At 49.3% G+C, this 56,762-nt stretch carries 63 protein-coding genes (2 of these 63 cut by a window edge); 21 read left to right on the top strand and 42 right to left on the bottom strand.

What is annotated here, in order from left to right; genetic code table 11:
- The 5 genes from VV869_RS16690 to VV869_RS16710 form a co-directional block, all read right to left on the bottom strand.
- Window positions 1-227 carry the 5' portion of a DUF3955 domain-containing protein gene (locus VV869_RS16690; RefSeq protein WP_337736054.1) on the bottom strand. 1 nt of this gene lie to the left of the window's left edge, so only the first 227 of its 228 coding nucleotides appear in the window; it begins with the start codon at window positions 225-227; its stop codon straddles the left edge of the window (only 2 of its three bases are visible, at window positions 1-2).
- A gap of 243 nt (window positions 228-470) precedes the next feature.
- The gene (locus VV869_RS16695) at window positions 471-2,246 is read right to left on the bottom strand and encodes a choice-of-anchor I family protein (RefSeq protein WP_337736055.1); all 1,776 of its coding nucleotides are present in this window, start codon (window positions 2,244-2,246) and stop codon (window positions 471-473) included.
- A gap of 195 nt (window positions 2,247-2,441) precedes the next feature.
- Window positions 2,442-2,873 (bottom strand): hypothetical protein, encoded by a 432-nt coding sequence (locus VV869_RS16700; protein ID WP_337736056.1) that lies wholly within the window; start codon window positions 2,871-2,873, stop codon window positions 2,442-2,444.
- A 29-nt stretch (window positions 2,874-2,902) separates the two neighbouring features.
- The gene (locus VV869_RS16705; RefSeq protein ID WP_337736057.1) at window positions 2,903-3,208 is read right to left on the bottom strand and encodes an NIPSNAP family protein; all 306 of its coding nucleotides are present in this window, start codon (window positions 3,206-3,208) and stop codon (window positions 2,903-2,905) included.
- A gap of 277 nt (window positions 3,209-3,485) precedes the next feature.
- Window positions 3,486-3,959, bottom strand: coding sequence for a hypothetical protein (locus tag VV869_RS16710; RefSeq protein ID WP_337736058.1), 474 nt, complete (start codon window positions 3,957-3,959; stop codon window positions 3,486-3,488).
- A 166-nt stretch (window positions 3,960-4,125) separates the two neighbouring features.
- Between VV869_RS16710 and VV869_RS16715 the strand changes: the two genes are divergently transcribed.
- Both VV869_RS16715 and VV869_RS16720 read left to right on the top strand, forming a co-directional pair.
- Complete coding sequence (locus VV869_RS16715; protein WP_337736059.1) at window positions 4,126-5,079, top strand: slipin family protein; 954 nt, start codon at window positions 4,126-4,128, stop codon at window positions 5,077-5,079.
- Between the two features lie 13 nt (window positions 5,080-5,092).
- Window positions 5,093-5,554, top strand: a complete 462-nt coding sequence (locus tag VV869_RS16720; protein ID WP_337736060.1) for an NfeD family protein — start codon at window positions 5,093-5,095, stop codon at window positions 5,552-5,554.
- Window positions 5,555-5,622: 68 nt separating this feature from the next.
- Here VV869_RS16720 and VV869_RS16725 read toward each other — a convergent pair whose 3' ends face one another.
- Genes VV869_RS16725 through VV869_RS16735 form a run of 3 tightly spaced genes read right to left on the bottom strand, consistent with a single transcriptional unit; the run spans window position 5,623 to window position 8,568 of the window.
- On the bottom strand, window positions 5,623-5,919 hold the full coding sequence (locus VV869_RS16725; protein ID WP_337736061.1) for a LysR substrate-binding domain-containing protein: 297 nt from the start codon (window positions 5,917-5,919) through the stop codon (window positions 5,623-5,625).
- Between the two features lie 57 nt (window positions 5,920-5,976).
- Window positions 5,977-7,410 (bottom strand): Na+/H+ antiporter NhaC family protein, encoded by a 1,434-nt coding sequence (locus VV869_RS16730; protein ID WP_337736062.1) that lies wholly within the window; start codon window positions 7,408-7,410, stop codon window positions 5,977-5,979.
- Between the two features lie 9 nt (window positions 7,411-7,419).
- A complete protein-coding gene (locus VV869_RS16735; protein ID WP_337736063.1) occupies window positions 7,420-8,568 on the bottom strand; it encodes a trans-sulfuration enzyme family protein in 1,149 nt (382 codons plus the stop codon).
- A gap of 487 nt (window positions 8,569-9,055) precedes the next feature.
- Between VV869_RS16735 and VV869_RS16740 the strand changes: the two genes are divergently transcribed.
- Window positions 9,056-10,966 carry a bifunctional metallophosphatase/5'-nucleotidase gene (locus tag VV869_RS16740; RefSeq protein ID WP_337736160.1) on the top strand — a complete coding sequence of 637 codons (1,911 nt, stop codon included), beginning with the start codon at window positions 9,056-9,058 and terminating at the stop codon, window positions 10,964-10,966.
- A 99-nt stretch (window positions 10,967-11,065) separates the two neighbouring features.
- Here the strand turns inward: VV869_RS16740 and VV869_RS16745 are convergent, their stop codons facing one another.
- Together VV869_RS16745 and VV869_RS16750 are read right to left on the bottom strand one after the other, a co-directional pair.
- Window positions 11,066-11,455, bottom strand: coding sequence for a hypothetical protein (locus VV869_RS16745; protein ID WP_337736064.1), 390 nt, complete (start codon window positions 11,453-11,455; stop codon window positions 11,066-11,068).
- Between the two features lie 146 nt (window positions 11,456-11,601).
- Window positions 11,602-11,889 (bottom strand): hypothetical protein, encoded by a 288-nt coding sequence (locus VV869_RS16750; RefSeq protein ID WP_337736065.1) that lies wholly within the window; start codon window positions 11,887-11,889, stop codon window positions 11,602-11,604.
- A gap of 536 nt (window positions 11,890-12,425) precedes the next feature.
- Between VV869_RS16750 and VV869_RS16755 the strand changes: the two genes are divergently transcribed.
- From VV869_RS16755 to VV869_RS16770, 4 genes are all read left to right on the top strand, one after another.
- Window positions 12,426-12,968, top strand: a complete 543-nt coding sequence (locus tag VV869_RS16755) for a carboxymuconolactone decarboxylase family protein (RefSeq protein WP_337736066.1) — start codon at window positions 12,426-12,428, stop codon at window positions 12,966-12,968.
- Between the two features lie 21 nt (window positions 12,969-12,989).
- Window positions 12,990-13,565 carry a TetR/AcrR family transcriptional regulator gene (locus VV869_RS16760; protein WP_337736067.1) on the top strand — a complete coding sequence of 192 codons (576 nt, stop codon included), beginning with the start codon at window positions 12,990-12,992 and terminating at the stop codon, window positions 13,563-13,565.
- A gap of 532 nt (window positions 13,566-14,097) precedes the next feature.
- Window positions 14,098-15,504, top strand: a complete 1,407-nt coding sequence (locus VV869_RS16765; protein WP_337736068.1) for an amidohydrolase — start codon at window positions 14,098-14,100, stop codon at window positions 15,502-15,504.
- A 408-nt stretch (window positions 15,505-15,912) separates the two neighbouring features.
- Window positions 15,913-17,448: a YfcC family protein gene (locus VV869_RS16770; protein WP_337736069.1), complete on the top strand. Its 1,536-nt coding sequence runs from the start codon at window positions 15,913-15,915 to the stop codon at window positions 17,446-17,448.
- A 74-nt stretch (window positions 17,449-17,522) separates the two neighbouring features.
- Here VV869_RS16770 and VV869_RS16775 read toward each other — a convergent pair whose 3' ends face one another.
- Entirely contained in the window at window positions 17,523-17,924 is a 402-nt protein-coding gene (locus VV869_RS16775) for an aegerolysin family protein (RefSeq protein ID WP_337736070.1), read from the bottom strand.
- Between the two features lie 585 nt (window positions 17,925-18,509).
- On the opposite strand from VV869_RS16775, the gene VV869_RS16780 reads away from it, so the two are divergent.
- Window positions 18,510-21,332, top strand: a complete 2,823-nt coding sequence (locus VV869_RS16780) for a thrombospondin type 3 repeat-containing protein (protein ID WP_337736071.1) — start codon at window positions 18,510-18,512, stop codon at window positions 21,330-21,332.
- Between the two features lie 258 nt (window positions 21,333-21,590).
- Here the strand turns inward: VV869_RS16780 and VV869_RS16785 are convergent, their stop codons facing one another.
- On the bottom strand, window positions 21,591-22,196 hold the full coding sequence (locus VV869_RS16785; protein ID WP_337736072.1) for a class I SAM-dependent methyltransferase: 606 nt from the start codon (window positions 22,194-22,196) through the stop codon (window positions 21,591-21,593).
- A 648-nt stretch (window positions 22,197-22,844) separates the two neighbouring features.
- Between VV869_RS16785 and VV869_RS16790 the strand changes: the two genes are divergently transcribed.
- Complete coding sequence (locus VV869_RS16790) at window positions 22,845-23,315, top strand: aminoacyl-tRNA deacylase (protein ID WP_337736073.1); 471 nt, start codon at window positions 22,845-22,847, stop codon at window positions 23,313-23,315.
- A gap of 248 nt (window positions 23,316-23,563) precedes the next feature.
- Here the strand turns inward: VV869_RS16790 and VV869_RS16795 are convergent, their stop codons facing one another.
- The gene (locus VV869_RS16795; RefSeq protein ID WP_337736074.1) at window positions 23,564-24,376 is read right to left on the bottom strand and encodes a tetratricopeptide repeat protein; all 813 of its coding nucleotides are present in this window, start codon (window positions 24,374-24,376) and stop codon (window positions 23,564-23,566) included.
- A gap of 229 nt (window positions 24,377-24,605) precedes the next feature.
- Here VV869_RS16795 and VV869_RS16800 point away from each other — a divergent pair, with 229 nt between their 5' ends.
- Complete coding sequence (locus VV869_RS16800; protein ID WP_337736075.1) at window positions 24,606-24,941, top strand: helix-turn-helix transcriptional regulator; 336 nt, start codon at window positions 24,606-24,608, stop codon at window positions 24,939-24,941.
- 332 nt (window positions 24,942-25,273) lie between these two features.
- Here VV869_RS16800 and VV869_RS16805 read toward each other — a convergent pair whose 3' ends face one another.
- From VV869_RS16805 to VV869_RS16830, 6 genes are all read right to left on the bottom strand, one after another.
- Window positions 25,274-26,959: a hypothetical protein gene (locus VV869_RS16805; RefSeq protein WP_337736076.1), complete on the bottom strand. Its 1,686-nt coding sequence runs from the start codon at window positions 26,957-26,959 to the stop codon at window positions 25,274-25,276.
- The gene (locus VV869_RS16810) at window positions 26,949-27,173 is read right to left on the bottom strand and encodes an ABC-three component system middle component 6 (RefSeq protein WP_337736077.1); all 225 of its coding nucleotides are present in this window, start codon (window positions 27,171-27,173) and stop codon (window positions 26,949-26,951) included. Before VV869_RS16810 ends, VV869_RS16805 begins: the two co-directional genes overlap by 11 nt.
- Window positions 27,170-27,715 carry a hypothetical protein gene (locus VV869_RS16815; protein ID WP_337736078.1) on the bottom strand — a complete coding sequence of 182 codons (546 nt, stop codon included), beginning with the start codon at window positions 27,713-27,715 and terminating at the stop codon, window positions 27,170-27,172. Before VV869_RS16815 ends, VV869_RS16810 begins: the two co-directional genes overlap by 4 nt.
- Window positions 27,716-27,721: 6 nt before the next feature.
- Window positions 27,722-28,030 carry a hypothetical protein gene (locus tag VV869_RS16820; RefSeq protein WP_337736079.1) on the bottom strand — a complete coding sequence of 103 codons (309 nt, stop codon included), beginning with the start codon at window positions 28,028-28,030 and terminating at the stop codon, window positions 27,722-27,724.
- A gap of 75 nt (window positions 28,031-28,105) precedes the next feature.
- The gene (locus tag VV869_RS16825; protein WP_337736080.1) at window positions 28,106-28,846 is read right to left on the bottom strand and encodes a tyrosine-type recombinase/integrase; all 741 of its coding nucleotides are present in this window, start codon (window positions 28,844-28,846) and stop codon (window positions 28,106-28,108) included.
- A 131-nt stretch (window positions 28,847-28,977) separates the two neighbouring features.
- Entirely contained in the window at window positions 28,978-29,280 is a 303-nt protein-coding gene (locus VV869_RS16830) for an Arm DNA-binding domain-containing protein (RefSeq protein WP_337736081.1), read from the bottom strand.
- Between the two features lie 211 nt (window positions 29,281-29,491).
- Here VV869_RS16830 and sbcB point away from each other — a divergent pair, with 211 nt between their 5' ends.
- From sbcB to VV869_RS16865, 7 genes are all read left to right on the top strand, one after another.
- Window positions 29,492-30,913, top strand: coding sequence for an exodeoxyribonuclease I (gene sbcB, locus VV869_RS16835; protein WP_337736082.1), 1,422 nt, complete (start codon window positions 29,492-29,494; stop codon window positions 30,911-30,913).
- A gap of 320 nt (window positions 30,914-31,233) precedes the next feature.
- On the top strand, window positions 31,234-31,755 hold the full coding sequence (locus tag VV869_RS16840; protein ID WP_337736083.1) for a winged helix-turn-helix domain-containing protein: 522 nt from the start codon (window positions 31,234-31,236) through the stop codon (window positions 31,753-31,755).
- Window positions 31,756-31,839: 84 nt separating this feature from the next.
- Window positions 31,840-32,181 (top strand): CidA/LrgA family protein, encoded by a 342-nt coding sequence (locus VV869_RS16845; RefSeq protein WP_337736084.1) that lies wholly within the window; start codon window positions 31,840-31,842, stop codon window positions 32,179-32,181.
- Window positions 32,178-32,858 carry a CidB/LrgB family autolysis modulator gene (locus tag VV869_RS16850; protein ID WP_337736085.1) on the top strand — a complete coding sequence of 227 codons (681 nt, stop codon included), beginning with the start codon at window positions 32,178-32,180 and terminating at the stop codon, window positions 32,856-32,858. The genes VV869_RS16845 and VV869_RS16850 overlap by 4 nt, the downstream gene beginning before the upstream one ends.
- A gap of 218 nt (window positions 32,859-33,076) precedes the next feature.
- Window positions 33,077-33,964, top strand: coding sequence for a cytidine deaminase (gene cdd, locus VV869_RS16855; protein ID WP_337736086.1), 888 nt, complete (start codon window positions 33,077-33,079; stop codon window positions 33,962-33,964).
- Window positions 33,965-34,096: 132 nt separating this feature from the next.
- On the top strand, window positions 34,097-34,996 hold the full coding sequence (locus VV869_RS16860; RefSeq protein ID WP_337736087.1) for a DMT family transporter: 900 nt from the start codon (window positions 34,097-34,099) through the stop codon (window positions 34,994-34,996).
- 183 nt (window positions 34,997-35,179) lie between these two features.
- Window positions 35,180-36,148 carry a TAXI family TRAP transporter solute-binding subunit gene (locus VV869_RS16865; RefSeq protein WP_337736088.1) on the top strand — a complete coding sequence of 323 codons (969 nt, stop codon included), beginning with the start codon at window positions 35,180-35,182 and terminating at the stop codon, window positions 36,146-36,148.
- A gap of 141 nt (window positions 36,149-36,289) precedes the next feature.
- On the opposite strand, the gene VV869_RS16870 is transcribed toward VV869_RS16865, so the two are convergent.
- Window positions 36,290-36,718 (bottom strand): hypothetical protein, encoded by a 429-nt coding sequence (locus VV869_RS16870; protein WP_261600011.1) that lies wholly within the window; start codon window positions 36,716-36,718, stop codon window positions 36,290-36,292.
- A gap of 383 nt (window positions 36,719-37,101) precedes the next feature.
- Between VV869_RS16870 and purT the strand changes: the two genes are divergently transcribed.
- Window positions 37,102-38,280: a formate-dependent phosphoribosylglycinamide formyltransferase gene (gene purT, locus VV869_RS16875; RefSeq protein ID WP_337736089.1), complete on the top strand. Its 1,179-nt coding sequence runs from the start codon at window positions 37,102-37,104 to the stop codon at window positions 38,278-38,280.
- A 118-nt stretch (window positions 38,281-38,398) separates the two neighbouring features.
- Here purT and VV869_RS16880 read toward each other — a convergent pair whose 3' ends face one another.
- Complete coding sequence (locus VV869_RS16880) at window positions 38,399-39,043, bottom strand: thiopurine S-methyltransferase (RefSeq protein WP_337736090.1); 645 nt, start codon at window positions 39,041-39,043, stop codon at window positions 38,399-38,401.
- Between the two features lie 215 nt (window positions 39,044-39,258).
- Entirely contained in the window at window positions 39,259-39,552 is a 294-nt protein-coding gene (locus VV869_RS16885) for a hypothetical protein (protein WP_007461536.1), read from the bottom strand.
- 230 nt (window positions 39,553-39,782) lie between these two features.
- Between VV869_RS16885 and VV869_RS16890 the strand changes: the two genes are divergently transcribed.
- The gene (locus VV869_RS16890; RefSeq protein WP_337736091.1) at window positions 39,783-40,181 is read left to right on the top strand and encodes a nitrous oxide-stimulated promoter family protein; all 399 of its coding nucleotides are present in this window, start codon (window positions 39,783-39,785) and stop codon (window positions 40,179-40,181) included.
- Between the two features lie 34 nt (window positions 40,182-40,215).
- On the opposite strand, the gene VV869_RS16895 is transcribed toward VV869_RS16890, so the two are convergent.
- Entirely contained in the window at window positions 40,216-40,599 is a 384-nt protein-coding gene (locus VV869_RS16895) for a spore gernimation protein (protein ID WP_337736092.1), read from the bottom strand.
- 171 nt (window positions 40,600-40,770) lie between these two features.
- Between VV869_RS16895 and VV869_RS16900 the strand changes: the two genes are divergently transcribed.
- Complete coding sequence (locus VV869_RS16900) at window positions 40,771-42,294, top strand: multiheme c-type cytochrome (protein ID WP_337736093.1); 1,524 nt, start codon at window positions 40,771-40,773, stop codon at window positions 42,292-42,294.
- A 90-nt stretch (window positions 42,295-42,384) separates the two neighbouring features.
- Here the strand turns inward: VV869_RS16900 and VV869_RS16905 are convergent, their stop codons facing one another.
- The 13 genes from VV869_RS16905 to VV869_RS16965 all read right to left on the bottom strand — a co-directional run bounded on the left by VV869_RS16905 (window position 42,385) and on the right by VV869_RS16965 (window position 52,070).
- Window positions 42,385-43,137: an MBL fold metallo-hydrolase gene (locus VV869_RS16905; RefSeq protein WP_337736094.1), complete on the bottom strand. Its 753-nt coding sequence runs from the start codon at window positions 43,135-43,137 to the stop codon at window positions 42,385-42,387.
- 142 nt (window positions 43,138-43,279) lie between these two features.
- Window positions 43,280-44,200 carry a zinc dependent phospholipase C family protein gene (locus VV869_RS16910; RefSeq protein WP_337736095.1) on the bottom strand — a complete coding sequence of 307 codons (921 nt, stop codon included), beginning with the start codon at window positions 44,198-44,200 and terminating at the stop codon, window positions 43,280-43,282.
- 153 nt (window positions 44,201-44,353) lie between these two features.
- Complete coding sequence (locus VV869_RS16915) at window positions 44,354-45,001, bottom strand: glutathione S-transferase family protein (protein ID WP_337736096.1); 648 nt, start codon at window positions 44,999-45,001, stop codon at window positions 44,354-44,356.
- Window positions 45,002-45,032: 31 nt separating this feature from the next.
- Window positions 45,033-45,506 (bottom strand): NUDIX hydrolase, encoded by a 474-nt coding sequence (locus tag VV869_RS16920; protein ID WP_337736097.1) that lies wholly within the window; start codon window positions 45,504-45,506, stop codon window positions 45,033-45,035.
- Between the two features lie 61 nt (window positions 45,507-45,567).
- A complete protein-coding gene (locus VV869_RS16925; RefSeq protein WP_337736098.1) occupies window positions 45,568-46,086 on the bottom strand; it encodes a GNAT family N-acetyltransferase in 519 nt (172 codons plus the stop codon).
- Between the two features lie 32 nt (window positions 46,087-46,118).
- Window positions 46,119-47,051, bottom strand: a complete 933-nt coding sequence (locus VV869_RS16930; RefSeq protein WP_337736099.1) for an EamA family transporter — start codon at window positions 47,049-47,051, stop codon at window positions 46,119-46,121.
- 80 nt (window positions 47,052-47,131) lie between these two features.
- Window positions 47,132-47,905, bottom strand: a complete 774-nt coding sequence (locus VV869_RS16935; protein ID WP_337736100.1) for a class I SAM-dependent methyltransferase — start codon at window positions 47,903-47,905, stop codon at window positions 47,132-47,134.
- An 87-nt stretch (window positions 47,906-47,992) separates the two neighbouring features.
- Window positions 47,993-48,418 (bottom strand): hypothetical protein, encoded by a 426-nt coding sequence (locus tag VV869_RS16940; RefSeq protein WP_337736101.1) that lies wholly within the window; start codon window positions 48,416-48,418, stop codon window positions 47,993-47,995.
- A gap of 135 nt (window positions 48,419-48,553) precedes the next feature.
- On the bottom strand, window positions 48,554-49,108 hold the full coding sequence (locus VV869_RS16945) for a GNAT family N-acetyltransferase (RefSeq protein ID WP_337736102.1): 555 nt from the start codon (window positions 49,106-49,108) through the stop codon (window positions 48,554-48,556).
- A 48-nt stretch (window positions 49,109-49,156) separates the two neighbouring features.
- The gene (locus VV869_RS16950) at window positions 49,157-49,765 is read right to left on the bottom strand and encodes a pyridoxamine 5'-phosphate oxidase family protein (protein ID WP_337736103.1); all 609 of its coding nucleotides are present in this window, start codon (window positions 49,763-49,765) and stop codon (window positions 49,157-49,159) included.
- A 233-nt stretch (window positions 49,766-49,998) separates the two neighbouring features.
- Window positions 49,999-50,943 carry an alpha/beta hydrolase family protein gene (locus VV869_RS16955; RefSeq protein WP_337736104.1) on the bottom strand — a complete coding sequence of 315 codons (945 nt, stop codon included), beginning with the start codon at window positions 50,941-50,943 and terminating at the stop codon, window positions 49,999-50,001.
- 59 nt (window positions 50,944-51,002) lie between these two features.
- The gene (locus VV869_RS16960) at window positions 51,003-51,620 is read right to left on the bottom strand and encodes an SGNH/GDSL hydrolase family protein (protein WP_337736105.1); all 618 of its coding nucleotides are present in this window, start codon (window positions 51,618-51,620) and stop codon (window positions 51,003-51,005) included.
- A 42-nt stretch (window positions 51,621-51,662) separates the two neighbouring features.
- Window positions 51,663-52,070 carry a GFA family protein gene (locus tag VV869_RS16965; protein WP_337736106.1) on the bottom strand — a complete coding sequence of 136 codons (408 nt, stop codon included), beginning with the start codon at window positions 52,068-52,070 and terminating at the stop codon, window positions 51,663-51,665.
- A gap of 114 nt (window positions 52,071-52,184) precedes the next feature.
- On the opposite strand from VV869_RS16965, the gene VV869_RS16970 reads away from it, so the two are divergent.
- On the top strand, window positions 52,185-52,658 hold the full coding sequence (locus VV869_RS16970) for a peroxiredoxin (protein WP_337736107.1): 474 nt from the start codon (window positions 52,185-52,187) through the stop codon (window positions 52,656-52,658).
- 65 nt (window positions 52,659-52,723) lie between these two features.
- Here VV869_RS16970 and VV869_RS16975 read toward each other — a convergent pair whose 3' ends face one another.
- The 6 genes from VV869_RS16975 to VV869_RS17000 all read right to left on the bottom strand — a co-directional run.
- On the bottom strand, window positions 52,724-53,566 hold the full coding sequence (locus tag VV869_RS16975; protein WP_337736108.1) for an NAD-dependent epimerase/dehydratase family protein: 843 nt from the start codon (window positions 53,564-53,566) through the stop codon (window positions 52,724-52,726).
- On the bottom strand, window positions 53,563-54,108 hold the full coding sequence (locus tag VV869_RS16980; protein ID WP_337736109.1) for a GNAT family N-acetyltransferase: 546 nt from the start codon (window positions 54,106-54,108) through the stop codon (window positions 53,563-53,565). Before VV869_RS16980 ends, VV869_RS16975 begins: the two co-directional genes overlap by 4 nt.
- 46 nt (window positions 54,109-54,154) lie before the next feature.
- Entirely contained in the window at window positions 54,155-55,108 is a 954-nt protein-coding gene (locus tag VV869_RS16985) for a D-2-hydroxyacid dehydrogenase family protein (protein WP_337736110.1), read from the bottom strand.
- 54 nt (window positions 55,109-55,162) lie between these two features.
- Window positions 55,163-55,441: a hypothetical protein gene (locus tag VV869_RS16990; RefSeq protein WP_337736111.1), complete on the bottom strand. Its 279-nt coding sequence runs from the start codon at window positions 55,439-55,441 to the stop codon at window positions 55,163-55,165.
- A gap of 39 nt (window positions 55,442-55,480) precedes the next feature.
- Window positions 55,481-55,885, bottom strand: coding sequence for an MAPEG family protein (locus tag VV869_RS16995; protein WP_337736112.1), 405 nt, complete (start codon window positions 55,883-55,885; stop codon window positions 55,481-55,483).
- Window positions 55,886-55,987: 102 nt separating this feature from the next.
- On the bottom strand, window positions 55,988-56,762 hold the 3' portion of the coding sequence (locus VV869_RS17000; protein ID WP_337736161.1) for a phytanoyl-CoA dioxygenase family protein. It continues 245 nt past the right edge of the window; 775 of the gene's 1,020 nt are visible here — the last part of the coding sequence; its start codon lies beyond the right edge, outside the window; its stop codon occupies window positions 55,988-55,990.

The raw sequence follows: 56,762 nt of genomic DNA on the forward strand, positions 1-56,762 counted from the left end.
TACGCAGAGATATCATGATTTCGACGAGACCTGACGCGGATCCACGTCACGATCAACGACACCACCGCCCCCAACAAAAACAACCAAAACAACGGGATCAATCCAAACGGTTCCATCAGCACCCCGTTGTCGTCAATGGGTGAGCCTATCAGAAAATAACTCACCCCACAGATCAGGCTGATCCCCAGTAACACCACCGACAGCCAAAACGTTTTCAGAACTTTCATCAATTTTGTCTCGCTTGAGTTCAATACCTATACCTCTGACACAGTTCATGCAGGCGAGTTCACCATGAAACTCAGGAGGTCATTGATTTGGCGATTCACTGACATATTTCATGATTTACTGTCATAGCGCCGCACTGCGACTCAACGAGCCCGCACTCATCCATCGCCAACTCAGGATGCAGGCGCTTAAATAAAACAGGGTGGCCGAAGCCACCCTGAAATCCGAAATCACCCTTTCGTGGTTTATTGCTGCTCAAATTGCCACAACGCCACTGAGCCACTAATCTCATTGCCGACAATAAGGAACGGTCGCCCCGTGGCCGAATGTTCAGCGGAGACAAACTTCATTCCTTCCGGGGCCAGGTCGCCGGAGATCTCAGCGCCTTCAACTAAGCCACGGTTAAAGAAATATTCGACAAAGCTGACGTCATGCGGATTGGTAATGTCGTAGACCAACACGCCGCCCATCCGCTCCAGTCCCAGGAAAGCATAAGTACGATCCCCGATTTTACCTATTGTCAGGGCTTCCGGCTCAGCGCCTTTGGCATCCGAACGGGTATCGCCTTTATTCTCATCTTCATCATTGTTAAACGCATCCCCGTGGATCCGGGCCGTAATTCGATCCACCTGATCGGCTGAGTCAAACACCGGCTTACCCTGGCGATCCCAAATCGTGAACGACCGCGCACCGTAAGTGTACAACGACTCATAGACACCATCGCGATCGGCATCCCCCATCCCGGTATGCACTTTTAAGCGCCCGATACCGGTGTCATCATTCGCCACACGGGCAAAAGCCGGTCCCAGGTTCAGATCTTCCACCCGCGCCTCATCAATGAAGGCCAGGCATCCGTCATCTTTATCGTAATCGAGACCGCCTTTGGCAAGACAATCTGCTGCATTCTCCGCGTCGAAGAAATACTCACGGCCATCACCTTCATTGGCGCTAACGACAAAATCCTGGCCTTGCCATTGATATGCTGCGATGGTGTCCGGCTGATAAATGCCGTACAGGTTCGGATACTGCTGAAAATGAATCCCGCCATCTTTATCGGACGCGTCAAACTGCAAGTCTTTCCAGTTTTTGAAACCCAGGCCAACGATGTCCAGCGTGTTCTGTTTCAGGTCGACAATGGCCAGCCCGTTGTTTTCCTGAAGCGTAACAAATGCAGTTCGGCTGTCTTCTGAAATCGCGACATACTCAGGTTCCAGATCCATCGACACCGTGGTGTGAACCGTGTTGCCATGAATGGTGCGGCCAGTCGGGTTGGAAAATATAACTCCCTTCGCTTCCAGCGCTGCCTGTTGCGAATCAAACGCACTGAAGTCCAGCATAACCGCAGTCTCTGCCGGCAGACCATCGGCGATCCGAATCACCGAAATGGATCCTTCCGGATCCACCCGATAATCGCCTGACGGCTCTCCTTCATTGGCAACCACAACCACGCTGCCATCCGGCGAGAATGTCAGGGCATCCGGTAAATCGCCGACTTCCACATTTTTAATAAAAGTTGGTGTTTGACCGGAAATATCATAGAAGGCCACTTGGCCGTTCACACCCGGCGTTCCGGAGGCAATGGCCACAGCCAAAAGCGCATTGCGATCATCCACGGCAATACTGTTCGCATCACCTTGGGTATGTCGTGACAGATCGATTGTGATAATCGAATCAAGGTTGGTTGAGGTGATCACGCCTTCGGCATTGGCAACCAGCGCCGCGGGATCAAGATGATTGGCATCAATAATTTCAACCGTGGCCGGCTTGCGGGAACTGTTCACCGCATAAATCCACTTTTTCGATGCCTGATACGCCACAATTTCCGCAGCGCCCTCCGGCTTCTCAGCATTCAATGTTGCCCGCCCGATTAATGTCGCCTTAAGCGCGCCAGACGCAGCTAAACTTGAATCCGCTTTATTATTCCCTTGTGTACCTTGCGCGATGTCTTCTCCATGCTGAGCACACCCCGAGAGCGCTGCTGCAAGAGACATAGCCAGAAAACCAACGCGAAATTTCTTCATGATAAACATCGTTCATCCTTCATTATTAAAATATGAATTCATGTAAAAGCGGATGCCCATTATAGAGAGTGTCGTTGATAAACTGATTGCAACCAACTGAAAATATTAGAAATTATTGTTTTATTGCGGTCGACCACATAAAAAAGGGCGCTTCAGTGCGCCCCATTACAAATGATTGTTTGATATCCGCCAGAATCAAGCCACAGAAGCTTCAGTACACGGCATATCCCGGAAATGCACGCTCAGGCGCCAGTAAAACACGATTTCAAACACGCCGAAAAACACGACATCCCATATACTGGTTTCTTCCGGTGAAACCGCGGCAAAGATGAAAATCAGCGGGAGAGCAGCCACCGTAAAACGGATGCCGAATACCCATGCGATTGGAAAATATTGGAATAAGAACTGACCAGCCGAACTTTGCTTGTACACATAAACTAACCCCAACACCGAGATCGGCACACTCAATGCCGCTGACGCGATGTCAAAAACGTTATGGCTCGCATAGGGGATGAACATAAGGCCGATGGCCACCATATGTGCCAGAAAATACTGAAACAATTCCTTTTCACCCACCTGCCCCGCGGCAAGTTCTTTTTTCAGTGATTGAATATCCCAAAAATACATTCCTAAATCCTTATGTAAGACGGTATCTGTTATTCCAGCACTGGCCGGAAAAAGCTTCGCTCATAACTGAGAATACACTGGGTGTCTTCAGCAAATTGAAACGCGTTGATGCAGTCCGGATCATCAAAAGACTTGGTGCGATATTCCTCATAAGCAGCCAAGCTTGGAAAGGTAAATAATGCCAGCGCAATATTATTCGCCCCTTCCGAAGGCATGAAATAGCCATGATGCTGGCCGCCAAATTTATTCACCAGTGGGATCCACATTTTTGCATATTCCTCAAACGCATTCACCTTCGAAGGATCAATTACATATCTTAAATAACACGTCACCATTACCGCTATTTCCCTATGCTGTTCATATCAATGTGTCGATGTTTTTGGGTACAACTATCGCTGCTTCATCAATGCAACGGCTAACCCGGATGTCACAAAAACTTCAAAAGGAAACATGCAATCTCCCTGTTGCATTTCTGGGGTGTTTAGAATGACACCGGATGACTTCGGCTTGCCTTATCCTTGCCATGCCATGTCTTGTCTTGTCTTGTCTTGTCTTGCCCGCAATACCCACAGAAATCTAAACACTGAATATTTGAATACGATTCAAATCAAGTTACAGCCGTTTCTGTTTCATTTCAACTTCACGAATTACCGAGCTCAACGTATAAGAGTCGTCATTCGGCATCTCAGCACAATAATAACTCAGGCTTTTGAACACGCGTCGCCCGAAAAAATCGGTATAGCTCAGATCAATATCAAGTTGAGTGGTGCTACAGCGCCCCTTCGTTGTTGATAAATGGTCGAACATTTTATTGAGATCGGCGATCTTCTTCTCATCCAGGGTCACCTGTCCGAGGTACGTCGTCGGAGCAGGACCATTTCGCGGAGCAAACATGCTAACATCTGCCACATGTAATACATTATCCTGAATGGTTATCTCATACTGCTGATGATGAAAACACCCCACAGACGAATAACTGATTCTGGCATCGGATAGCTGACTGATTTCTTCCACGGTTACCGCCCCTTGTGCAGCACACCCGAACAGCTGTGACAGCATAAGCCCCATGAATCCTATTTTTTTCACTGAACGACCACTCATTTACTGTATATATCAAACTTATATTTTACTGATTAATAACGATTTTTCTAGCCTGCATATAGGTGTGGTGGTATTGTGAGCTGTACGCGCTGTTATGAAACAATTATTCGTCCGCGCGGTAAAACGATGAGTCGTACCAAAGGAGATCAACATGGATCCAGTGTTTCAAATTCTCGACGTTGTTTTGAACGTTGAAGTCTTTCTGCTTATTTTTGTTCTAGTCCTGCTCAAAAGCAGCGTGAAATTCGTGCCGCAAAACCGCGCCTGGTTGATCGAGCGTTTTGGTAAATATCAATCGACCAAAGAGGCCGGACTGAACTTTATTGTGCCATTCATCGACCGTATTGCTGCCGATCGCAGCCTGAAAGAGCAAGCGCAAGATGTCCCTTCACAATCAGCCATTACCAAAGATAATATTTCCCTGATCGTTGATGGCGTGCTTTATTTCCGGGTTCTGGACCCTTATAAAGCCACCTATGGCGTCGATGATTATGTATTTGCCGTCACGCAATTGGCGCAAACTACCATGCGTTCTGAATTGGGTAAAATGGAGCTGGATAAAACCTTCGAAGAACGCGACATGCTCAATACGAATATTGTGACTGCGATTAACCAGGCTGCGGAGCCATGGGGTATTCAGGTATTACGTTACGAAATCAAAGATATTGTGCCGCCAAACTCTGTCATGGAAGCCATGGAAGCACAGATGAAAGCTGAGCGGGTTAAACGTGCGCAGATCCTTGAATCTGAAGGTGACCGACAAGCCGCCATTAACGTTGCTGAAGGTAAAAAACAGTCGCAGGTTCTGGCCGCCGAAGCTGATAAAGCTGAGCAGATCCTCCGCGCTGAAGGTGAAGCGAAAGCAATTATTGCCGTTGCCGAAGCTCAAGCTGAAGCTCTGCGTAAAGTCGGTGAAGCCGCAAATACCGAACAAGGGCAAAAAGCGATTCAGCTGGATTTGGCAACCAAAGCGATTTCAGCAAAAGAAGCGATTGCCAAAGAATCTTCCGTGGTCCTGTTGCCAGATGGCAGCACCGATGCCAGCTCGCTGGTTGCGCAAGGCATGTCCATTATCAATGCCATTAACCAAAAGCGAAGCAGTTGATTTCAGAGAGTAAATGATGGAATTCATAACCGAACATTTACCCCAAGCCCTCATGATCCTCGGCGTTCTCGCGTTGATCACTGAAGTCGCCGTGCTGGGAATGTCGACTTTCATCTTACTGTTCCTGGGACTGTCGTTACTGATCACCGGGATCTTGATGAATGTTGCTATCCTCGACAGCACGCTGACCACGGCACTCTGGAGCAATACCCTGCTCACCGCCGCTCTGGCGATTATCTTGTGGAAGCCGCTCAAGCAGATGCAGGAAAGCAAAGGGACAAAAGAGATTCAGTCTGACTTTGCGGAGTTAACCTTCACCCTTGAAAGTGATGTGGATGATCGCGGACTGACTCAGTACGCTTACTCCGGCATCAGCTGGAAACTCAAGAGCCGACATCCGCTTGCGGCCGGCACCCAGGTCAAAGTCGTCAAAAAAGAAGTCGGCGTGATGTGGGTTGAGGCGTTGGGGTCTTAACGTTAAAGCGCCAACAATTTCCGACCAGGCCACACCTCAAGGTGTGGCTTTTTTTCTCAAACTGCAGCTTATTTAGCGGCAACACAAACAAACGCTCTCTGAAAGAGCGTTTCTGACTGAAGCTCTTGTGGCATTTTAGGAAAGACACCGAAAGCAAGATCCGCTTCACCATCAATCACCTGAGTAATCATTGTATCCCGGCTCCGCTGCGTGACAACCAGCTGAATATGCGGCGCAACCGCGCGAATTTCCCTTAAAAACCGAGGCAAGATCACTTGGGCGCCATAATCAGACATCGCGATGCGAAAGGGCCGATCGGCCAACTCGGGGGCAAATACCGGGGACTCAAATAGCGTCCCGAGCAAAAAATAGCCGCCCTTTTGCGGGCGGCTATTTTTACGCTAGAAAAGTCAGAGTCGTGATTACATCATGGGCAGCCAGCCCAGCAAGGCGAAGCTGATCGCAGCCGCTGCGCCGGTCAGCAGCACATAAGGGAACTGGGTCCGGATATGATCGATGTGATCATTACCGGTTGCCATTGATGAGACGATCCCGGTGTCACTGATGGGCGACGTCATATCTCCGAAAATAGCACCGGAAATCGCCGCACCGATCATCAGATGAGGATCGATCCCGGTTGCCACGCCGATTTGTACCCCAATCGGGATCATAATGGCGAAAGTGCCCCAGGAAGTGCCGGTGGCCAGCGACATCAGGGCTGCAATCAGAAAGACGAAGCTTGCCGAGAACCCGGCCGGGATCACGCCTTCAATGCTCTGGGTGATGTACTGCCCGGTATGCATTTCTGCCGACAGGTTCCCCATCAGGAAAGCCAAAGTCATGATGGCACCCAGCGGCATCATCGATGAATAGCCAGCCAAGAGATGGGTGAAGAACTGATCGACCGTCAGCGCCCCGCGCGCAATGAAATAGACGAAAGAAACCGCCGTTCCCGCCATCACCGCCCAGAAGACCGCGGTTGAGCCCGAGCCGTGGGCAATATCGCCGTCACCGGTAATATATAGTCCCACCGGTACCATCACAACCGTTGTCAGCAGCGGGATGATAAAGTGCAGCGGATGACCGTGTTGCTCCGTTTGCAGCGTCTGGACTTCATCATCGCCTGTAATCGGAAATGCACCGTCTCTCAGCGCTTTGCCACCAGCAGCCCGTTGATCGGCCACTTTCATCGGGCCCCAGGATTTTTGGCTGAAGATGTAAAACAGCACGCTGGCAATGGAAAACCAGGCCATCAGGTTATACGGCATCGCGTGGAGCAGGATATTGAACGGCTCCCCTTCCAAGTAGCCCTGGCTGATCTGCACCCCGATGATCGCCATCATCGCCGCGCCCCAGCCATTCATGATGATGCAGGAGCAGCTCGCCACGCAGGAAGACTGAATGATGTAGGCCATCTTCTCCCGCGAAATATTGTACCGGCCGGCAAGATCCCGGGTGACCGTCCCGGCGGACATCAGCGAAATCGAACTTTCGATAAAGATCAGCATAGTGGTTAACATTGCCAGCAGCTGGACGGCGTAGCGGTTGTTAATCACATGCGCTTTTTCGGTCAGCCAGTGCACCATCCCCCGAGTGCCGCCAGTCACCTGCACCAGGCGAATAATACCCCCCACCATAAAGCAGAACAGAATGGTGCGGGTATTACCGGCTGAGGCAAAGACCTCAATCACTTTATCCAGGGTGTGCTGCACCCCAGTCACTGGATCAAAGCCAGCCATCACGGTATAACCCACCACAGCGCCGGCCAACAGCGACAGAATGACCTGGCGAGTGAGCACCGCCAGGGTAATGGTGACCAGTGGAGTGATCACGGTCCAGATTCCGTAGTCTTGCATTAACATCCCTTAGCGTAGTGCGGCTTCAAGATCGGCAAGCAGATCCTGAATATCTTCAATCCCGACCGACAGACGCAGTGTGGTGTCATACACACCAATTGCGGCACGCTCTTCCGGCGTCATCGAGCCATGGGACATGGACGCAGAGTGGTTCAGCATACTCTCGACCCCGCCCAGGGACTCGGCCAGGACGAAATACTGCAGCCTGCCGATAAACTGCTTGGCCGTTTCCAGATCGCCTTTCAGACGCACGGTCACGACAGCGCCGCCACTACGCATCTGTTTTTGGCACAGTGCATACTGTGGATGGCTTTCCAGCCCCGGATAATGCACATCGGCCACGCTCGGGTGAGATTCCAGAAAACGAGCAACTTCCAGCGCGTTACTGCACTGACGCTCCATCCGCAGGGCCAGCGTTTTCATCCCGCGCAAGGCCAGATAGGCATCGAACGGCGAAGCAATCGCGCCCACTGTGGTTTTTATGAAATCCAGCTCTTTCGCCAGATCATCCCGGTTGGTGATCAGCGCCCCGCCAATCAGATCCGAGTGGCCGCCGATATATTTGCTGGTCGATAGCATCACGATATCCGCCCCCAACGTCAGTGGTGTCTGGTTCCAGGCGCTGGCGAAAGTATTATCAACGCAGGTCAGTAGATTGTGCTCTTTCGCCAATTGACAGACAGACGCAATATCAACCAGCTCCAGCAGCGGGTTGGTCGGAGTTTCAATCCAGATCATTTTGGTTTCCGGGCGGATATGCTGCGCAACCAAATCCAGATCATTGAGGTCGATATAATCAACACTCAGCTGGTTATTTTGTTTCCGCAGGCGCTCAAACAGCCGGTAAGTACCGCCATAAACCCCTTTCATCGCAATGATATGCGAGCCGTGTGGCAGCAGCTCAACAGCCAATGCCGTGGCAGCCATCCCGGAGGCCGTTGCGGTGGCGTAACAGCCTTGCTCCAGTGCTGCCAGGGCCGTTTCGTATGCGTGGCGGGTTGGATTGCTGACGCGGGAGTAAGCAAAGTCTCCCCCTTCGTCGAGGTTCGGCTGAATAAAGCTGCTGGCCGTATAAATCGGTGGAAACAATGCGTTATGGCCAGCATCTTGTTGCTGGCCGCCATGGACGGCTAACGTCGAGATTTTTTTACTTTTCATGGGTAATGAACCTGTTCATGGGTGAAGAAACGGTGCCTGTATTCGTGGTCATAGTGCGGAATACGGAAAGATCTCAATGGATGGTTTAATGATGAGTGCACCATCATAATGTTCTTCCTATTCAGCATCTTAATAGCGTTTTGTTCTAATATAGAAACTGACCAGAATACGATGAATTATCATACAAAATTTGGATTATCTGAGCGCGGTGCCAGAACTCAAATATCAAAACAGTCTGATTAATCATCAGTTTCAGAGAACAGAGGACCTTTTAAGAAGGTTGAAATAATGGAAGCTGTATTGCCCTGACCCACGTTTTAGTGAATGCTCAACCTGTCACTAATCAACCTCGCGATGTGCGATAACAGTCACAGTAACGCAAACTTATTCCATTCATTGCACTTCATTAGTGACATCGATCACCAAAACAACTCAGGGTAAAATTTAGAATCGTCACTCTAATTTTCAATGACAACATTAGTGAATGATGAAAAGACAATTCTTAGCCTCTGCCATCTGCCTCTCTCTTGCCGGACATGCCTTCGCCGCAGACGGTGACATCGTTGATGTCACGATTCTGGGGACTTCAGATATTCACGGCCATTTCATGCCGTGGGATTACGCCAGTGACAAACTCAATCTGCGTGGAAGCCTGAGCCAGATTGCCACCAAGGTGAAATCGATTCGTGAAGATCGGGACAATGTGATCCTGGTTGATGCCGGTGACACCATTCAGGGCAACTTTGTCGAAACGTTCAAAGATGAGCCGGTTGACCCGATGATGCTGGGCTTCAATGAAATGGACTACGATATTTGGGTGCTGGGCAACCATGAGTTTGACTTCGGCCTCAACGTCCTGAATCGTTCGCTCACCCAGTTCAAAGGCACGTCTCTGGCTGGCAACATTAAGCGTCCCGACGGCAATCCTTTCCTGCCGGCTTACAAGATCATTGAAAAACAAGGGGTCAAAATCGGTGTCATTGGCATGGATACACCGATGACCCAAGTTTTCGCTGAAGGTACGAATCGCCTCGAAGGCATGACCTTTACCAACCCTTCACTTGAAGTGAAAAAGGTCATCCAGCAGATTGACGATCAGGTTGATGCCATTGTGCTGGTCGCACATATGGGGATCGACAACGAAAACAACATCGAAGCCACCGGGGTCCGTGACATTGCCAATGCCAATCCGGAACTGGATGCGATTGTCGCCGGCCATATGCACACCCTCATCGACAAAGCGACCATCAACGGCGTAATTATCACCGAGCCGGACAAATACGGCCGTGCCCTTTCCCGTATCGATTTGCAGTTTGAAGAAAGAAACGGCCAGTTTACGTTGGTCAACAAAGATAGCTACACCTACAAAATCAAAGGCACGGCTTCCGACGCGAAAATGGAAGAGCTCTATGCGCCCTACCATCAACGCCTGCGTGAGAATGCCAACCGTATCGTGGCTGAACTTTCCGGTGTTGATTTAGTGCCCGAAAATGAAATGAAGGGGATCCCTCAGGTTCATATTCAGGACACTGGTATTAGCGCACTGTTCCAGGAAACCAGTATGCACTATGCACCTAAGGCCAACGTGATTGCCCTGCAGATTGATAACGACCAGGCTGAACTGGATGTCGGTCAGATCAAAGCCAAAGATATCGCCTACAACTACCAGTATGCCGGCGGCGAAATCACGGTTTACGAAATGACAGGCAAAGCGCTGAAAACCTACATGGAATGGTCTGCCGGTTATTTTAACCGTGTGAAGGAAGGCGATGTGACGTACAGCTTTAACCCTGAGCGCCGCGCATCCAAGTATTCAACCAATGACTTTTTCGCCGGGGTGACCTACACCATTGACCTGACCGAACCTGCGGGCCAACGCATCAAGTCATTGCAATTTGCTGATGGCAAGCGCATCACGGACACCACTCCAATCCGCATCGGGATGAACAGCTACCGGATGGGGCATCTGACCAAAGCAGGCGGCGTACTTGAAGGACGTGATTTCCCGGTGCTGTTCGATACCGAAGCTGAATACGGCGAAGAGGCCGGCACGATTCGTAATCTGACGATCCGTTACCTGACTGAAGTGAAACACGGCAAGTACGAAGGTAAACCGATGCACCGTTGGGCACTGAGCGGACTGGCCGGTTTCGAGCAGGAGCGCAACATCGTGAAAACGCTGATCAACGAAGGGAAGATTTCAGTCCCAAGCAGCCAAGACGGTCGCTATACCAACATTGCATCGATTAACGTCAAAGATAAGATCTTTGCCACCCACGATGCGTTCAAACGCTATCTTGACGCTATGGAGCAAAAGCTAAGCCAAACGTCTGATGATGCCGAGAAACAGCACATTGAGCGTGAGATCATCATTGCGAAAGCACTGAACCAAGCTTAAGCAAAACCCAAAACCAAAAGCCTCCGTGAATGCGGAGGCTTTTTTGTGTTGACGACAGATATCCAGACTTGCTGAAGTGAACTGATGAAATCCGCTGTTTCACTCTTCAGATTTCAGCGATTGTAAGATGCCTTTTTCTATCGCGGCCCGGCCTTCGATACTTTGCAACGGCGTCACCTGCCATGAAAAGACGCCCCATGCTGGAATATCCCGCAGCATCTGGTCGACTTCATCATGACTGTCAGCTTCGACAATCAGATAGAACGTCCGTGAACCAAGCGGCAGACCGCCAGCGACGATTTTCTTCTTTTTCTTCAGTTCGATGAGGTAATCAAACGTCGGCATAATCCCGTTTTCAAGCACCTTGATCACTTCTTTGGGCTCGGCAAAGCCCGGTCCTTCCGTCGTCGATACCAAGAACAGCTCTGCTGATGCTGGCACTGAAAAACAGATACTTAACAACAAACCACCTAATCTCTTCACATTCATGATGGACTCCTGATGTTCGTTTGCTGTCTAAGCATAGATGACCGGTGCCAGTGTGAGGAAAAGCACGACAAAACTGTACGCAAAAAAAAAAGAGCCAACATCGTTGGCTCTTTCTGTATCAGAGGGTTTGACCCGGGTAATGATGGTTATTTTCCACCATCCATGATGTAATTCACCGCTTTCGCACCGGCTGCTGCCATCTGGGTCATGGCGTTCGAAGTGGCCTGCATTTGCGTCGCGCCGGTATGCGTAAACTCACGCACCTGCAGCTTGGACAGCGTCGACAGATCGCGCAGACCGTCCAGGTTCAGGCTTTGTGCCGAGGAGCTGGTTGTCTGATCCGCAACTTTCGGGTCAACACGATCACGGTACGGAGATGGCAAAATACCGTCAGCCGAAGCAGCCTGAGTTTTATTGTTTTCTTCTGACATCATCGATTCCCTTTTATTCAGTTGTGCGTGAATTCAACAAGTGATGAAACGACAGATAACATCCATCCCCATCACTCTTACCTCTTACCTCTTACCTCTTACCTCTTACCTCTTACCTCTTAAAGAGGATGATACTGTTCTCAGTAATATTGATCGATTACACATCATTACACGCCCTGGGTCAGAGCCCCAAAATGCACAGCTAACAACGGCAAATCACCAAACGGCAGATCCGACCTTCATTCAACACACTCAACATACCCCCCCTCTTTAAAGTTAAATTTATCAACGAACAAGTGTTGCTAATGGACTTGCTCAACTAAGTTACCATCGGTATAGTTATCAAAAATTACCAATGGTAACTTGGCCAAATAATACAGATCTTTTACCGATGTAAGGGCGTGTACCGTTGGATTGTGATGGGTCGTGACAAGATCAATGCTTTCCGGTGCATGCACTGCACCCCTGATATTTCAAATCTAAATATTCGATCTCAGTTTCGGATGACCGGTGTCAGCACAGTAAGAAAAAAGGAATGAATGATGGAAAAGTTTAACCTGAGAACAACCCAAACCGCAGACAAGCTAGCTGCCCCTATCCTGACGGAATTTAAGGAAAAATACGGTATCATCCCGAACTTTTTTGCTGCCCTGGGTATCGACGGCGCGAGCCTGAGTGGTTACCTGGATTTTGAGAAAACGATTGAAGACTTCGGGAGCCTAACCGAGCGCCAGCGCGAGCTGATCTCACTCAGTGTGGCAAACTATAACCAATGTCATTACTGCGTTTGTGGCCATACTTTTTCCGCCAAGAAAATTGGGCTATCATCGGAAGAATGTGCTGATGCCCAGCAGGCAATTGCTGATCATCCACTGGAGCAGGCCATATTATCACTGTCTCGCGCGATTCTTGAGAAGAAAGGCAATCTGAGCCAGGTCGATATTGAGACCGCTATGTTTCATGGGTTGACGGAAAGTCAGATCCTCCAGGTTTGCTCCTGGACAGCATTAAATACATTTAGCAATTGGGTCAATAATATCACCCAACCGAAGATCGACTTCCCGAAAGTTGATTTCGCATAACCGAAGAAAGGAAAAGCCAAATTGAAGTCTCGTTTTAAAAAGGAAGAACGTTATAACCAGCTTCTGGATTTGGCTATTGAAATTGTGAGAGATCAGGGCACGGACGCCCTGACTCTAATCAGCCTCGCAAAGAAAGCGGGGGTGACGAAACCCATCACCTACAACCATTTTTCAAACCGCCAGCTATTGCTGTTTTCCCTTTATCGTCGGTGTGATGAAGCGCTGTCATCGCAAATGGATCACTTGATCACGAACCAGTCGAACAACTTAAAAGATGCCGTGACCGTGTACGTCTCTTCATATATCAACTGCATCGAAACAAACGGGAAACTCTATGACGACATCGTTTCGGCGTTAAAAGCCTACCCTGAGTACGCAAGCGTCGAAAACGATATCCGGGACTACTACTGCCATGTGATAGAGAAAACCTTTTCCCCCTTTGTTGTACCCGATGGCTACAAACTGACCAAGCTGAAGCTGATTTCTATTTTCAGCATTACCGAATCGTTAGGGAGTTATTTGAAAGAAAACCCGCAAAACAAAGATGAGCTCATCGATGAAGCCGTCAAGATCATCTTAAGCATCTGCAACCGCTAAGGCGATTCCTGATTCACTCCCCTTTCCTCAAAAGAGCCGACTTGTGCAGAGCCCCCAACGTCAACTTCTCATTGAAGCCGACCGCGTAGAGATGCCTAGTTCAAGTTGAGGAGGAGAACGACGATGTTTAAGGGCGCCTGTTCCCCCACTGCCGAAGTCTCGTATAAAGTAAACACATCCAAATCAGTGACGCCGTCACAGTTTAAATCTGATAAATAAAGACCATAGTCCCCGGCTGCGGCTGAGCAATCAACGCCTTTACTGATCAGCCACAAGGCGGTGTTGGAGATGTTCCGGAATGGTGCCTGTCCATTTAATAAAGGACATCAGCAATCCAGCAAAATGAGCAGATATTCCACAGCGCAAACGTTCATCCACCCCAAATAGCGCTGTTTTTAGACAGAAAAAATTTTAAATCCGACCATAAAGGTGACCCTAATCACATTTAAGTGGGTAATTATATAATACTCATTTTCAAGACATGATCTAAGCGTATCATCAGCGTACCGTTATCGTTTTTTGGTAGTCATTGATGTTTAAGAAAACACTTATTGCCGTCTCTTTAGCCGCGACTTCTCTCGCCAGCACATCAGCACTTGCGCTCGAAAAAGTCGACCTGCTGATCAAAAATGCCACTGTCCTGACCATGGATCAGAAGAAAACTGTTTTCGACAATGGATTGGTTGCCGTGAAGGAAAATAAAATCTTCGCCGTTACCGACGGCTCTGATGTCAAAGATTACCTGGCCGAAAAAGTCATTGATGCCAATGGCGATATCGTATTGCCGGGGCTGATCAATACCCACACCCATGTTTCAATGACGGTCTTCCGCTCAATGGCCGACGATGTACCCGATCGTCTGCACCGCTACATCTTTCCGCTTGAAAAGAAACTGGTCTCCCGTGACATGGTCCGTATCGGGGCGCAACTGGGTAATGTCGAAATGATCAAAGGCGGTGTCACGACCTATGCCGACATGTACTATTTCGAGGATGAAGTTGCCAAGACCGTCGATCAGATCGGCATGCGTGCCGTGCTGGGCGAAACCGTGATCAAGTTCCCGGTTGCCGATGCTGCCAATGCCGACGAAGGCATCCAGTACGCGCTGGACTTTATCAAAGAATATAAAGATCACCCTCGAATTACACCGGCTTTTGCCCCGCATGCCCCTTACACCAATACCACCGAAACACTGCAGAAAATCACCAAGCTTTCGCTGGAGCACGACGTACCGGTCATGATCCACCTTGCCGAGTCAGAGCGAGAAAATCAGGTGATCGCCGAGCGGAGCGGCGGTAAAACACCTGTCGGTTATATGGCCGATATCGGCGCGCTCACCCCAAACCTTGTCGGTGCTCATATGATCAATGTTGACGACAATGATATTGCCCTGCTGAAAAAACATGATGTCGGTATTGCGCACAACATGAGTGCCAATATTAAATCTGCCAAGGGGGTGTCGCCGGCACTGAAAATGTTCGACGATGGTCTTCGTATCGGCTTGGGCACTGACGGACCCATGTCAGGAAATACCATCAGTACTATCGATGAATTTAACCAGGTTGCCAAAGTACACAAACTGGTGAACAAAAACCGCGCAGCCATGCCACCAGTAAAAGTCATTGAAATGGCGACTATCGGTGCCGCCCGTGCCCTTCACATGGAAGACACCATTGGCTCGCTGGAAACCGGCAAGCTGGCTGATATCATCATCATCGATACAAAAGCACCGAACATGGTACCGGTTTACAACCCGTACTCTGCGCTGGTCTACTCAGCCTATGCAACAAACGTCAAACACACCATTGTTGACGGTAAGCTGCTGATGGAAGACCGTAAAATGCTCACTGTCGATGAAGATGCCATTCGCGAAGAAGCGTTGAAGTTCGCCGACAAAGTACGCAAGACCGTGGTAGAAAGCGGCGAAGTTGTCCAATAACCGTTTTGCCTGCCAAATAACCGGCAAAAGAGACATCGAATCAGGGCGGTCGCAATACCGCCCTTTCTTTTGTCACCCTCGCACGATTTATGTTTAAAACACGCTCCGTGGTCGGTTGAATGGGATCTGTCCATTTAACACATGGCGTCAGCCCATTGAATTGGCTTCGTTGGTTTCCATTCCCCACCTCCCTTTGGTGTTTAAAGTTTGCTCGCAGTCTCAAATTTGTTGCGCCTGACACTCGAAAGATTCCAATTGTGACATTCGGCCGATTTTTAACGAAAACTTACAATAAAATACCATTTGCAAACAATTAAAAAGACTTAATTGCCATAGATTTCATTTTCACCCACACAAGAAACTAGGTTGATCATTCAAATTCCAGTCTAATCGACTAAGGGGGTTGTTATGAGTACCACTGGAGCGACTGCCGTCAGAGCGACAAAGAAGAAACTCAGCTTTCCTTCCGCATATACCGTCTTGTTTTGCGTTGCTGCCCTGGTAGCCATGCTGACTTGGTTTGTTGATGCCGGCGTCTACAACAAACTGTCCTATCAGGGTGAAAGCTTTATGATCACCTATTCGGACGGGCGTACAGAAACGTTACCCGCGACGCAAGAAACACTAGACGACATTGGCATTAAGGCCGATCTGGAAAAATTCGTCAACGGCGACATCTATAAGCCCGTCGGTATCCCCAACTCCTACACCACCGTCGATCCGAACCCGCAGGGGCTCATGGCTCTATTCAAAGCCCCGATCCAAGGCATGTATCAATCCATTGATGTCGTGTTCTTCGTGCTGGTGATTGGCGGGTTCATCGGTATCGTCAATCACTCAGGTGCATTCGGCGCGGGGATAAACCGCCTGTCACAGGTGATGACGGGTCGGGAAAAGTGGCTCATTGTCATCGTCACGGCCCTGATTGCACTGGGCGGAACAAGCTTTGGCATGGCTGAAGAAACCATTGCTTTCTACCCGATCCTCGTGCCCATTTTCATTGCCGCAGGCTACGACGCGATTGTCGCCCTGGCCGCCATTTATCTAGGATCGTCCATCGGGACCATGTGCTCAACGGTCAACCCGTTCAGTACCATCATTGCTTCAAATGCCGCCGGGATAAACTGGACGCTGGGTTTAAGCTCTCGTATGGCGTTGCTGGTTGCCGGTACTTTGGTCTGCATGTTGTACATCATCCGCTACGCGCAACGGGTGAAAGCGGATCCAACCCAGTCGCTGATTTACGACCAGAAACAAGAGATAGAAGCGCGTTTCCTGAAAAACATCGATACCAGTGCATCGGCAGCGAAACTCGAGAAACGTCACACGATCATTCTGACCCTGTTCGCCAGTACCTTCTTCATTATGGTGTACGGTGTCTCCGGCCTGGGCTGGTGGTTTGAAGAAATGACCACCCTGTTCTTCGTCTCTGCTATCGTGATAGCGCTGGTTGACCGGATCCCGGAAAAAGAGTTCGTGCACGAGTTTATTCAGGGTGCCAATGACTTGCTCGGTGTCGCCCTCATTATCGCAATTGCCCGCGGTGTCACCGTATTGATGGATGGCGGCATGATCAGCGACTCCATCCTTCATGCCAGCGCCAATATGGTGGAGGGAATGGATAAAGGCCTGTTTATTGTAGTGATGATGTTCCTGTTCGCAGGCGTGTCGTTCTTCGTCCCTTCTTCATCCGGTTTGGCGGTGCTGTCGATGCCCATCATGGCACCATTAGCCGATGTGGTCGGTATCCCACGGGACAACATTGTCAGCTCGTATCAATTTGGGATGGGGCTCATGGCCTTCATTACCCCAACCGGTTTGGTACTTGCCTCGCTGGCCATGGTCAATGTCACCTTCGATAAATGGTTACGGTTCGTGATGCCGCTCCTTGGCATTCTTGTTGCGATGGCAGCCGCGACCTTGCTGATCAGCGTTTATATCTAATCCTACCTTGGTATAAAAAAGGCTACCGCGAGGTAGCCTTACTTTGCCTTGGCAAAAATAGCCAGGTAACACCATTAGTTCTTCTTGTATACAGTAATATTCACCAAACCAATGGCACCAGAATGAAGGTTACCACCACTCACTTCGGTGATATATTGATTGTTACTTTTTTCCCATTTGGTTTGGTTATCTTTGGATCCCCATGGGCAATCCCAATAAAACTTACCAATTTCAACGTTGCCGTCATATAGTTTAATTGATCCTTCTGTACCCGATGCAGAATCTGAACGCCCGCATGCAGCAATCACTTTGATTTCTTTAGGTTCAATCTTGGTGCCATTGACATCCTTGATCGATAATTCAGAGTCCTTGTCATCATACTCGTAAAATTTCCCCCACTCTAATTTTGCGCCATCGACAGTAAGAGTAAAGTTCTCGGGGTTGATTGCGATTTGAATATTCTGTGCATATGCCATTTGACTGTCCTTTGCTAATTTTATCGGTCGTGTTTGTTTGCAGTTCAATACTACAACCCATCAACAAAAATGCTATTACAGCCGATTACACGAACCCCGCAATACTTTATAAGAATCAATTAAACAGGCATCCAAATAAATAGAAATCTTATTCTGCAATAAGTCTGAACCACTAAATTAATATCTTTCTCTTCATTCCAAAACCTACTGTATTTGCCAGGAATACAATTACGACACGCCCCCAGAATGCTCACCAGAACACTCACCATAATACGAAATACAATTTACAAAACAGTAAGATACGATAATTCATAGCAAGTAATTAGGCTACAAGATCAAGTGGGGTATATGGCGAGCAGATTTCAACTTCACCTACCCATTTAACGCCGAATGCTTATTCTTAAAATTTATGGATAATAATTTTATTGGCCGACACATGCCTGATATCACAGATTTTTAACTGGTTGTATCAGTTTTTTGAAGTGTGCCGAGAGTTGAATATGCCGCTCATCCTTTCTAATTGAGTAATCGGTAAAATTCGCTTCGCGAAGTAAGTTGAATACTAATAACTCATAGGAAAAGGTTATGAACAAAAGCCAGGTTGCTTTGGCGATATCGACGGTACTGATTCTGTCCGGTTGTGGTGGCGGCGGTGGTGGCACTAGCGCTGATCAAAAAGGCGCAGTCCCCGTAGATCAACCAACTCCGGAAGTCACAACGCCAACCACGGTTTCAAAGGTCAACCTGCAGGTCGCGGTAAGTGATACTGCCGCACTGCAGAACGCGACGGTGTGGCTGGAGAAGAAGAACCAGCGAAACAACCAGCCGGATGCGGATGAACTGCGTGCCGTAACCGATCAAGATGGTCGCGTCACGTTTGACAGTGTACCGATGACAGAGCTGGATAACTATGTCTTGATGGCCGAAGTGATCGCCGGAAAAACTTCTCATCAGGGGCGCAATGCCGTCCATGGCAACTACCTGATGTCCGCGCCGCTTACGACTTCACAGGTGACAACATACACCGAAAAATCAACTGCCAGTACACGCTCACATCAGGTTGAGTTGAATCCACTGACAAGCCTGATCGAGTTACACCTGCTTCAGGCGCAACAAGAAGGCAAAACACTGACCATTGATGAAGTGGCAGAGAAAGTGGCGTTAAGTCTTGGCCTGGCTGAAGGCAGTGGTACTGCGCTTCTCACCAGTTATGCAGAAGTTTCTGAAGCAAGCGAGGGAACAACTCAGAAACTTCGCCAAGCCGCTTCATCGCTGGTTTACTCAAATGCGCTGGCAGGATCAGCCGATGATTTCGTTGCAAAGTTGTCCCAATTGATCAGTAACGCGGAAAAAATTACGGCTGCTCTGAAAAATGCAGCAGGCAATGAAATTGTCCTGTTGGAGGCAACCGATAACCTGCGAACGATCAGTACACTGGACAGTGACAACGACGGTGTCATGGATGAACTGGACGCATTCCCGAATGATAACACGGAATGGTTTGATACCGACGGCGATGGAATCGGAAATAATGCCGATGACGACGATGATAACGATGGTACATCAGATACCGTCGACCCTTATCCGATGAAACCAAAAGATGTTGCTGACACTGACGGTGATGGTATCAGTGATCAAGATGATTCTGATGATGACAATGACACGGTGCCGGATGAGAAAGATGCTTTCCCACTGGACGCCACAGAATCGACTGATGCGGATGGCGACGGCATTGGCGATAACCGTGATACCGATGATGATAACGATGGCGTCTCAGATAGCGAAGATGCTTTCCCGCTTGATAGTTCGGAGCAACTAGATACGGATCAGGATGGTATCGGCAACCACACCGATAAAGATGACGACAATGATGGCTATGAGGATGAGCAGGATAATGCGCCATTACAAGCACTGAAGACTCCCATGACGCTGAGTGCCTGTGTTGCCAGCCTGCCGGCACTGGACGGAGAGAGTCTGAGTGTATCCGACCGACCAAACAGCCGTCTCTACCAGATATCGCGAAAAATGGCGACATCCGGAGATATTCAGGATTACACCCAAAGTGAAATTGATGTTGGTATCTGGACGGGGCTACCGACAGGCCAGCTGGCGGATCGGGACATCAAAGTCACCCAAATTGCAGGGTATACTCCTGGGGCCGAGTTTGATGATGATCATCCGACATTCGAGCATGAATACACGGATGCGCACACCGGAGAGTATCTGGGTAGCCGCGAGACTTTCCGTAACTGGTGGTCGGTCAATGTAGACAGTAGTCCGTATGTTGATCCGGAGTTGGGCAAAGTTACCCCAAGGTGGATTGATCGGCTAGACAAGCATGCGCCTGACACCCCCGTTCGTCATGAGAACCTGACCACCGAGTATCTAGGCAAAGAGATTATCGAAACAGCGTTCGGGCTGCGTGAAGTCTGCGTGGTTCAGCAGTCAACAGAAATGATGTTATTGAATAACCAGGATGCTCAGGAAGACAACCATTTCCCTGTGGCAAAAGTGGTCGAGCAACGGAAGCAGTTTCTGGACATTGATAACCTGGCACAGCGTGTTGAGGTCAGTTATCTGGAATACGATCCCGTAGCGACAGACAGCATCTCCTGGGGTTACACGGATTACACCAAAGCGCTGGTTGGCGCCATTGTCGATAATAACTTGTTTGGCCGCGACCCTGTCACGGAACGAGGTTCGCCAGTGGATCAGCCGGTCAGCCTGGCTCAATGTCTGGCCGGGTTGCCGGATAGCGGTTATACCGTGAGTCCGAATGAAAAAATAACCTATTTAGTCGATCGTTTTGATTCACAAGATTTGAGCACGCGCCTCGGCCTCTTTACCCTAATCCCGCAGGCCGGTGAAAATGCCAGCTGGCGTGGGCATGAGGGCCTGAGTCAATCTGTGATCCACGGGCACTTCGACCAAGGGACGTACAGTTTTAAAAAGGTGTATTACAGTAACGCCGCGGGCGAGATGGTTGGTTTCGAAGCCACGGAAAATGCGGGGGATACCATTGTATGGGGCCAGTATGTAGAAGAGATGAAGCCGTGGTCAGCGGTTGCTGGCGCGTACTTCCTGCCGGAAGTCTCATACACACGCGGATTGTTACTCGGCGATCATCCTGAACGCCATCGCTTCGAGCAAGTGACCAGCACGGTGTTCTCCGGTCGTGTGCTCGAGTGGGACAAGGTGACGGAGTCGTATAGCATACCGGCCTGTGAAATCAACCGCCGCCGGGAAGTCAGCTTCTATCAGAAAGATGGCCAACCGGTACTGGATTATTACGGTGAACCTCTAATTGAGATTACAGACGAAAGAGACACTTATGATAATCATGGTTTGATCTACCGTAGCCGTCTTCACAGTTATACCAGCTACCACGAGACCTGGAATCGAGGTTAAGGTTCGAAGTTAAGGATCAAAGTTATCGACTAAGATCAGCCACAAATGACAAAGGCCGCAACAGCGGCCTTTTCTTTTTTACACCTTTCAATATCTATAATGCATGCCCATATCATTGTCAGTCACGACCTCATTAATCAGCGTTTATATTAAACTCCACTCGAAGAAGAGTTTTGTCGATGTTCGTTTGCTGTCTAACAATAGACCGACGAGGCAAATTATAGTCAGTCGCCGAGATGATGGCATTGTGCATCAATCTCATGCCCGGCGCAGGCGGTACCAATGCTCGTCCGGGCGTAACACCCACTCTAGGAGTGGCGGCAACTTAAAGAAAGACGGCTCAACGTCGGTGATCTCCCAACCTGAAAAAGCAGTCTCTATTTCTTCACGGCTCACGCCCCGGATTAACGGGCGGATGCGCCGAGGCCAGCACAACAAGATCACGGTGGCATCCTGAGTGGCCAGAGCATCCACGCTGCGAGCCATTCCGTGCTGCTGTTCAATGTCGAGATCATGGAAGGTGCCGGTGTCCAGAATGAGGCGGAAGCCGGAACCCACTTCAGCTTCAGAAAGCCGGGTGACGTCCCCCTGCACAATCTTCATCTCCACACCGGCGGCCTGAACGCGCTCACGTCCCCGGTTGAGCGCCTTCGCCACGAAATCAACACCGGAGACCTCCCAGCCGCGTTTGGCCAGTTCGATCCCCCATATTGCGCTTCCGGTGCCGATATCCAGAGCACGGCCGAGGGGTGGCTCACGGCCCTGCTCCTCACGTTCGAGGAGCGATGCCAGGGATTGGAAAAAGTCTAGGTCAGTCTCTTCCCAAGGGTGAAAACCGATGGCGTAGGCAAGTTTCCAGTTCATAGGCTTTACCGTCGCAAACTCACGACTGAATCAACCGACGCATGAGCAGCCGGTCGAATTCAATTGTTCGATATGTATATTGTTTCAAGTATAACGTTGGGAGCAGTGCTGGGTTTTGTGACTCGTGAAAATCCCCTCTTTCTGGGTACATCTGATCTGTATAGAGCAGGCAGTAAAACGAACAGGCAGCATTGAAGCCGACGGAGAAAGCGCCGGGTTCGAAGTTGATGAGGAGAACGACGATGTTTCACGACGCCTGCTACCCCACTGTCGAAGTATCGTATAAGGTAAACGCGCCAAAACCAGTGACACCGTCACAGTTTAAATCTGAGGAAGAACAAGACCAGAGCCCTCAATCTTTAACTACTGCGACTGAGCAGTCAACGCCTTAACTGATTGATCATATGGCGGCGTTTGAATTCTTCAGAATATCGCTTGCTGCTCATAAGCACCTCTCTATTAGTCATTTTGTCTAACTAGAAGGTGTCTATCAAGTCGGTAGCTATTCACTAGGTTTTACTTTTCCCAATTCTAAACTAGCTTTATTAGGGAACTCATCAGCTCAGGTTCAGCGATTAGGAAGGCCAGAACTCTATAAATATTAAGCTATATCCCCCATTTTTAATCATCAATGTCAGAGGTGGTTTCATGGCGATTGCACAAGCAGTTTCGAATTATTTGACCCAAAAAAACATTTCATTTAACACGATTACTCACCCTAAAACACCTTCTAGCAGTGCGACAGCTCACGCCGCTCATATTCCAGAAGATCATCTTGCCAAGAGTGTTGTTTTAAAAGATAAAAAGGGCTATCTGCTGGCGGTGATCCCGGCCAGTGAGTGGATCAATCTCCACCAGCTAAATGATGAGCTCAACCGTGAGCTCGAGTTAGTACCTGAAGATGAAATAAAACAAGTATTTACAGATTGCCAACGCGGTGCGGTTCCTCCCTTAGGAGAGGCCTACGGGCTTGATACCATTATGGACGATGCATTCAATTCACTCTCTAAGGTTTATTTTGAGTCTGGTGATCATGAACAGCTGATAGAGGTTAATGGCGAACAGTTTCATACACTCATGAAAGGTGTCCGCCACGGTCATTATTGCAAACCTCACTAAAAATTCGTTTATTGCACAATATCAGATAGGCAGTTCTCCCCAGAGATCTGCCTTTAATTACTGGCAGAACACAGCAAAGCGGCCTTCGGTGGTTCAGGCGATACGGCCTGCATGGCAAGCGGAGCACTTGCGGGCAGCGCGGTGCTTGTTGGCCACCTTTCCAACTCCGTTGTACTCAGCGCAGAGCTGATCCGTGTTGTATTGAGTGGGATCTTTGGACAGAAGCCTTAAGCAACTTTGAAGATGAACTAACCTGACAATAGTGACAAATGAAAGCTTGCAGAGCTATTCCCTCTGGCTGCTGAGGATCGTAAAAGTTCTTTTGCAACACTTTCATTTTTCTCTACGCCCAACCCGTTGAGATATAACAATGCTAAACGAAGCTCACCAATATGGTCTTCCAATTCTGCAGCCTTCTCGTAATAATTTGCAGCTTGTTGATAATCTTGCGCTACGCCATAACCCTTCTCGTATAAATTTCCAAGATGTACAAATGCCAAACTATAGCCATTGGTAGCCGATTTATTGAGCCAATAGTTAGCTCTCTCAAAGTTTCTCATGATGCCATCCCCGCGCATGTATAATTGAGCTAAATTATTTTGCGCAAATTTATGCCCTTCGTTAGCCACAAGCCAATATAAAACAAATGCTTTGCTGTAATCATCATTGTTTTGTGCTAGTTGGTCATAACTGAGCGCCAAATTGAAACTTGCGTTCAAATCCATTTCTTTTGCAGCTAATGAAAACCATCCTCTCGCCTTTTGGTAATCTCGTTCGATAACATAATAAAGCCAGCCAATATTATTCTGGCATGATGGTTTATGAGCCTCCGGAGATTGAAGGTGCCAATTAAGAAGCTCTTGATAAGCTTCTGGATCAGTATAATAATCCGCAGTATTAAATGTCTTACTACAGGTACTCATCCCCTTTGAATAAATTGGGGATTGCTGCGAATCAATCAGTGAATACTCTCGGTGATTATCGAGAATAGAGCTTTTAGCGCATCCTGCCATCATCAGCGTAAAACAGACCATCAGCCCATATCGAAAGGAATTGTTCAAAAAACCACCTCAAATAAATTTTCGCCATCAAACCATATGATAAAACCGAATCGGCTGACCATATCTGACACCAGATCAAAGTCATTACAGCAATCAATAAATTACAGTAAGTGACTCATAAATATAGCAAAAAAGTGCATCATCAGTATAGATTGAGCCGTTAAACGAACAGGCATCATCGAAGCCGACGGTGATGCCGCCTGGTTCGAAGTTGATGAGGAGAACGACGATGTTTAACTACGCCTGCTACCCCACTGTTGAAGTATCGTATAAGGTAAATACGCCTGAGTCAGTGACACCGTCACAGTTTAAATCTGAGGAAGAACAAGACCAGAGTCCTCAATCTTTAACGGCTGCGACTGAGCAGTCAACGCCTTTACTGATCAGTCATGAGGAAGTGTTGGAGATGTTCCACATCACCAGCAAAGCCACCATCTACAAATGGCGCCAAAACCGCGGCTTCCCGGACCCGGTTACGTTGATGCCGCTCCGCTGGCTACGATCAGCGGTTGAGGAATGGAAAGAAAATGTTGGGGGCTGCGAATTAAAACAAAGAATCTTATAAATATAAACGCTTTCTCTCTTTGTGGGCTGTACGTACAAATTAGAAACTTACAGCCCACTTTACTAAATTAGAAAGTAGAAAATTTACAGGTATCATACTAACTAGTAACTTTTATATAGCTAGGGTACTTTTAATCTATCAGTAACATTTTAATACGATAATAAAGATGACATGAGTAAAAAACTGCTCTATGACAGGATCGAAGTCCTGGCTCTCAGAATATTTAAGATAAATCTCAATTTTAACCAAACGAACCAGGAACCATCAATTACTTATAGTTTGTAGTAATCAATCAACTTCAATTAGCAACCATGTTAATTATTTAATATATTCTAGACCTTGAAAAACATATCCTCTTCAGAAAGCACAAGAACAGCATCTGCTATATACTTATTATACATTTCATCACTGAATTTGTCAGAAAGCAAAGAAACAATTTGCTGACCAGGTAAAGTTGATGCCAGAGCAAAAATATCTTCAATTTGCTTCTGATCTATATCTTCAATACTGTCGTGGATGACAAACCTAGGCCTTTTAATATTCAATTCGGCTATAGACTCAATGTATGAAAAATCGAAAGCAATCACTTCAGCTTTCTTTTTACCACCTTCTGGATTAGAAACCTTATTAATAATCTCTGGTTTGCAAACTCCACTAATACCATCAAAATTTAAGGAAAACTCATATTCTTCGTCATGTGTTACTTTTGTTGCACTTTTTAACTTTTCTTTGAATTTTAATTCAAAACTTTCTACCACTTCAATTTCTTTACTTATTTCATCTAATATCAATTCTAAGGATTTAATAGCATTTTCATATTCAGTTTTTGATGATGACTGCTGCTCTATTAATCCCTCTAGCTTACCCAATGAAACTTTTAGATCGCCGAGTTCTCTAATCTTAATTGAAATTTTATCAACACTTTCTTTTGAACGCAAAATAGAAAAAACATCTACCTTTTCTTTTTGCTTTATTACAATCTTTTCCTCTACTTCTCTGTACTCATTCTTTAATTCTGGCAAATCTGATTCCAAGTATTGTTTTTTCCTTTGTACAAGGTTGTCGTGGAAGGCTAAGGATTCTTCATACTTCTTTATGACATTATCAATCGCCAAACCAGCAAAACTATAAATCTGCTGTAGTTCCTTTACTAAATAATTCCCACCTTGACTCTCTAGCACTTCTATAGTTGTATTAATATTGTCAATTTTAAGATTTATTTTGAATAACTCACTAGTAAGAGAATCTTCCTCACGTTGAATTCTGTGTAGAACTTCTATTGGATTCTTTATTTTTGGCGAAAAATCAATGTTTAGAATATTTTTTTCCAACTCCAATATTTTCTTTTTTACTGCCTTTATATCATTACTTGGCTTTTTATCTCTAACAAGGACGTTTAATGACTCTTTAACCTTTTTTTTTCTTTTAGCTAGATTGTCAGCTTCTCTCTTCTTCGTCAAAAGTGCAGTTTTGTTAAACCCGAAAAGATATAAATACAGTTCACTATAATCTCTACTACTAGCATTTCGATCTAAGAATTTAGTAGTATGTAACATTCTTGAACTATCGTTCCTAATAAATTTTGGAGCAATAATTCTTAAAGATGGTCGTTTAGTATTAACATCAAATATTAAATTCAGCATTATTTCTTCATATTCATTTTTACTGACTTCAATACCATCAATATAAAAAATCTCGTCCTTTCCTATCGGAAGATTTCTTACAGCTTCATGAACTCGACCATAGTAATCAAGAAAAATTAACTCTGCACGTACATCATGATTCTTAAATAAACTTTCAATTTCAATATTAGGTTTTCTATACTCGTCATCTATATACACTGTCGATATATTGCCTAATAACATATAATCAATAACTCTAGATAATGTTGACTTACCGACACTATTACCTGAACGACCAACATTTTTATCATTAGTAATTAAATTGAGTCCATCTTTAAAGCGAACCTTTCTTTTTTCTTTATTATCTATTTTAATCGATAAACTCTTAAGCTTCATTGATAATCACCATGTTACTTTTAATATTTATTGCAGATATGATAAATAACCAATCTAAAGTTAAAATTATGTGATCAGTAGACACATTATATTTTTTTGACATCTCTTTAATCAGATAATCAAGATCTACTCCACCGCCTGAAATCTCTTCTAAAATTTTCCCGCCAATATATAAAACATTAAGTTTAGGATCACAACCTTCAATTGGAATCATGATGGGTTCTCCAGCACCACACATTCAATAAATGCATGAGCAACAACAACATTAACTCCTAGTTCAATTTGCTCTTTAATTTCAGGTGCATTCTTGGACTCATAAACTGAACATATTAATTTTTGAATGATATAATCCAAAATAAACTCTGAGTTATCTTTTATTTTTTCAATATCAATTTCGTTAGAAAAATAATCAACATCAATTTCATCAAGCGCCTCGTAATATAGATCATTGAGACTCTGGATTACAATTTGCTTTCCAAATGGGATTAAAGAATCAATTAAAAAGAATGCATTTTCAACTTTAGATGAAAAATCAAGGTATTGTTTAATAATATGTCTCTTGGATTTTATATTATTATGGGAGATCTTATTTATCGTATCTGAGCTTGGTCTCCTTTTAATATCCCTAAATTCATGATGCTGTTTAGCTATGCACTTTAAAAGCTCATTTATTGCAGTATCAACGTTATATTCTGGAGAATCACCTATAAATACAGGCCCGATCACTTTGTTTATATTTACAACTTTATCTTCCATACTGACCTACATTTCAATTTTCATGCCACCAGTAACTTTTTCGTTATAAATATTTTTTTCTCCTTGCTGACCAACTTTTTTATTTCCAATGTTATTATTTTCAGAATTTAGTTTAATAACCTGATTCTTTAAGTTTAAATTCTCCGACTCAAGATTATTTACTAAACTTTTTAGTTGTAAATTGTATTCCTCTGTTTTTACCGTCTTGCTTTTTACAACTCGATAATCCTTGTCTTTTTTAAAACCGTACAGGAAACCCAAGACCGTACAAATCCATGAGATAGTAATCCCGATTTCTGAACTAAAAAAATCCACTGTCGAACCCTATTTCTAAAAAACTGAACGAACATCTCAACATATGAAACATATGAAACATGTGGTGTAAACATATTAGCCATCACCAGCATCCAAAAAGCTAGCCAACCTCTCAGAATACAACTCATACCCCGCCAGCTGCTCTTCCAGCCAGTCGTGCTTGTTGTACACGGCCAGTACGCCGCCCAGCTCGTGGCCCAACATCTTTTCGACCACATGAGGCATTACGCCAAGCTCTGAGGCACCGGTAGAAAGCGAGCGGCGGAAATCGTGGGTTCGCCACGCTTCTAATGGCAGGCTGGCGCGTATGCGGCGGATATAGCGGTTGGCGGCTGAAATGCTGATTGGGGTGTTAAGGTCTTGCCCTGGGAACAGCACGTCGTCGTAGGTTTCCATGACGCGCTCAAGGATGGATCGGACTTTGGTGGGGATGGGTCGGCGGATCGGCTTGTTGGTTTTGCTGAGCTCTTTGGGCACAGTCCAGATGCCGGCTTTCATATCGAAGTGGGAACGGCGGGCAAGGCGAAGCTCTGAGAGGCGGTTGCCCCACAGCATGGTGAGTTGGTGAAGGGTCTTGTTGGCGGTGCTGGCGCGGCTGCGTTCAATGGCCTGCCAGATGAGGGCGAGTTCAGACCAGGTCGGCACCCGATTCCCGTTCTCCGGCCGAGCACCAACGTTCTGCTTTTTAATGCGGTCGACGTCGGTACGTTCAATGATGAATTTGCTCTTGCAGAAGTTCAGGCATGAGCGCAGCTGGGCAAAAATAGAGTTGGCGGTTTTGGGTTTCTCGGCGCTGATGGCGTCCAGCCATTGCATCCATTCACGGGCGGGGATGGTTTCGACGTTTCTGTCGGGGAAGGTACCAAGGAAGTAGTTTTTGGCGAAGGAATGATAGAGCGCCTGGGTGCCCTTCTTTAAGGTCGGGACATAGTGTTTCAGCCAGTAATTCAGCAGTCGTCGAAGGTGACGAAATCTTGCTCACCGGTTAAAGCAATTTCGGGATTTCGGCCGGATTCCCTCAATTCCATCATGATTTTATGCTTCCGCCTTGCCTCCTTCAGGGTAGTTGCGGGATACTTACCGATCTTGATTCTCAGGCTTTTGCCATTGAACCGGCAGCGATAGGGGAAGGTGATATTTGCGGTGGGTGAAATGCGGGCAACCAGGCCTTCTCCGTCACTGATTTCAGACGGACCCTCGTAGGTGTCTTGCTTGGCAATGAGTTTTAGTTGCCGGTCTAAAATAGTCATATAAATCCTTGAAAAGTCCACGTATGGACGCCGTTGTCAGAAGACGATTTGGACACACAGCGCAAATTTTTGGACGCAGATTTGGACACAAATGCAAATCCCAAACGTGATTGCGCAGGAATTAACTGCTGTATAAGTGTACAGTATAGCATTTGAAAGTCATTGTTAGAACAAGCACTTAATATGAATACGATGACTTCTGGAAAACACTATGAATGATACAAATGAGCCAACCCTGTTTTGGCTGGACTACGAAACCTTCGGGGCCAGCCCTTCTCTTGATCGTCCGTGCCAGTTCGCCGGGGTGCGAACGGATATGGATCTCAACATTATCGGTGAGCCGCTGGTCATCTACTGTAAGCCGCCGGTCGATTACCTGCCGTCGCCTGAGGCGTGTTTAATTACCGGGATCACGCCGCAGGAAGCCCATGAAAAAGGCTTGCCGGAGCCGGAGTTTATTGCCCGTATTCACGAAGAGTTGTCGAAGCCCAATACCTGTGTGATTGGTTACAACAATATTCGCTTCGATGATGAAGTGACGCGCTACACCCTGTATCGCAACTTCTTCGACCCGTATGCCTGGAGCTGGCAGAACGGCAACTCGCGCTGGGATCTGCTGGACATTATGCGTACCTGCTATGCGCTGCGTCCGGAAGGGATCAACTGGCCGGACAATGACGACGGCCTGCCGAGCTTCAGGCTGGAAGATCTGTCGGTTGCCAACGGCATTGAACACGCCAATGCGCACGATGCGATGGCCGATGTCCACGCCACCATTGAGCTGGCGAAGCTGCTGAAACAAAACCAACCCAAACTGTTTAATTACCTGTTCAGCCTGCGCCATAAGCGCAAGCTGCAAGAGCTGATCGATATTGCCGAGATGACCCCGCTGGTCCATGTCTCGGGGATGTTTGGCGTAGAGTGCGGTAACACCAGCTGGATTGTACCGATGGCCTGGCATCCGGATAACAAAAATGCAGTGATCACGGTGAATCTGGCCAAAGATCCAACCCCGCTGATCGAGCTCGATGCCGATACCCTGCGCGAGCGCCTCTATACCAAACGCAGCGATCTCGGCCCGGACGAGCTGCCGGTGCCGGTTAAGCTGGTTCACCTCAATAAGTGCCCGGTACTGGCACCGGCGAAAACGCTGAAAGCGGAAGATGCGGCGCGGATCGGCATCGATCGCGAGCAGTGCCTGAAGAACCTCCAACTGTTGAAATCACACCCGGAAGTACGGGAGAAACTGCTGGCCATCTTCAGTGCCGATCGTGAGTTTGAGCCGTCGGATAATGTCGACACCCACCTCTATAACGGTTTCTTCTCAACTGCCGATCGTTCGTCAATGGACATCATCCGTGAAACGTCGCCGGTAGAGCTGGCCAAGCTTGAGCTGAAGGTCGATGACAAACGGATCAAACCGCTGCTGTTCCGTTACCGGGCCCGAAACTTCCCGATGACGCTGGACTATAAAGAGCAGCAACAGTGGAAGTTCCACTGCCAGGATTATTTCGAGTCCAGCCTGCCGGGCTACATGCAGAATCTGGAAGAAATCGCACTGTCCCATCAATCTGATGAGAAAAAGATGGCCATTCTCAAGGCGGTGTACGAGTACGTGGAAAGCCTAGTCTAGTTTATCGGCACCCTGTTCTCCGGGTTGAGACGGTGAGAATCCCTGCTAACACCCGATCATCAAAAGGAAAACCACCTCAGCCCTCCGGCTGTAACAACCGGGGGGCTTTTTTTCCGCCATAATCTCATTTTCACGGTTTGAACTTCAGGGTATTGCCGTCAAAACTTATTACGTAGGCACTCGTTCATCACACTCATTCCGCCTGGCCGTCTGAGTCTGAATAGATTGACTTTCTGACGCTCTCATTCCTTATCTCCCATCTGATTGGCATGAGAACCGCTGAAGTCTAAGCTGTATCTGTTGGAGTATAAGTGGCTGATATGACGACGAAAGCATTAACGCGTTGCTACCGTTTTAAGCACGTAGATTTTGAGCCTGACTTAAGGTTACTGGTCTGGAAAGATCATTCCGAAACCAAACTCACCCTGCATGAATCCCGGTTGCTGGAAACCTTGTGCTACTTTGCCGGCGAAGTGATCAGCGCGCAGTGTTTGTTTGATAAAACCTTTATCCAGCTCGATCCCTACGAAGATGAGAGCCACGGCCATTTTGACCTCAATACCTTGTTGCTGGCGCTGTCGAAAAAACTGGAGCACGAAGGTACCATGGCGATCCCGATTGAAGTTCTGCCCCATTTCGGATTTCGGGTGCCGATGCCGGAGAAAACCTGCCGCCATGTCCATGCCTATGATAAACGACCCAGACTAACGGATGAAACCAATCCCGCCCCCAAACTGGAATCTGCGACGGAGCATATTGTGAAGTACAGTTTGATGCACAAGATCTCTGTCTTCTTGCTGGCTGCAGCCGGGGTTGCGATTGTTTTTCTCTCTAACTACTAAATCATCAATACGCACTTTAACTGTGGTCTGAGTCACAAATATTTTGTATGATAATTGAGTCTTCCCACTCCGGTATTAAGGCTCATGGCTTATCTTCGTTCCTTTGCAATCATCCTGGTTTGCTTACTCGCCGGTAAAGCAATCCAGCACGTCACCGAACTGGCAATTCCCGGCAGCATCATCGGCATGCTGATCCTGTTTCTCGTTCTCTCGACAGGCATCATCCCGTCCCACTGGGCCAAAGAAGGCTGTCATCTGATGATCCGCCACATGGCATTGCTTTTTGTTCCCATTGCCGTCGGCCTGATTAACTATCTCGATTTAATCGCGGCCAACACGCTGCCAATCCTTCTCAGCACCCTCGGCAGTAGCCTGATTGTCTTTCTTATCCTCGGACTCGCAGTCGATAAAAAGGAAAAACAATGATCTGGCTGGCAACAACGTTAATCGTTTTTTATTGTGCGCGATTCCTCTCCAAGAAAATCCATCACCCGGTGATCAACCCGGTTCTGATCTGCCTGCTGGTGATTATCCCCTTGTTGATGTGGTTCCAGGTGCCCTACACCACCTACTTCGAACAAAACCAATGGCTCAATGCCCTGCTCGAACCTGCGGTCGTGGCGCTGGCCTTCCCGCTTTATGAGCAGTTGGGTCAAATCAAACAGAAATGGAAAATCATCCTGTCCGCTTGCTTGGCCGGCAGTGTCCTGTCGATGGTTTTTGGCGCAGCCATCGCGCTGTCGCTGGGCATGGATGAGCAACTGGCCGCTAGTATCCTGCCGAAGTCGGTCACCATGCCGATCGCGATGGCCGTTTCTGATCAGCTCGGCGGTATGCCGTCGATTGCCGCAGTGATGGTGATTATGGCGGGCCTGTTCGGCGCTATCCTGGGTTATCCGCTGTTCAAGCTGTTTCGTATCAACTCACCGATGGCGCGAGGACTCACCATCGGGACGGTTTCCCATGCGCTGGGTACCGCTAAAGCGGCGGAAGAAAATCATCAGGAAGGCGCGTTCGGATCGCTCGCGCTGGTCATTTGCGGCGTCATCACTTCGCTGCTGGCACCGGTGATTTATCCCCTGATCCTGGCGTTGTTCCATTAGTCAGTGACCAAACCCACAAAAGTGTGGCATTGTGCAGGCAATCGAATACATTTTTAACTTATTGAAAAATATAAGTATAAAAATCCAACCCTGTGTGATGCCACTCTCAATTATGTAATGAATGAAACGAACATAACGCTAATGTGATAAAGATCACACTCATTTAAAATGGCCGGGTCTACAATGTTTCTCCATACACAATACGGAGTGACAAACTCATGCATACTAAAGTAATGGATGCTTTAGGCACATTACCGGCAGAACTGGCGGCTGCACTACAGCCTGTTTTGGAACAGCCAGACTTTGATGCAACCTTGAGTCCAGAAACGTTCCAGCAGTTGCTAGAACAAACCCAATTGTCAGACAGCGAACTCCGCCTCGCTCTCCTCCCTATTGCCGCTGCTTATTCTGTTGCTCCTATTTCTAATTTCTTCGTCGGTGCAATTGTCCGGGGTCAATCCGGTCGCCTTTACTTCGGCGCCAACATGGAATTCCTGGGCACCGGCTTATCCCAAACGGTTCATGCCGAGCAATCTGCGATCAGCCATGCCTGGGTGAAAGGTGAAACCGGCATCAGCGATATTACGATCAATTACAGTCCTTGTGGCCACTGCCGCCAGTTCATGAACGAGCTAACCACGGCCCAGGAGCTGATTGTTCAACTCCCTGAACGTGAAGCCAAAACACTACAAGAATATTTACCGGAGTCGTTCGGCCCGGCCGATCTGAACATCACCGAAGCGCTGATGACCCAGGTCAACCACGGCTTGACGACCGAAGCGAGTGAAGCCCTGATCACCGAAGCTTGCCAGGCAGCGAACCGCTCTCACGCGCCCTATTCCAACAGCTTTGGCGGTGTTGCACTGAAAGCCAAAGACGGACGCATTTTCACCGGCATGTATGCGGAAAATGCGGCATTCAACCCGAGCTTGCCGCCGCTGCAAGTCGCGCTGATCAATATGAACATGGCGGGATATCCGTTGACTGAAATTGAAGAAGCCGCGCTGGTCGAAGCCGCTGACGGCACTATCAGTTATCTGGCGGATACGCAAAATACGCTGGAAGCCCTGAACCCGGACATTCCGCTGAGCTTCGTTGCTGCTTAACCGCGACGAACGGTCACTATTCCCCTTCAAAAACCGCCAGTTGGCGGTTTTTCTTTACAAATTAGTTTCAACATCCAGTCACCGGGGTTATGATGCCGAAAGACTTATTTATTACCAATTCATCATAATTTCATGTCACATCAACACAACCCGCTCCAGGGCGCCTGCTGGATGCTCAGCGCAGGACTTGCCTTCGCGATGGTCAACAGCATGGCGCAGTATTTGAGTGTCATGCTGCAGTTACCTTCCACAACTGTTGCGCTGATCCAGTATTTTATTGCCCTGGTGGCGATTTTCCCCTGGTTGCAGAGCCTCGGGCTGCGACGCGCATTACAGACCAAACACTTTGGCATGCACTGCCTGCGTGTATTCCTGTCGGTCATTGGGATTCAGCTCTGGCTCTGGGCACTGGCGTATCCGGTTCCGATTTGGCAGGGGATCGCTCTGCTGATGACCTCCCCGCTGTTTGCAACCATCGGCTCCGGTTTGTTCCTGAAAGAAAATGTCGGACCGGCACGCTGGGCTGCAACCCTGACCGGTTTCTGCGGCGCGATGATTATCTTAGAGCCGTGGTCAGATGCGTTTAACTGGGCCTCTTTACTGCCGGTCGGCGCGGCGTTTTTCTGGGCCTGCTACTCCCTGATGGTCAAGCGCATGTCGGCGCATGATTCCCCGACCACCATCGTGGTATATCTGCTGTTGCTGATCACGCCGTTTAATCTGTTCCTGGCCGTCCCGGACTTCACCATGCCAACCGGTGGGCTGTCCTGGTTACTGCTGTTGGGTGCTGGCTTACTCACGGCGCTGGCCCAATGGGCGATTGCCAAAGCCTATGCCGTGGCGGATGCCTCCTTTGTTCAGCCGTTTGACCATGCCAAACTGCCGCTGAATGTCCTGGCCGGCTGGGTTGTCTTCGGCTGGGTCCCACCGGGACGGCTGTGGCTGGGTGCGGCGATTATCATCCTCTCGGTGGCCTTTATCACCCAATGGGAAAACAAGCGCGCAGCGGCAATCAAACGCCAGCCGGCGTAAGCCCTGAGCTAGTCCAGACAAGCCCGAGCAACATCATTCAATCCCCGCCCTGTGCGGGGATTTTTATATCCGCCGGCATCCCCGAACTTGCCATCCGCTGCGACAATCGAGTTCGGTATATACTTTTGATTCAACCCCGGCTTTCTTGTAGTGCTGTCATCACTGTATCCCGAAGGGGACGATATGAAACTTCCCGGCGTTATTTTCTGGTTCCTGGTGGTCCTTGCATCCGCCCTGCTGTCACCGGCGCAAGCCGAAAGTTTTATCACCATCGGGACCGGCGGGGTGACCGGCGTCTATTACCCGGCAGGCGGGGCCATCTGTCGATTGGTCAACATTCAGCGCGAGCAGCACGGTATTCGCTGCGCCGTCGAAAGCACCGACGGCTCCATTTATAACCTCAATGCCATCCGGGACGGAGAACTGGACCTGGGGATCGTGCAATCAGACTGGCAGTATCATGCTTATCTCGGCACCGGTGTGTTTGCCGACAAGGGGCCGTTTAAATCGCTACGCACAGTATTTTCGATTTATACAGAGCCATTTACCGTCGTGGCGCGGGCAGATGCCGGGATTAAGACCTTTGCCGATCTGAAAGGCAAACGCGTGAATATCGGCAACCCGGGCTCCGGGCAACGGGGGACCATGGAAGTGCTGATGGAGGCCATGGGCTGGACCACAAAAAGCTTTGCCAAAGTGACGCAACTCAACGCCGCCGAGCAGTCCCGGGCTCTATGTGAAAACAAAGTGGATGCCATCGTGTTCACCGTCGGCCACCCGAACAACACCATCAAGGAAGCCACCACAGCATGCAATAGCGTGATTGTGCCGGTGAGTGGTCCGGCCGTGAACAAGCTGATCGAGGAGAATGCGTTTTATCAGCTCGCCAGTATTCCGGGCGGGATGTATCGGGGAACCCCTCAAGCGGTCAGCACCTTCGGGATCCATGCCACCCTGGTCACTTCAGCCCGCATGGAGAACGAGGTGATCTACCAGATCGTCAAATCAGTCTTCGAGCACTTCAGTACGTTCCAGAAACTGCATCCGGCATTCTCCAATCTGGATCCCAAGGAGATGATGGACAATGGGCTGGCAGCACCGCTGCATGACGGGGCCAAGAAGTATTTCCAGGAAGCCGCAAGCTCGAAGTAAACAGACACTCAGTATCCGGAAACCGGGCAAACTGGAGCTCAGCCAACTCACTCTCTTCCAACTCGCTCTCTTCCAAAAAAACAAAGCCCCAGGCCGGAACAATCCAACCTGGGGCTGATGACAAGCCGTAACGAGCGGGCTTTAGAAGCGGTAACGCAGACCCAGCGCGCCTTCCAGCTCCATGTCGACATCCTCGACCACGTACAGGGTCGGGCCGACCTCACCGTAGAACTCGAATTTTTCGACCGGCACTTCAAAACCAACCCCTGCGCGGACGCCGAGTTCATTGTCATGATCATGCTTGTGCTTATGGTCATTATCATCGACGTACTGTGCCCCGGCGAAGGTATAGAAGCTGTTCAGCTCGGGATTATTGGTCAGGGAGCCGAGGTTGAAGGTTTTATCCACCGCAACCCCGAAATCATCCACGCCCACGGAAAAGCGTAAATCATTGTGTTTCAACTGTACGCCGCTCATCGGACTGCCAAAAAAGACACCGGCACTCTGGCCTGCTTGTGCTGACATTGGCACCGACAGCGCCAGTGCAAGACCTAAAACTATTTTTTTCATGAATAAAACTCTGCCATTGCTAAGCCTGGCAACAAGTTAACCTCAAACAGGTGTCTAACTCGACCCCCGGCCGCCAAACATGACACAACTTTGACAATATCTCAGGCCCTAAACAGCGCTTTAAAGCTGTTGCAAAAGGCATTGAAAGCGTGGCGCAGGGCTTTCAATACGTAGCGAACAGCTTCGAAACACGTGGTGACTTGCTTCAAAAACTCGTAGCAAGTCACAGCAAAGACGTGGCACAAAATACGCGTGCTCAGGTGCGCTGGTGAAAGCTTTTCCGCAATGCCGGACATTTAAACAACCAGCGCGCAAACGTTTGCGCAAATTTGCAAATCCTGTATGATTCCCAGCAATATCAATACTTAGTGTAAGGAAACGTCATGTTAGGTTCAGCTACGCGTCCCGGTGCCACCCGTGTCCTGTTACTAGGATCCGGCGAACTGGGGAAAGAAGTCGCCATTGAATGTCAGCGCTTAGGTCTGGAAGTCATCGCCGTCGATCGTTACGCCGATGCGCCGGCCATGCAAGTTGCCCATCGTCATCATGTGATTGATATGCTGGACGGCGATGCCCTGAAGGCTGTGATTGCGCAGGAGCAACCGCATTACGTTGTGCCGGAAATCGAAGCCATTGCAACCGATACCCTGGTTGAACTGGAAGCCGAAGGCGTGAATGTCGTCCCGACCGCCAAAGCCACCCAACTGACGATGAACCGCGAAGGGATCCGCCGCCTGGCTGCAGAAACTCTGAGTATCCCGACCTCCCCTTATGCGTTTGCTGAAACTTACCCTGACTTTGTCCAAGCCATTGAGCAAATCGGCATGCCGTGTGTGGTCAAGCCGATTATGAGCTCCTCCGGTAAAGGGCAAAGCGTGGTTAAAACCCAGGCTGATATCGAATCGGCCTGGCAATATGCGCAGGAAGGCGGACGCGCCGGTGCCGGGCGCGTGATTGTCGAAGGCTTTGTCGATTTCGATTATGAAATCACCCTGCTGACCGTCAGCGCTGTCGACGGGATCCACTTCTGCGCCCCGATCGGCCATCGTCAGGAAGACGGCGACTATCGCGAATCCTGGCAGCCTCAGCAGATGTCCGACGCGGCATTGAAAGCGGCGCAGCAAGTCGCCGAGAAAGTAGTCCAGTCTCTCGGGGGTTACGGCTTGTTCGGGGTTGAGCTTTTCGTCCAGGGTGACAACGTTCTGTTCAGTGAAGTCTCCCCTCGCCCGCACGATACCGGTCTGGTGACGCTGATCTCGCAAGATCTGTCCGAGTTTGCCCTCCACGTGCGCGCTTTCCTCGGGCTGCCGGTACATAGCATTCAGCAATTCGGTCCGGCGGCGTCTGCGGTGATCCTGCCCCAAGGCGTTTCCGACAACGTCCGCTTCGACAACCTGACCGCGGCCCTGGCGCGACCTCAGACCCAACTGCGCCTGTTTGCCAAGCCGGAAATCAACGGCCGCCGCCGTCTGGGCGTCGCCCTCTGCCGCCGGGAATCAACCGACAACGCAATTGAGGCCGCCAAAGCCACCGCAGCGGATGTGAAAGTGATTTTCGAGTAATCCTTGCAACGGTGTTTCTGCGTCGCATCCCGATATGAAAAAGGAGCCCTGAGGCTCCTTTTGTCATTCAACGCGTATCTACCGGCTGGCAGCGACTCTGCCAATCAGACTGCGCTGTTTACGGCAGTTCAATCAGCCAGACTTCTTCCGCAAAACGCGTCAGGCCTTTCTGGCGGCGCGGATGGCTCTCATCGGCCTCGTCCCGCTCCAGGTGGGTGATCTGACAACCACTGAAGAGTTGCGCCACTTCTTCCCCGGTGACACAGAATGGCGGTCCGTCCATCTCAGCTTGCGGGTAATCCAGCGTCACCAGCAAGATCCGGCCACCGGCCTTGACCATCGACAGCAATTGCTCGACATACAATTTGCGCATCGAAGGCGGCATCGCAATCAATGCTGCGCGATCATAAACCACATCCACCGGATCAATCTTCGTCGCGAAGAAGTCACCGCAATAGATGCTCACCTCATCAAACTCATACAGCGACTGGCCGTTCCCCAGCGGGATCACGGTCGGCGTGTACAGATGCTCAGAGAAATACGCGCGCACGGCAATTTCACTCAGCTCGATCCCAATCACCTGCGTATGTTTCTCTGCCAGCCAGGTCATATCCAGCGACTTGCCACACATCGGCACCAGCACAGTGTCTTCGCGCGAGGTGTTCAGGCGGGGCCAGTATTTGGCCAATACCGGGTTGGTATCGTTCAGGTGGAAACCAATGCGATTTTCAGCCCATCGGCTATGCCAAAATTCTGCATCCATTATCGGTGATTCTCTTCTCTGACTTGACGTGCTGCCTATCTGACCACAGTTCGGGCCTTTTATCCAGCCCCTGATGCAAGCCTATGTTCTGAAAGCAAAAAAGGATGCCAAGGCATCCTTTTCTACGCACCCGGCTCTGTCTGACAGAGCGAGGCGAAAATGTTCTTCAATTTTTCTTTATGAGTGTCATTGAACTCACAAAATGAACCAGACCGTTATGAGATTCGGAACAGTTTGATCGAATCACGACGTACGGTAACACCGCGGAAAGTGACCGGTTCCAGCAACGTCATCAGTTGCTTCGACACGAAGAACTTGCCACCGTAGCTGCGATCGCCGCCACGATTGACCCAGTCCGCAAATTCGTCTGCCAAGCTGAACATAGAGTTTCCAACAAGCAGAACTAAGACTTTTGCGACTTCACTGTCATTCTGTTTATTAAACTCAGCGTCACGAACTTTCTTACGGTATTCGTCGACAATTCTTTCCAGGCACTCAAATCTGCTCATATACACCACCACAAAAAAAGAGGAGCGGATACTACTGCTCAAACTCAATGAAATCAACCCATGCAGGGTGATTTCTTGCATTAAAAGCCATTATTTTTTCATGCTTATAACAAGTTCGAGCATTCTGATCATATCGATCACGATTTAGATCATATTTCCTATGCAGATTAATAGTTATATTTTCAATATACCTTTGTCGCGCAGGCAATAGAAAACACGGCGGTGCAATTATGAGCGATACAAAACAAGCTGTTATCTTATACGGCAGCTTAAATACCGAATTTAAAACGATTAAGGCGATGGTGCAGATCTACTGTCGTGACCATCATCACAGCCAGGTCGTCTGCAAACCATGCCGGGACTTTTTGCAGTACGCATTCACCCGGCTGGATCGCTGCCCATACGGCGAAGACAAGCCCACTTGTCGCGTCTGTCCGATTCACTGCTACAAGGCCGAATACAAACAGCGATCTCAGCAGATCATGCGCTATGCCGGGCCGAGAATGCTCCTCCGGCACCCAATTCTGGCAATCCGCCATTTGCTGGCGGAAAGACGACCGATCCCGGAGAAACCCGCTGCCGGCGTGTCTAATCGGCACAAACGGAAATTGATCAAATCACCGGGTTGACGAGCGCCGGCCGAAAGGCGAACAACACCGGATTTTAATACCGATAGTAATCGACAACCTGAATTTTCGTGAGCTCGTTCTCCCCGGCGAGCGTCAGGCTGAACGTGTTGTCATCAACCATGGCTACCGTCGCCCCTTGCCTGCCGGTCACACTCACCCCTTCGATTTTTTCGAAGCTGCGGGCATCGGTGTAGTGCATATTGATGGTAATGGCTGTTTCCTGGCTTGCAGCCAGCTCAAATTTGCAAATCCCTGTCGGGCAATACATATCGATATTTGTCTGCGCCGTCACCTGAAAATGGTCGACATCCCGGGTGGGGGTCACCGTCACCTCAAGCGGTTCACTACAACCGAACAACAGCGTACTCACCATTGCAAACCCGATCATGGCAAACCCAGTGACTGCCTTTCCTTCCATACATCCTCCGGACTAATTCATAGCGTTTCATTCTAAGCCCCAAATAACTCTGAATCTTTTGCAACATCGCGACATCTTCTGCCAGCATTCCTGTCTACACTCAGTCTGTTTTACTGGACACCACTGTAAGCGTGGGTCATCGATAACAAACAAGTTCATAGGAATTGTTTTATGAACAGATACGATACACTTTCAAGTTGGCAAACCAAAGAATTACGGCAATCACATCACTTTTTCAACCTTCACCGGGCCACGCACCCCAGCCGGTTCACCGTAACCATCCTGATCTCGCTGGCGGGTATCCTCGCATGCCAGTCCGCCATTGTTCAGGCTGAACCAACCGCACAAAAATGGCTGAAACCTCATAAGCCAGACTCCACCGAGGCCATTCACCAACAACTCCCATTCTATCCTTCCCGCGCCAGTACTGACCGTCCCCTGAAACCTGAGATGTTTGAAAGCCCGGAGGTCTGTAAAGGCTGCCACGGTGAAATTTATCAACAGTGGCAACGCTCCGTGATGGCGCACTCCTGGAAAGATCCTATTTACCAGGCCCTGTTCAAACGCGCCAGCCAGGCAACCGACGGGAAAGTTGATAATTTCTGTATCGCCTGCCACAGCCCGATTGGCATGACGAGCATGAATGCTTCGGCAGCGACACTGGATCAAGATGACAACCTGCCCGGGGTCAACTGCGAAGTCTGCCATAATATTCGTGAGATCACCGGCAGCGATAACGGTGCGTATATCCTGGCTCCCAACCGGGACAAACACATCAAACTCGGGCCGCGGCATGATGCCAACTCGCCTTATCACCAGACAGAATATTCAGACTTACACACCAAATCTGAGTTCTGCTCGGTGTGCCATAACGTTTCCCACCCGTTCAACAGCACGCCCATTGAGCGAACCTATGATGAATGGCAAGAGAGTGCCTATAACGAGCAGGGGGTCCAGTGCCAGGATTGCCACATGACGCCTGGCCCCGGCAAGCAAACTAACCCGGGGAAATCTGCCGTCATGGGCAAAGAACGAGAGCACATCTACTCGCATGCGTTCTCTGGCGGAAACTCAACCCTGCATCAGTATTTCAACGATCCCATCGGCGCGGAGCTCGCCCGTGAAATGCTGCACTCTGCAGCCACGGTGGAATTTATCGCCCTGCCGGAGTCGCTGGTTGCCGGAGAACTCGCCACCATTCAGGTGAAAGTGTCAAACGTCGGTGCCGGGCACAAGCTCCCGACCGGTTTCCCGGAAGGGCGTGAGATCTGGGTCGATTTTACCGTGCGCAGCAGCGAGCAAGCACCCATTTATCGCTCAGGCGCGGTGGTGGACGGACAGACGGAGCCAGGGACAAAAAGCTTTAAAGTGACCCTGGGAGATAAAAATGGCGACGTGGTTGATCTTAACGTCTGGGAGGTCGATCGGATCCTATCGGATACCCGTATTCTTCCCCATGGCTACACGATTGTTGAATATACTTTCCTGGTCCCGGACAACATCCACGGCAAGCTCTCACTGGAAGCCAAACTGAACTACTGGCCGTTCTCTCAACACCTGGTTGATGAGCTGCTTGGCGAAGGTGAGCTCACCGTCGATATTGTGACCATGACAACCGCCACGGCTCAGCTCTCAACCGAGCCGTCCAACGCACTGGCGAAACACACCACAGACACAGAAAGTATGAAGGACTGAGGCCATAAAAACATGGTGCTTCGGCGCAATGCAGGGAAACGGGTCAAACGAGGCAATGTATGCGGTTGCCTCGTTCATCCCGCCCGTCATTCATGCAGCCCGTCGCAACGCCTTACGCAACTTGGACTTCACCGAACGCCAGTGGGTCATCGGGACGCTGGGTGCGCGCGACAGCAGATACTGGTAGTCCTCCGGTGAGGGATACACTTCACCACCATGGGCAAGGATCAGGGACGAAGGTGCCATCGCCATAATTTTCTTCAGCGAGTGGCGATAACGGTTGGGATAGAACACAGGGAATGGTGGAATATAGCGCCCTTTCACTTTCACCATCAGATCCGCGACATATACCGTATGGCTGGGCTGATGGTACAGCGAGAGATCGCGATCCGTATGTCCCTGAGTAAACAGCGCCTGCCACTCCGAAAACCCCGGTAAGCTGTCCCCATCATTGAGCTTCATATCCGGCGTCAACGTGCAGGTATACCAGAGATTACGCCGGGGCTTTCTCATCCGTTTGGCGACCCATTTTGCCAGCAGAATATCGGTCAAATGCATGAGTTTGCCATCCACCCCGCTGTACCACTGGCCCGGCACATTCGCAGCAGCAACCCGGCACCCGCTCAACTGGCGTAGTTTGGCCGCCGCTCCGGCATGGTCAGGATGCATGTGGGTCACCACCACCAACTTCAAATCCGTAAACGGCCGATGCAGCTGTCCGACAATGAAATGTTTGAGCATGCCGATATCTGCCCGGGTACAACCATCAAGCAGCAATAATCCGTGCTCATATTCGACCAGGTAAATCGACTGAATGTAGCCTTCCAGTTTATGGAGCTTCATGGTTTCGGGCATCCGCATTTGTGAACAAGTTGTTAATCATTATGTTTCAACTCATCCGACCATTCAAGCGCAGTGTCCACAACTGATGCGAATTCAGCTGAAAATCACGAATTTGGCGGTAATTACTCGTAGAACATCAAATTCAGGAATCTTCCCAGGCTGTCAGTTGCCCGTTTTCACATCGCCCGGTATCTAAGTTCCAATTCCGAAAACCGTCGGTTTCTCCGGCTTCAAATACCGCCCGTGCAGTAACGTCCCAATACCGGACGATCTGCAGGACTGCCCGGTCGAACACCCGATCATAGTGCTGAACCCCCAAGGGCGTCTTCAGCTCCCGGATATAAGAATCATCGACCTGTTCGGGATAGGCCAGCCCCAACTGTGCACCGACGTGCCGGGCAAACGGCAACAGTTTGTGTCCTTCTTCAATACCTTTCAACACCTTCAGATAGCCGGTATACCAGTCATGGATCATGGGTGATTCCACTGCCGGATCCCGGCCAAACGTGGCCATCAGGCATTGTTCCCACAAGGTTGAGATCACCGGGTCCAGCTGACGATTATTCTCTGCGTGGGTGCAGGTCCCAATATAGTTCGCCAGCCGCTCAATCCGATGTGCTTCACTCAGGCCAAAGCGCTGGCAAATATGCACATCCTGGTGCATTTCGCAGATCCGATGCTCCGTCTGATTCGCCTCATAGGGGCCGACGCGTCGTTCAATGACCGGATGAATGGTGATATCAGTCGCCACATGCGCGACATAACCACACAACCAGGCAAAGGCTTTTTCCTGCGATAACCCGGACAGCTTTGCCACCTCGGCGATGCAATGGCGAATGAAGACCCCGACCTGCTCATAGTGCATCCTGTCTGCCCAGGCGTTTTGTGCCAGATCGCCAATTTTCAGGTAGGGAAAATCCGGACTGACACTGCCCAATTCAATAAATTTTTGGTGACGGCTCAGGATGTTCCTGGCTTGCTTGGGTGCCGATTGCAAAGCGGATTGTTGCGCTTTCTCTGCGGCCAGATAGGCTGCAGAAATATGGGCATAGGCTCCGGGCATGACAGCTCCTTATCAACACACCTCAGCATAAAATTCGAGATGTCAAAAAGTAAAAAGCGCTTGCTTAAGTGTAGTGCAAACGCTTTTTACCCAGAGCTGACTCACACATCGCATGGATCAGGTGACTTTTGCGGTTGATCCCGTTCCGAAGACCTACTGCACAGATTCGAATGGGCTGAGATCCATCCCTTCAATTTCGCACACCGCCCGAATTGTCGGCAAGGCCGTCATTCGCTTCAGGTAGCCCGCCAGATGCGGGAAATCCAGCGGTGATTTCTTGGCCGGCAAACACCACTCAGCCAGCATAAACAGGAAATAATCACAGGCTGAGATCTGCTCGCCGAGTAAATACGGCTTGTCTGCCAATTGATCGTTGATCACCGCCAGGGCATCGGCAATGCGATCATCCTGCGCAGCAATGACATTCGGGATCGTGCTTTCGTCATTGGTATGGCGATGCGGGTAATAGCGCACCATCAGCTCGGCCTGCAATGTATTATTCAAATACGCCAGCCATTGGAAGAACAGCGGACGCGCGCTGCTGCCCAGCGGTGGGATCAGTGTGTGATCCGGATGTTGTTCACAGAGATGAATACAAATAGCCGGACTTTCAAAGATCGGCTGTCCTTGATCGACCAGGGTCGGAATTCTTCCCGCCGGGTTCAGCTTAAGATAATCCGCTGATTTTTGGGAATTCGATTTCTTGTCCACCAGCACCAGTTCGTAATCGAGCCCCATGTGATAGAGCAAAAAGTGCGGTGCCAGGCTGGCATTATTGGGGTAGTAATAGAGCTGATACATCGTTCATTTCCTTTCGAATATCGGTCATCAGTTAAGTCAATTCATTGACCCGAATAAACTCGACCCCTTCGGGTAAACCATTCAGTTTTTCTCTCAAAAATTCCGGATACAGCGGCACGGCGGTAAGTTCATCAATCGGGAACCACTGAAAGAGTAAGTCCACATCTTCCTCGATCCCTGAAAAAGCTGCGGTCCCAAATGGCAAGTCGCTCTCGACCAATGCCATCAGGTAATAGGTCGACAGCTCATGAAAGCGCTTGCCTTCGAAGCCGAAGAAATTTTCAACATGCCACAATGGCCGAACGACAGTCGCCGTTTGACCCAGCTCTTCCTGAATTTCCCGGACTACAGTCGCCGCTGAGTCTTCAAACCATTCGACTCGGCCACCAGGCAGCGCCCAGAAATCATCCCCGCGCTTCTGATGCAACAACACATACTCTTCATGGACAATGACAGCCACGCTGCGAAAGTTAAAGACGCTTTCTGCGGATTTAAAATGAATCATCTTCTGCCTTGATTGCTGGATTAAACTTGCTAATTTGCTGACATCACATTCACAGGATCGGTTAGTTTTCAAACCGGAAGAAATGCATCTTCAGGTCGACATCCAGATCCATCGAGTGCTCATAATTTTGCCCGACCGCTTGTCTCACCGCAGACTGCCAGAACGCGATCGCCGGTTCGTTCTCTACCAACACCCGGATTTGCCATTTCCCGGGGAGTTGATGGAGTAGATTCGCCAAGGCTTGTTTGCCGACCCCCAGCCCCTTGAACTTTCGGGCAACAAAGAACTGATCAATGTCATAACGGGTTGGATCTTGCGGATAGCGGCGGATCAGGGCAAAACCCGCCAGTTCCTGTACTGCAGCTTCGCTTTCCGCCACTTGACTCTTAACAACAATGAAAAACGGCTCATGTTCCGGTTGCGCCCAGTATCCGTCCAACAGCGCCGGACGATAGGTGTAGTGTCCTTCATCCGTAAGCGGCAAAGCCAGACATGCTGCCATCTCGTATAGGTAAAACTGAAACAAACGCTCCAGAGTAGGACGGTCACTTGGGGTGATCGGAACCAATGAAACTTTCATACCATAACTTCCGTTGCGCTCTTCGAGTGAATTCATGTGCTCTCTCGCGAATGGCCTGCGCTGTGGCTACTGGCTGATCTGTTCGGCTGTTTTTTCTGCCGGATCGCTCCGTAGAGCCGTGCCCCCAGCACCGAGATCAGCAGCCCGACTAAAATCAGGCTGGCACCGACCGATTCCGTCACACTGAACTGCTCGTCCAGCAGCAGGCTGGACCCCAGCATTCCGACCAACGGGATCAACAATGCAAACGGCGTCACCGCCGCAGCTTGATGGTTTTTCAGCAGCCAACCCCAAATCGCAAACGCCAGGAGTGTGGAGATATAGCCCACGTAGGCCACCGACAACCAGGTTTTCTCAGTCGTTTCCAACAGCAATGCTATAGGCGTCTGAGTCTCAAACAGGTAGGAAAGCGCAAAGAGCGGCAGCGGCGGCACGACACTGACCCAGACCATGAAATGCAACAGATTCACCGACGACATCTGCTTCATGATCAGATTAGAGACCGCCCAGAACAGACCCGCCAGAATAATCATGGTGACGCCGAGTAAGGTGGCATTGCCATTCGAGGTGATGAAAAACAGGCTAAATCCGGTCACAGCAATCGCAATGCCGAAAATTTGAGACCGGGAGATACTTTCCTTGAGCCACAGTACGCTGAGCAGAATGGTGAAAATCACCTGAGACTGCAACAGCAGCGAGGCAATGCCGGCCGACGCATCGTCCTGCATCGCAATGAACAACAAACCGAATTTCATCACGCCGAGAAACAGTCCGACGCCGAGTACATTCCAGACGGATGTTTTCGGAAACGGCACGATCAGGACCGCAGGCACGGCCACAATCAAAAACCGCAGTCCGGAAAACATCAACGGCGGCAACTCGTCCAGCCCGAACTTAATGACGGAAAAATTCAGTCCCCAAATCACCACAACCAGTAAAGCCAGCGCGATACTTCTGATGTCCATATCATTTCTCTCCAAACGGCAGTTTATTGCCAACAAGCTGCTGCGATTAAGTCAGATGGCGAGTCGCCACTCCCTGCCATTTAAGCGGCCTTGCGCCCCTTGATGCCATACACCAACGGAATTTGCTGTCCCTGAAACAATTTCTGATACCCTTGTCCGGCAACATATTCCAAATCGGGAAAACAGTTATACGGGCTGAAGGGATATTCCTGAACCTCTTCAATCACAATGCCGGCCTGGATCAGTGCTGCGATCACTTCGCTCAGGGAATGTGACCAGGTCAGCACGGTCGAGGTCTCTCCGGTGCAGTTCTCGGTATAAGTCCCCTCTTCTTCCACTTCCGGCTCTGGTTGCGGAAAATATGGATAGCCGGAGAGCAAATCGAGGAAGGGGTGAAACTCAACCAAGTGAACCTGGCCGCCAGGCTTCAGGGCTGCAGCAACTGTCCGCGCCCATCGTGTTAAATCCGGTAGCCAGCACAGCGCGCCATACGAGGTGAAAACAAGATCAAATTGATCCTGATTCTTGTCACCGAAGCGATAGAGATCATCCTGAATAAAGCGGGCATCGACGCCGATTTGCTCAGCAAGGCCCCGCGCGCATTCAATCGCTTCCGACGACAAATCCACCCCGGTGACTTCGGCGCCTAATCGGGCCCAGGACAGGGTATCCTGACCGAAATGACATTGAAGATGCAACAAACGCTTGCCCTTTACCTCACCAACCTGCGCCAGCTCAATTGGGTTTAACGATGACTTCCCCTTGAGAAAGCCTGCCACATCGTAGAATTCAGACTCAACATGAACCTTCGCGCGCAAGTCCCATGCCTTCTGATTAATGTCCAGATAATCCATATCCACATCATCCTGAATCAGCAGTTCCGGGCATTCCCGAACCTGCTTATAAATGAAAAGCTCACCAGAATCTGGTGAGCTTTGTGTTTAGTTCGACAATTTGGTTTCAAGCGCCGCATGCAGCGTTTTCAGCTGTTCGAATTCGGCCTGGGTGCTGCAGCGTACCAAGGGCACCCATTGATCGCCCGCTTCATCCGAGCTGCGAAACTCAGCGCGCAGCTCGTATTTTTTGGCCGTCAGTAAGGCCAGCGGTAAACAGCCGACGAAGACAAAAATTCCGAGTGCCGGAACAAATGCCCAAGTCGCCGCGGAAAGCACCAAGGCAATACAGACCGCCCGGATCGCATGGTCTTTATAGCCCAGTTGTTTCAACGCCACCTGCTTCATTTTATTCAGCGGATACGCCTCTTTCCGGACCAGCAATTCAGACGCTGTAATTTGAAAATCTTCAGCGGTGTAAGAGCGACCAAACCGAATCGCTTGGAACCTGTTTTTATGATGATTATCGCTCACGTGATTCTCCATGCTTTTAAAGGGATAAAAAACTACTTAAGTCATGGATTTACGAAGCAATTCACCAACTTATAACTGATGCCAATCAAAAACTCAACAACTATTAATTCTCGATATAAGCATGCGATATCGGTATTACTCGCACCACTGCTCTCGGGCTATCTTATACAGACAGTGGCGTATCAAGGGGTGATCCGACGGCAACTTCGGATGGTCAAAATCCTGATTGACATTCACCATGCCGATTTTCCGCATCACACGCTGAGAAGGCTCATTCGTGAGTGTCGTGAAGGCATAAACGGCCGGGGCATCCAGCGTCTCAAAAGCATACTTCAACGCCACTCGGGCCGCTTCCGGCGCGTAGCCTTTACCCCAGTATTCAGCGGCCAGCCGCCAGCCGATCTCGACAAACGGGGCTTCCGGGATTCCGCTGTCTGCATCCTGACGATGTAGTCCGACAAACCCCATAAACTCACCGGTTTCTTTGAGCTCTGCTGCCCAGAATCCCCAGCCTCTGTCGGTGATCAGTGTTCTGATCAGTGCCGCTTGCTCATCACTTTCCTGCCGGCTTAAACGAGCAGCAAAAAATCGCATCACATGCGGATCCCCGCAAAGCCGGGCATATTCATCTAAATCACTGTCGCGCCATTGACGCAGTCTGATCCGTTCACTTTCCAAACTATTTTCCATAACCAGGATGCTTTCCTTCTGCCATAAATGCCCGAACTTACCTACCCGTTACAGGGTCTTCTGATAATAAGCCACCATGTCATCCTGACTCATGGCCGCTTCTTCCAGGTTCTGCTGCTGTTTTAAAATTTGTCCCAACGATGGCAAGAGCGAACGCTCGACCCGAAAATCGCCGTCCCATAACTTGGCCCGCATGATGGCTTTGGCGCAGTGGAAGAACATGGATTCCGCGTTCACCTGAATCACCAGCTTAGCTGGCTTATTCCCGTCCGGACACAGGGCCAGTCGCGTTTCATCGGTATGCAAACTCGCCGTCCCTTTAATCCGCACCACTTCATCGATGCCGGGGACCATGATCATCAGCCCCACTTGCGGGCGTTCCAGGATATTTTTGAAGCTGTCGAGGCGGTTATTGCCTGAGCTATCCGGGATCAGGAGTGTTTTCGAATCGACCACCTTCACAAACCCCGGCACGCCACCGCGAGGGGAAACGTCGGTAAAACCGTCTTCATCAACCGTCGAGATAACGATAAAGGGACTATGCTCAATCAGGCGTTGAACATATTCATCAATCTGATAAATGGTTTTATTGCCAGCACGTTTGCTCGGCTTCCCATAAAGCTGCATCAGTTGTTCCAGTGTTTCAATGTGTTCCATCTCGACTTCCACTCCAATCTTATTCTGCCTGGCGCGCCAGCTTCTTCAGCACTTGCGTTGAGAAACGCCGAACCCGGGCATGGTCTAATGCATCTGCTTACATGACCGTGCGCATCATTATGCAAACTGAAGCACGAATAATACCAATCAGTTGCACATGTTTACAGAATAATTTTGAAGGAAGACGCACAGATAGCATGATTATTGGCTATAACAGTGCGCCGTGATGTTTTTTAATGGTGCTTCGCCAACCATTGTTTGATATCTCGGACAACCTGATCCACCTCACTGGTGCCATCCGCTTGCTTGAATGCGTGATCCAACCCGGCATAGGACTGATACGTGATATTCGACTTGGCTTTCATTAATTCCCTGGCCTGCTCCCGGGCAAGCTGCGGCGAGACACTGAGATCTTGTTCGGACTGAACCAACATGACCGGGACATTGACCGCAGCAATTACAGCGGTTTGATCGAGTTGCAGCATCTCCCGCCACCACTGATAGCCATGACCACTGACGTTCATTTCAAACGGGTCACTGGTCGCGACATGTCGAGTGAACCCCATAAACCCTTCGGCACTCTCCTGATAAGCTACCTCTGACGGGATCGACGCCTTCATGCTATGGAGGACATCTTCCACAAACCAACGTCCGCCGCCATTCAGCGCCACGCTCTGCGACACAACGTCACTTTCGGATGCCAGCAAATTCGCCACAACAGCCCCTTCACTACCGCCCAGCAACACGACTCTGTCATATACGGTTTGCGCCGTCAGATGAGTCAGCACCTGCTGATAATCCTCAACCCGCTGGCTGGGCGAATCATTCTGGATATAACTCGCCGGGCAATCTTCCCGCTCAGACTGCGCCACCCAAGCCAGGTTGGCATCGATACCGTATTTTTCAACCGTCAGGACATCCGCCTCTGGCAGAACCGCAGGGAACGTTTGGTTTATGAGCGGATTGTGATAGACACTATTGCAATCTGAGCCTTGGATCAGCACCAGCAGCGCTTTGCTTTCAAGCGCCGGTGCCGATCGCGCGATGTAATAGGTGATTGTTGATTGATCAGCGCGCGCTAATGTTTGCGTGGTTTTCGCGGGTATCGTGCTGGCCTGCGAATCGGCAGAAATACAGGTGAGTGAAAAGAAGATCGTTGCTTTAACTATGTTGCACATGTTCATCAAGGCTCCCTGCCTGTCCTATTTCAATGTTCCAACACGATGCAGTATCCGGCTTACAACATAATGGCTTTTAGTTGATTCAACACGGCTTCCGCCAACGCCCGGTGATTCACCGCATCCATATGGATGCCATCGTCAATGCTTGATATGCAGTGAGCTGCAGCATCGATAAAATGACACCCGAACTGCGCAGCAAGTTCAGCATAAATTGGCGATAGCTGCTGGCTTGTCTCTAATGCCCCCTGAAATGAGAGATTGATCTCATGGTTTTGGGATACTCTTACATGTGGTGGAGCAATTAAAATAATTTCCGGCGATGGCTGCATCTGCGTCCGAGTGGTCTCCAGTAAATCACTCACACTCTGGGCGATCGCTTCCGGCGTCCGGTTCAAACGACATTTCAGATCATTCGTCCCAAGCATGATAATCACCACATCAAGCGGTTCATGGGTTTCCAGAACAATCGGTAGGTATTTGCCACCGTCTCTGCCGAAAAAAAGCGGATCTTCAACGCCAGTAGTTCTGCCATTCAGGCCTTCCTCAACCACTCGAAAGGAATCCCCCAGCAATGTCGATAAATACCCAGGCCATCGCGTTTCCCAGGAGTATCGACCACCACCGGGGATATAACCCCAAACATTCGAATCGCCGTAGCACAGCACTGTTTTCATTAATCTCAATCTCATACTTTGGTCAAATCTTTGCGCAGCGCCTTAAAACGGTAGTGCCTCATACTGCTTCACACTATCCAGATGCTCATCCCATTCAGCCTTGCTCGACATAAACAAATGCGCATCGGGTCGATTGGCAAGCGAGCTATCCAGGCTTCCTGCCGGGACGACGAGCAATGTCCCGTCCATCTGAACATTCGGCAAAGCTGAGCCGCATTCAGCGCAGAACGACTTGCAGTGCCGGGTAGAGGGTAACTGAAACGTTTTCACAAAGGCCTGCCCCTGCAGCCAGGTTAACTGCGCAGTGGCAGAAAACAGATTCGCACCATGGGCCGAACCGGTATCCTTTTGGCAGCGGCTACAATGGCAGAGATAGAAACTGTCGAACACGCCGTGAATTTCAAATTTGACGGCTCCGCATAAGCATGAGCCTGAATATTTGCTGGTCATCACATTCCTCGCTAACTGACTTTCACCGGGAGAAAAACCCCAAAAGATGTGTCTGTTTATCACCCGGTTTTGAGTCTAGACTGTGTGTATGTTCATCCAACCTAAGGACACACAATGATTGAACAAGGACAAAAGCTACCGGCAGTTACGCTCAGCGAACTCACGAAAGACGGCATGGTGACCCATGACGTCGCCGAATTATTTGCGAATAAAAAAGCGGTGCTGTTCGCCGTACCGGGTGCTTTTACCCCGACCTGTTCTGAAGCCCATTTGCCGGGCTATGTTGTCAACGCAGACAAACTCAAAGCCAAAGGTGTCGATCTGATTGCCTGTGTTGCGGTCAACGACGCCTTCGTGATGAAAGCCTGGGGAGATGCTCAAAATGCCTCTGAGATCATGATGCTGGCTGACGGTGACGGCAGCTTCACCAAAGCACTGGGCCTTGAGATGGATACAGCCGGGTTCGGCGGCCTCCGCTCTCAGCGCTATGCCATGATTATCGACAATGGCGTCGTCACTCAACTCAACGTTGAAGCGCCTTCGGGCTTTGAAGTCAGTAACGCCGAAACCATTCTCGACAGCCTGTAATTGCACAACGATTAACAGAATGATTCAAAACGGAAGCATGGCTTCCGTTTTTATTCCCCGCACATTCAACCCATATCCGTAAGCTGCGTCGACATTGCGTTCAAATAAGTATGAAGATCATGAGTCGGCTGAAAATCGGATACTATCGGCAAATCTAAATTCAACCGTTGAATATCCGCTGCCATCTCCCCCTTATCTTCAAACGCTTCCCAACTGATCGGATTCATTTTTTCGACCAGGCCGCATGCCAACAACAGCCGGGCAAATTCAAGTGGCGAATACCCCTTCTCTTCAGCAATGAAATACTGAGGGTCATTCAGCGATTGAGCAATCATCTGATGATAAAAGCGAGCGGCATCTTCGACGTGAATATATTGGTTATAACCAACACTGGGGATCGCAACATCCCGTGTTTTCTCTGATAATGCCTCGGCATTTCTCACCAGTTGGCAGTCGCGGCTGCCATACACCAGGCTTGGGAGATAAACGATCTGCCAGCCACTGGCCAGCGCCAGCTCAATGGTCGCCGCATCCTGGCTGACACACGGAAAAGGCTTGAGTTGAAACGCCTCAAGCTCGGCCCGGGTTGCATGGCCAAACAACCAGACCCCGGACGTATGAATTTTCCGTGCCTGAGGTTTGGCGAATTGAGTTAACGTTTTGAGCAGCGCCTGCTCGATCACCACAATGGCTTCCGGCGAATGTGCCGACCAATGTGGCCTTGCACAATTGATCACGACGTCAAAAGAGCCGTAGGCATCCGTGGAATCACTCGAGACCACCTGACTGCCCGATACCTGCGCCGTCGCTGCTCGGACATACGAATAAACCTCAAGGCCCTGTGATGTGAGATGCTCTTTGACATGCTGCCCCACATAGCCGTTTGCACCGGCGATCAAGACTTTCATTGTTCAGACCACTTTGCCCGACTCAATCCATAGACCGCGTGGTCAACGATCCGTCCATTGAGGTTTTCCGCTCGGGTAATCACACCTTCCAGCTCAAACCCCAAACGCTCACACACCCTGCGGCTCGGTCGATTCTCGACCGCGGCTGAGATCTGGACTTTTTCCATCGCCAATTGTTCAAAAGCAATTTCGATCATTTTCTCCACCGACTGACTGACGATGCCCTGTCCTTGATATTGCTTGCTCAACCAGTAGCCAATTTCGACTTTCTTCAGCTCGGTGTTAATACTATTAAAACTGATGTTACCGGCCACTTGCCCCTCAACGATCATCGCACAGGTCAACGACTTTCCAGCCGCATAGCCTTGTAGCGCATTCTCAATGAAGGTCAGAAAAAACACTTCCGAATCTGCATGCGCGGGCCAGGCCAACCACTGTCCGAGATAGTCTCGCTCTTGCGAGACAATGTTCAGATATTGCTTTGCAAATGACGGCTGAACTAACGCCAGCGCCAAGCCTTCTTTTACTTCCTGTGTAAACATAAACGCCCTGTTTCTCATGATTCTTGATGATGATTGCGCTGAATGACTATTGCGCTGACTGTGCTTGCATGTAATCCAGTAAATTTTCGAAAGCCACCCGAAAATAAAGCGCGTAGCTATGGTGCTCCACATAGCCCAGATGAGGTGTGGCGAGTACATTCGGCAAACTCAGTAACGGCTCGCTTTCTATCGTTGCTGGCTCATTCTCAAACACATCTAATGCCGCCCGTTTGGTGGGATGTTTAGACAGTTCGTCATATAAAGCTTGCGGCTCGACAAGCTCCGCCCGACTGGTATTGACAAACAAGGAGTCCGGTTTCATCAAGGCTAAGTCAGCCTGAGTGACGCACCCTCTCGTCACCTCATTCAATCGAAGGTGCAGCGAAACAATGTCGGCAGTACGGAAAAATTGCGCTTTCGAACTCGCAGCCGCAAAGCCATCACGGGTTGCGTTGACCCTTGAGGCTTCACTCCCCCAGACCAATACCTGCATCCCGAAAACTTTGGCATATTGCGCGATACGTTGCCCAATTTTGCCATATCCCCAAATGCCTAAAGTCAGCCCGTTTAAGGTTCGGCCCAAGCCTAATTCACCCGACTGTTGCCACTCCCCCTGTTGAAGGCTGGAAACATAAACCGGAATGTGCCGAGATGCTGACATGATTAACGCCCAGCATAATTCCGATGGCGCGACAGGGGATCCAACGCCTTCCAGCACTTTCACCCCGTACTGTTCGCACAATCGCGGATCAATATGATTGCTGACTTTCCCTGTTTGACTAATGACTTTCAGCTCAGGCAATTTCGCTAGCAAAGATTCGGTGATTTGAGTTCTTTCACGGATAAGCACCAAGGCTTCAATGCCCGCTAACTGTTCTGCGAGTCGATCTTCATCATGAAATGTCTCCGTCAGCACTCTCACCTCATGATGGCGCAATAACTCAAAACACTTGAGATCTTTGACGACGTTCTGATAGTCATCCAGAATTGCAATTTTCACTGACGATCCTCTTGTCCTTTATCGGTGGTTATTCCTAAAAACCCCATGAAAAGTTCAGAACCGCTTCATCGGCTTGACGTATGCGCCATCAATTTCCGGATGGCCAATCAGGCGACCATGAAAAGTAATCAAGCCCATATTTTTTCTGATCCGCTCAGCCCAGAACGCGCCAATCACGAAGCCGAGACCACCCATGCTGGCTATCAGGAGAAGGCTAATCTGATCACGTGCAATGCAAATGAGGCCAGCCAGGAATAGCCCACCACACATCGGTGAAACGGCGACTTTCAACCACAACAATACATGCACGAGTGCGGCGTAAAACTTAATCATAAAACTCCATTTTCATGGTTATTTGAGAGAGTATAATATCTATAGCCACTGCATAATACCGGCCATAAACACAGCAATCAGACTCAACAAGCTCAAGCCAAATGCAATACTGCGCGCCAATTTGATATCTGAATAATAAAAAATCATGTACGCAATTCGGGACACCAGGTAGATCAATGCACTCATATTGACCACGCTGGGAGACGCCTGTGACAATAAAGCAAAGATCACAAACGTAATAAAGATCGCCACACTTTCATTCATATTCAAATGCGCCCGTGTGGCACGAAACAGCAAATGGTCATGATTGTGTTCAACAGGGTAACCCGGCACATGCTTTTGTTTTAAAGCAATCACATCTGCCATGAGCAGTTGAATGAACATCAACAGCCCCACGAAACCAACAACCATAATTGCGGTTTGATAATCTTCGAAGTACGCCAATTTACATCTCCTTATGTAAACATGTTTTTCGATAGGTCACGTTCAACCTAATCGCTGGAGGCAAAGCTATCCCTACTTTCCCCCGGACCGAATCCTACAATTTCAATAGGGATTGAATTGACATGGGATCATATTGATATATTGAACAATTCTAGCCCGCTGACCCAGATTCGGCCTGCTGCCGTGCGGGAGCAAGTGATTCCAAATCACCATATCACCGGCTTTCGCCCCGATCGGGATTGAACCTAACGCATGCAAATCTTCCTTTTGGGGATCAGTACCGGCAGGAAGATCCGCCAACCAACCCGACAAACGTTGATGAAAACCGGGAACCAACGTCAACGCCCCTTGTTCTGGGGGAGTATCCGTCAGATAAAGAATCCCCTGGGTACCAAACACCAACGGCTGATTAAAATTAAAGTCCCAATGCAGATCAGGGCCAGGGAATGCGTGCTTCTCATTTTGAGGCGGATGAAAACCACAGCGATCCGCAGACACCCAAAGATCACTGGTTTTCCAAAGTTGCGAAAAAGCTTTATGAATACGCAATGAGCGTCGGTTTGTTTCAAATGCCGGATGCTGGATCAACTCAACCATAATCCCATGTTGATTGCGAGCTTGGTACCATGTATCCGGGTCATCTTCTGAAACATTGAGATGCGTTAAAATCGCTTCTTTTGCCTCGCAACAGTCTGTTGGCGAAACAGCATTTCTCAAAATCAGGTAACCATTTTCATCCCAGAACGACAAATCATCATCGGTGAATACGGGAGGCATGTCCTCAATCATTTGTAACCATTCAGAGACTTCTGCTGTTTGCTGTGTCCCCAAAAATGTTGACCGCAGCCGATCGACACGCAACGGTTCCGGTTTTCCG

The organism is Photobacterium sp. MCCC 1A19761, assembly GCF_037389125.1.
In the GTDB taxonomy this organism is placed as follows: Bacteria; Pseudomonadota; Gammaproteobacteria; order Enterobacterales; family Vibrionaceae; genus Photobacterium.

Coding starts and splice junctions, on each gene's coding strand:
- VV869_RS16950 (WP_337736103.1), bottom strand. CDS start 49,765: ATGGAACACATTGAAACACTGGAACAACTGATGCAGCTTTATGGGAAG.
- VV869_RS16960 (WP_337736105.1), bottom strand. CDS start 51,620: ATGAAAACAGTGCTGTGCTACGGCGATTCGAATGTTTGGGGTTATATC.
- VV869_RS16970 (WP_337736107.1), top strand. CDS start 52,185: ATGATTGAACAAGGACAAAAGCTACCGGCAGTTACGCTCAGCGAACTC.
- VV869_RS16720 (WP_337736060.1), top strand. CDS start 5,093: ATGATGGAATTCATAACCGAACATTTACCCCAAGCCCTCATGATCCTC.
- VV869_RS16730 (WP_337736062.1), bottom strand. CDS start 7,410: ATGCAAGACTACGGAATCTGGACCGTGATCACTCCACTGGTCACCATT.
- VV869_RS16715 (WP_337736059.1), top strand. CDS start 4,126: ATGGATCCAGTGTTTCAAATTCTCGACGTTGTTTTGAACGTTGAAGTC.
- VV869_RS16905 (WP_337736094.1), bottom strand. CDS start 43,137: ATGAAGCTCCATAAACTGGAAGGCTACATTCAGTCGATTTACCTGGTC.
- VV869_RS16865 (WP_337736088.1), top strand. CDS start 35,180: ATGAAACTTCCCGGCGTTATTTTCTGGTTCCTGGTGGTCCTTGCATCC.
- VV869_RS16930 (WP_337736099.1), bottom strand. CDS start 47,051: ATGGACATCAGAAGTATCGCGCTGGCTTTACTGGTTGTGGTGATTTGG.
- VV869_RS16850 (WP_337736085.1), top strand. CDS start 32,178: ATGATCTGGCTGGCAACAACGTTAATCGTTTTTTATTGTGCGCGATTC.
- VV869_RS16825 (WP_337736080.1), bottom strand. CDS start 28,846: ATGCAATGGCTGGACGCCATCAGCGCCGAGAAACCCAAAACCGCCAAC.
- VV869_RS16740 (WP_337736160.1), top strand. CDS start 9,056: ATGAAAAGACAATTCTTAGCCTCTGCCATCTGCCTCTCTCTTGCCGGA.
- VV869_RS16910 (WP_337736095.1), bottom strand. CDS start 44,200: ATGCCCGGAGCCTATGCCCATATTTCTGCAGCCTATCTGGCCGCAGAG.
- sbcB (WP_337736082.1), top strand. CDS start 29,492: ATGAATGATACAAATGAGCCAACCCTGTTTTGGCTGGACTACGAAACC.
- VV869_RS16915 (WP_337736096.1), bottom strand. CDS start 45,001: ATGTATCAGCTCTATTACTACCCCAATAATGCCAGCCTGGCACCGCAC.
- VV869_RS16885 (WP_007461536.1), bottom strand. CDS start 39,552: ATGAGCAGATTTGAGTGCCTGGAAAGAATTGTCGACGAATACCGTAAG.
- VV869_RS16810 (WP_337736077.1), bottom strand. CDS start 27,173: ATGATTCCAATTGAAGGTTGTGATCCTAAACTTAATGTTTTATATATT.
- VV869_RS16755 (WP_337736066.1), top strand. CDS start 12,426: ATGATGGAAAAGTTTAACCTGAGAACAACCCAAACCGCAGACAAGCTA.
- VV869_RS16705 (WP_337736057.1), bottom strand. CDS start 3,208: ATGGTGACGTGTTATTTAAGATATGTAATTGATCCTTCGAAGGTGAAT.
- VV869_RS16860 (WP_337736087.1), top strand. CDS start 34,097: ATGTCACATCAACACAACCCGCTCCAGGGCGCCTGCTGGATGCTCAGC.
- VV869_RS16975 (WP_337736108.1), bottom strand. CDS start 53,566: ATGAAAGTCTTGATCGCCGGTGCAAACGGCTATGTGGGGCAGCATGTC.
- VV869_RS16800 (WP_337736075.1), top strand. CDS start 24,606: ATGTTTAACTACGCCTGCTACCCCACTGTTGAAGTATCGTATAAGGTA.
- VV869_RS16815 (WP_337736078.1), bottom strand. CDS start 27,715: ATGGAAGATAAAGTTGTAAATATAAACAAAGTGATCGGGCCTGTATTT.
- VV869_RS16780 (WP_337736071.1), top strand. CDS start 18,510: ATGAACAAAAGCCAGGTTGCTTTGGCGATATCGACGGTACTGATTCTG.
- purT (WP_337736089.1), top strand. CDS start 37,102: ATGTTAGGTTCAGCTACGCGTCCCGGTGCCACCCGTGTCCTGTTACTA.
- VV869_RS16955 (WP_337736104.1), bottom strand. CDS start 50,943: ATGTGCAACATAGTTAAAGCAACGATCTTCTTTTCACTCACCTGTATT.
- VV869_RS16775 (WP_337736070.1), bottom strand. CDS start 17,924: ATGGCATATGCACAGAATATTCAAATCGCAATCAACCCCGAGAACTTT.
- VV869_RS16935 (WP_337736100.1), bottom strand. CDS start 47,905: ATGGATTATCTGGACATTAATCAGAAGGCATGGGACTTGCGCGCGAAG.
- VV869_RS16990 (WP_337736111.1), bottom strand. CDS start 55,441: ATGATTAAGTTTTACGCCGCACTCGTGCATGTATTGTTGTGGTTGAAA.
- VV869_RS16980 (WP_337736109.1), bottom strand. CDS start 54,108: ATGTTTACACAGGAAGTAAAAGAAGGCTTGGCGCTGGCGTTAGTTCAG.
- VV869_RS16900 (WP_337736093.1), top strand. CDS start 40,771: ATGAACAGATACGATACACTTTCAAGTTGGCAAACCAAAGAATTACGG.
- VV869_RS16805 (WP_337736076.1), bottom strand. CDS start 26,959: ATGAAGCTTAAGAGTTTATCGATTAAAATAGATAATAAAGAAAAAAGA.
- VV869_RS16845 (WP_337736084.1), top strand. CDS start 31,840: ATGGCTTATCTTCGTTCCTTTGCAATCATCCTGGTTTGCTTACTCGCC.
- VV869_RS16920 (WP_337736097.1), bottom strand. CDS start 45,506: ATGATTCATTTTAAATCCGCAGAAAGCGTCTTTAACTTTCGCAGCGTG.
- VV869_RS16745 (WP_337736064.1), bottom strand. CDS start 11,455: ATGAATGTGAAGAGATTAGGTGGTTTGTTGTTAAGTATCTGTTTTTCA.
- VV869_RS16695 (WP_337736055.1), bottom strand. CDS start 2,246: ATGAAGAAATTTCGCGTTGGTTTTCTGGCTATGTCTCTTGCAGCAGCG.
- VV869_RS16765 (WP_337736068.1), top strand. CDS start 14,098: ATGTTTAAGAAAACACTTATTGCCGTCTCTTTAGCCGCGACTTCTCTC.
- VV869_RS16925 (WP_337736098.1), bottom strand. CDS start 46,086: ATGAAAGTTTCATTGGTTCCGATCACCCCAAGTGACCGTCCTACTCTG.
- VV869_RS16750 (WP_337736065.1), bottom strand. CDS start 11,889: ATGATGTCAGAAGAAAACAATAAAACTCAGGCTGCTTCGGCTGACGGT.
- VV869_RS16945 (WP_337736102.1), bottom strand. CDS start 49,108: ATGGAAAATAGTTTGGAAAGTGAACGGATCAGACTGCGTCAATGGCGC.
- VV869_RS16840 (WP_337736083.1), top strand. CDS start 31,234: ATGACGACGAAAGCATTAACGCGTTGCTACCGTTTTAAGCACGTAGAT.
- VV869_RS16770 (WP_337736069.1), top strand. CDS start 15,913: ATGAGTACCACTGGAGCGACTGCCGTCAGAGCGACAAAGAAGAAACTC.
- VV869_RS16870 (WP_261600011.1), bottom strand. CDS start 36,718: ATGAAAAAAATAGTTTTAGGTCTTGCACTGGCGCTGTCGGTGCCAATG.
- cdd (WP_337736086.1), top strand. CDS start 33,077: ATGCATACTAAAGTAATGGATGCTTTAGGCACATTACCGGCAGAACTG.
- VV869_RS16890 (WP_337736091.1), top strand. CDS start 39,783: ATGAGCGATACAAAACAAGCTGTTATCTTATACGGCAGCTTAAATACC.
- VV869_RS16965 (WP_337736106.1), bottom strand. CDS start 52,070: ATGACCAGCAAATATTCAGGCTCATGCTTATGCGGAGCCGTCAAATTT.
- VV869_RS16700 (WP_337736056.1), bottom strand. CDS start 2,873: ATGTATTTTTGGGATATTCAATCACTGAAAAAAGAACTTGCCGCGGGG.
- VV869_RS16790 (WP_337736073.1), top strand. CDS start 22,845: ATGGCGATTGCACAAGCAGTTTCGAATTATTTGACCCAAAAAAACATT.
- VV869_RS16785 (WP_337736072.1), bottom strand. CDS start 22,196: ATGAACTGGAAACTTGCCTACGCCATCGGTTTTCACCCTTGGGAAGAG.
- VV869_RS16830 (WP_337736081.1), bottom strand. CDS start 29,280: ATGACTATTTTAGACCGGCAACTAAAACTCATTGCCAAGCAAGACACC.
- VV869_RS16880 (WP_337736090.1), bottom strand. CDS start 39,043: ATGGATGCAGAATTTTGGCATAGCCGATGGGCTGAAAATCGCATTGGT.
- VV869_RS16735 (WP_337736063.1), bottom strand. CDS start 8,568: ATGAAAAGTAAAAAAATCTCGACGTTAGCCGTCCATGGCGGCCAGCAA.
- VV869_RS16895 (WP_337736092.1), bottom strand. CDS start 40,599: ATGGAAGGAAAGGCAGTCACTGGGTTTGCCATGATCGGGTTTGCAATG.